Origin of the sequence: Massilia sp. TWP1-3-3 (assembly GCF_049897805.1) — a bacterium.
Taxonomy (GTDB): Bacteria; Pseudomonadota; Gammaproteobacteria; order Burkholderiales; family Burkholderiaceae_D; genus Telluria_A.
Genome location: NZ_JAFCWX010000018.1, coordinates 54,127 through 111,797, shown reverse-complemented (window position 1 = coordinate 111,797; position 57,671 = coordinate 54,127). Strand labels below are relative to the sequence as shown.

At 62.1% G+C, this 57,671-nt stretch carries 45 protein-coding genes (2 of these 45 only partly in view); 7 read left to right on the top strand and 38 right to left on the bottom strand.

Annotation, left to right across the window (positions count from 1 at the left end):
- The 8 genes from ACP7D4_RS17950 to ACP7D4_RS17915 all read right to left on the bottom strand — a co-directional run.
- Positions 1-2,575, bottom strand: the 5' portion of a protein-coding gene (locus ACP7D4_RS17950) for a bifunctional diguanylate cyclase/phosphodiesterase (protein ID WP_426210460.1). Its footprint begins 77 nt before the window's first position; the window shows 2,575 of its 2,652 coding nt (coding positions 1-2,575); the start codon lies at positions 2,573-2,575; the stop codon falls past the left edge of the window.
- 77 nt (positions 2,576-2,652) lie between these two features.
- Entirely contained in the window at positions 2,653-4,008 is a 1,356-nt protein-coding gene (locus ACP7D4_RS17945) for a TldD/PmbA family protein (protein ID WP_426107560.1), read from the bottom strand.
- Positions 4,005-5,399: a TldD/PmbA family protein gene (locus ACP7D4_RS17940; RefSeq protein ID WP_426210458.1), complete on the bottom strand. Its 1,395-nt coding sequence runs from the start codon at positions 5,397-5,399 to the stop codon at positions 4,005-4,007. Before ACP7D4_RS17940 ends, ACP7D4_RS17945 begins: the two co-directional genes overlap by 4 nt.
- A 45-nt stretch (positions 5,400-5,444) precedes the next feature.
- Positions 5,445-6,605 carry an ABC transporter substrate-binding protein gene (locus ACP7D4_RS17935; RefSeq protein WP_426210456.1) on the bottom strand — a complete coding sequence of 387 codons (1,161 nt, stop codon included), beginning with the start codon at positions 6,603-6,605 and terminating at the stop codon, positions 5,445-5,447.
- Positions 6,606-6,620: 15 nt separating this feature from the next.
- The gene (locus tag ACP7D4_RS17930) at positions 6,621-9,527 is read right to left on the bottom strand and encodes an NHLP bacteriocin export ABC transporter permease/ATPase subunit (RefSeq protein ID WP_426107557.1); all 2,907 of its coding nucleotides are present in this window, start codon (positions 9,525-9,527) and stop codon (positions 6,621-6,623) included.
- Complete coding sequence (locus ACP7D4_RS17925; protein ID WP_426210454.1) at positions 9,520-11,730, bottom strand: NHLP family bacteriocin export ABC transporter peptidase/permease/ATPase subunit; 2,211 nt, start codon at positions 11,728-11,730, stop codon at positions 9,520-9,522. Before ACP7D4_RS17925 ends, ACP7D4_RS17930 begins: the two co-directional genes overlap by 8 nt.
- 12 nt (positions 11,731-11,742) lie before the next feature.
- Positions 11,743-13,029 (bottom strand): NHLP bacteriocin system secretion protein, encoded by a 1,287-nt coding sequence (locus tag ACP7D4_RS17920; RefSeq protein WP_426210452.1) that lies wholly within the window; start codon positions 13,027-13,029, stop codon positions 11,743-11,745.
- Positions 13,030-13,105: 76 nt separating this feature from the next.
- Entirely contained in the window at positions 13,106-14,683 is a 1,578-nt protein-coding gene (locus tag ACP7D4_RS17915) for a TolC family protein (protein ID WP_426210450.1), read from the bottom strand.
- 320 nt (positions 14,684-15,003) lie between these two features.
- Between ACP7D4_RS17915 and ACP7D4_RS17910 the strand changes: the two genes are divergently transcribed.
- From ACP7D4_RS17910 to ACP7D4_RS17900, 3 genes are all read left to right on the top strand, one after another.
- Positions 15,004-15,801 carry a hypothetical protein gene (locus ACP7D4_RS17910; RefSeq protein WP_426210448.1) on the top strand — a complete coding sequence of 266 codons (798 nt, stop codon included), beginning with the start codon at positions 15,004-15,006 and terminating at the stop codon, positions 15,799-15,801.
- The gene (locus ACP7D4_RS17905; RefSeq protein ID WP_426107552.1) at positions 15,798-17,807 is read left to right on the top strand and encodes an MFS transporter; all 2,010 of its coding nucleotides are present in this window, start codon (positions 15,798-15,800) and stop codon (positions 17,805-17,807) included. Before ACP7D4_RS17910 ends, ACP7D4_RS17905 begins: the two co-directional genes overlap by 4 nt.
- A gap of 99 nt (positions 17,808-17,906) precedes the next feature.
- Positions 17,907-18,935 carry an ABC transporter substrate-binding protein gene (locus ACP7D4_RS17900; protein WP_426107551.1) on the top strand — a complete coding sequence of 343 codons (1,029 nt, stop codon included), beginning with the start codon at positions 17,907-17,909 and terminating at the stop codon, positions 18,933-18,935.
- 290 nt (positions 18,936-19,225) lie between these two features.
- On the opposite strand, the gene ACP7D4_RS17895 is transcribed toward ACP7D4_RS17900, so the two are convergent.
- From ACP7D4_RS17895 to pstS, 16 genes are all read right to left on the bottom strand, one after another.
- A complete protein-coding gene (locus tag ACP7D4_RS17895; RefSeq protein WP_426106425.1) occupies positions 19,226-20,887 on the bottom strand; it encodes a hypothetical protein in 1,662 nt (553 codons plus the stop codon).
- Positions 20,880-22,112 carry an aKG-HExxH-type peptide beta-hydroxylase gene (locus ACP7D4_RS17890; protein WP_426210446.1) on the bottom strand — a complete coding sequence of 411 codons (1,233 nt, stop codon included), beginning with the start codon at positions 22,110-22,112 and terminating at the stop codon, positions 20,880-20,882. Before ACP7D4_RS17890 ends, ACP7D4_RS17895 begins: the two co-directional genes overlap by 8 nt.
- Positions 22,113-22,173: 61 nt before the next feature.
- Positions 22,174-23,400 carry an aKG-HExxH-type peptide beta-hydroxylase gene (locus ACP7D4_RS17885; RefSeq protein ID WP_426210444.1) on the bottom strand — a complete coding sequence of 409 codons (1,227 nt, stop codon included), beginning with the start codon at positions 23,398-23,400 and terminating at the stop codon, positions 22,174-22,176.
- A 72-nt stretch (positions 23,401-23,472) separates the two neighbouring features.
- Complete coding sequence (locus tag ACP7D4_RS17880) at positions 23,473-24,684, bottom strand: radical SAM protein (protein ID WP_426106428.1); 1,212 nt, start codon at positions 24,682-24,684, stop codon at positions 23,473-23,475.
- Positions 24,685-24,757: 73 nt separating this feature from the next.
- Entirely contained in the window at positions 24,758-25,999 is a 1,242-nt protein-coding gene (locus ACP7D4_RS17875; RefSeq protein WP_426106429.1) for a DUF6895 family protein, read from the bottom strand.
- 4 nt (positions 26,000-26,003) lie between these two features.
- On the bottom strand, positions 26,004-27,248 hold the full coding sequence (locus ACP7D4_RS17870) for an aKG-HExxH-type peptide beta-hydroxylase (protein ID WP_426106431.1): 1,245 nt from the start codon (positions 27,246-27,248) through the stop codon (positions 26,004-26,006).
- Between the two features lie 37 nt (positions 27,249-27,285).
- Positions 27,286-28,518: a radical SAM protein gene (locus tag ACP7D4_RS17865; RefSeq protein ID WP_426210442.1), complete on the bottom strand. Its 1,233-nt coding sequence runs from the start codon at positions 28,516-28,518 to the stop codon at positions 27,286-27,288.
- Between the two features lie 224 nt (positions 28,519-28,742).
- Entirely contained in the window at positions 28,743-28,925 is a 183-nt protein-coding gene (locus ACP7D4_RS17860) for a hypothetical protein (protein WP_426106434.1), read from the bottom strand.
- A gap of 208 nt (positions 28,926-29,133) precedes the next feature.
- Positions 29,134-29,313 carry a hypothetical protein gene (locus ACP7D4_RS17855; protein ID WP_426106435.1) on the bottom strand — a complete coding sequence of 60 codons (180 nt, stop codon included), beginning with the start codon at positions 29,311-29,313 and terminating at the stop codon, positions 29,134-29,136.
- Between the two features lie 874 nt (positions 29,314-30,187).
- Entirely contained in the window at positions 30,188-31,477 is a 1,290-nt protein-coding gene (gene phoR / locus ACP7D4_RS17850) for a phosphate regulon sensor histidine kinase PhoR (RefSeq protein ID WP_426106436.1), read from the bottom strand.
- A gap of 117 nt (positions 31,478-31,594) precedes the next feature.
- The gene (locus tag ACP7D4_RS17845; protein WP_426106437.1) at positions 31,595-32,284 is read right to left on the bottom strand and encodes a response regulator; all 690 of its coding nucleotides are present in this window, start codon (positions 32,282-32,284) and stop codon (positions 31,595-31,597) included.
- 5 nt (positions 32,285-32,289) lie between these two features.
- Positions 32,290-32,997 carry a phosphate signaling complex protein PhoU gene (phoU, locus tag ACP7D4_RS17840; RefSeq protein ID WP_426210440.1) on the bottom strand — a complete coding sequence of 236 codons (708 nt, stop codon included), beginning with the start codon at positions 32,995-32,997 and terminating at the stop codon, positions 32,290-32,292.
- Positions 32,998-33,025: 28 nt separating this feature from the next.
- Positions 33,026-33,811 carry a phosphate ABC transporter ATP-binding protein PstB gene (gene pstB, locus ACP7D4_RS17835; protein WP_426210438.1) on the bottom strand — a complete coding sequence of 262 codons (786 nt, stop codon included), beginning with the start codon at positions 33,809-33,811 and terminating at the stop codon, positions 33,026-33,028.
- Positions 33,812-33,836: 25 nt separating this feature from the next.
- Complete coding sequence (pstA, locus tag ACP7D4_RS17830; RefSeq protein WP_426106440.1) at positions 33,837-34,694, bottom strand: phosphate ABC transporter permease PstA; 858 nt, start codon at positions 34,692-34,694, stop codon at positions 33,837-33,839.
- The gene (gene pstC / locus ACP7D4_RS17825) at positions 34,691-35,692 is read right to left on the bottom strand and encodes a phosphate ABC transporter permease subunit PstC (protein WP_426106518.1); all 1,002 of its coding nucleotides are present in this window, start codon (positions 35,690-35,692) and stop codon (positions 34,691-34,693) included. The genes pstA and pstC overlap by 4 nt, the downstream gene beginning before the upstream one ends.
- A gap of 199 nt (positions 35,693-35,891) precedes the next feature.
- On the bottom strand, positions 35,892-36,935 hold the full coding sequence (gene pstS / locus ACP7D4_RS17820) for a phosphate ABC transporter substrate-binding protein PstS (RefSeq protein ID WP_426106520.1): 1,044 nt from the start codon (positions 36,933-36,935) through the stop codon (positions 35,892-35,894).
- A 239-nt stretch (positions 36,936-37,174) separates the two neighbouring features.
- On the opposite strand from pstS, the gene ppk1 reads away from it, so the two are divergent.
- A complete protein-coding gene (gene ppk1, locus ACP7D4_RS17815) occupies positions 37,175-39,244 on the top strand; it encodes a polyphosphate kinase 1 (RefSeq protein WP_426210436.1) in 2,070 nt (689 codons plus the stop codon).
- Between the two features lie 29 nt (positions 39,245-39,273).
- Complete coding sequence (locus ACP7D4_RS17810; RefSeq protein ID WP_426106444.1) at positions 39,274-39,744, top strand: SixA phosphatase family protein; 471 nt, start codon at positions 39,274-39,276, stop codon at positions 39,742-39,744.
- Positions 39,745-40,266: 522 nt separating this feature from the next.
- Here ACP7D4_RS17810 and ACP7D4_RS17805 read toward each other — a convergent pair.
- From ACP7D4_RS17805 to ACP7D4_RS17770, 8 genes are all read right to left on the bottom strand, one after another.
- On the bottom strand, positions 40,267-41,637 hold the full coding sequence (locus ACP7D4_RS17805; protein WP_426210434.1) for a glutamine synthetase family protein: 1,371 nt from the start codon (positions 41,635-41,637) through the stop codon (positions 40,267-40,269).
- 284 nt (positions 41,638-41,921) lie between these two features.
- The gene (gene pal / locus ACP7D4_RS17800) at positions 41,922-42,446 is read right to left on the bottom strand and encodes a peptidoglycan-associated lipoprotein Pal (RefSeq protein ID WP_426106448.1); all 525 of its coding nucleotides are present in this window, start codon (positions 42,444-42,446) and stop codon (positions 41,922-41,924) included.
- A gap of 131 nt (positions 42,447-42,577) precedes the next feature.
- A complete protein-coding gene (locus tag ACP7D4_RS17795; RefSeq protein ID WP_426106450.1) occupies positions 42,578-43,510 on the bottom strand; it encodes a serine hydrolase in 933 nt (310 codons plus the stop codon).
- Positions 43,511-43,572: 62 nt separating this feature from the next.
- Entirely contained in the window at positions 43,573-44,922 is a 1,350-nt protein-coding gene (locus ACP7D4_RS17790; RefSeq protein WP_426106452.1) for an ATP-binding protein, read from the bottom strand.
- Complete coding sequence (locus tag ACP7D4_RS17785) at positions 44,898-45,560, bottom strand: response regulator (protein ID WP_426106454.1); 663 nt, start codon at positions 45,558-45,560, stop codon at positions 44,898-44,900. Before ACP7D4_RS17785 ends, ACP7D4_RS17790 begins: the two co-directional genes overlap by 25 nt.
- Positions 45,557-46,786: a YbdK family carboxylate-amine ligase gene (locus ACP7D4_RS17780; protein ID WP_426210432.1), complete on the bottom strand. Its 1,230-nt coding sequence runs from the start codon at positions 46,784-46,786 to the stop codon at positions 45,557-45,559. Before ACP7D4_RS17780 ends, ACP7D4_RS17785 begins: the two co-directional genes overlap by 4 nt.
- Complete coding sequence (locus ACP7D4_RS17775; protein WP_426106458.1) at positions 46,779-47,993, bottom strand: cation:proton antiporter; 1,215 nt, start codon at positions 47,991-47,993, stop codon at positions 46,779-46,781. The genes ACP7D4_RS17780 and ACP7D4_RS17775 overlap by 8 nt, the downstream gene beginning before the upstream one ends.
- On the bottom strand, positions 47,986-48,777 hold the full coding sequence (locus ACP7D4_RS17770) for a hypothetical protein (RefSeq protein WP_426106460.1): 792 nt from the start codon (positions 48,775-48,777) through the stop codon (positions 47,986-47,988). The genes ACP7D4_RS17775 and ACP7D4_RS17770 overlap by 8 nt, the downstream gene beginning before the upstream one ends.
- A 751-nt stretch (positions 48,778-49,528) precedes the next feature.
- On the opposite strand from ACP7D4_RS17770, the gene ACP7D4_RS17765 reads away from it, so the two are divergent.
- Positions 49,529-50,779 (top strand): putative Na+/H+ antiporter, encoded by a 1,251-nt coding sequence (locus tag ACP7D4_RS17765; RefSeq protein WP_426210430.1) that lies wholly within the window; start codon positions 49,529-49,531, stop codon positions 50,777-50,779.
- 248 nt (positions 50,780-51,027) lie between these two features.
- Here the strand turns inward: ACP7D4_RS17765 and ACP7D4_RS17760 are convergent, their stop codons facing one another.
- Genes ACP7D4_RS17760 through alr form a run of 3 tightly spaced genes read right to left on the bottom strand, consistent with a single transcriptional unit; the run spans position 51,028 to position 53,861 of the window.
- Positions 51,028-51,348, bottom strand: coding sequence for a PilZ domain-containing protein (locus ACP7D4_RS17760; RefSeq protein WP_426210428.1), 321 nt, complete (start codon positions 51,346-51,348; stop codon positions 51,028-51,030).
- Positions 51,349-51,385: 37 nt separating this feature from the next.
- Positions 51,386-52,762, bottom strand: coding sequence for a DNA repair protein RadA (gene radA, locus ACP7D4_RS17755; protein WP_426106466.1), 1,377 nt, complete (start codon positions 52,760-52,762; stop codon positions 51,386-51,388).
- A complete protein-coding gene (alr, locus tag ACP7D4_RS17750; protein ID WP_426210426.1) occupies positions 52,755-53,861 on the bottom strand; it encodes an alanine racemase in 1,107 nt (368 codons plus the stop codon). Before alr ends, radA begins: the two co-directional genes overlap by 8 nt.
- 128 nt (positions 53,862-53,989) lie before the next feature.
- Here alr and lplT point away from each other — a divergent pair, with 128 nt between their 5' ends.
- On the top strand, positions 53,990-55,252 hold the full coding sequence (gene lplT, locus ACP7D4_RS17745; RefSeq protein ID WP_426106470.1) for a lysophospholipid transporter LplT: 1,263 nt from the start codon (positions 53,990-53,992) through the stop codon (positions 55,250-55,252).
- Positions 55,253-55,438: 186 nt separating this feature from the next.
- Here the strand turns inward: lplT and ACP7D4_RS17740 are convergent, their stop codons facing one another.
- The 3 genes in view from ACP7D4_RS17740 to rimI are tightly spaced (each overlapping or abutting the next) and all read right to left on the bottom strand, a layout consistent with a single transcriptional unit that may run on beyond the window.
- Positions 55,439-56,398 (bottom strand): DUF1853 family protein, encoded by a 960-nt coding sequence (locus ACP7D4_RS17740; protein WP_426210424.1) that lies wholly within the window; start codon positions 56,396-56,398, stop codon positions 55,439-55,441.
- Entirely contained in the window at positions 56,382-57,290 is a 909-nt protein-coding gene (locus tag ACP7D4_RS17735) for a uracil-DNA glycosylase family protein (RefSeq protein WP_426210422.1), read from the bottom strand. The genes ACP7D4_RS17740 and ACP7D4_RS17735 overlap by 17 nt, the downstream gene beginning before the upstream one ends.
- Positions 57,287-57,671: the 3' portion of a ribosomal protein S18-alanine N-acetyltransferase gene (rimI, locus tag ACP7D4_RS17730; RefSeq protein ID WP_426210420.1), read on the bottom strand. The gene runs 86 nt beyond the window's last position; only the last 385 of its 471 coding nucleotides appear in the window; the start codon falls outside the window, past its right edge; its stop codon occupies positions 57,287-57,289. Before rimI ends, ACP7D4_RS17735 begins: the two co-directional genes overlap by 4 nt.

Below are 57,671 nucleotides of genomic sequence, written 5' to 3'. Positions count from 1 at the left end.
CCTGCACCTCGTTGCATGCCAGTTCCTGCAAGATGGCCAGCTGGGCGGCGGTCTCCACGCCTTCGGCCACCACCGTCATGCCGAGCGCATGCGCCATCGACACGATCGCCTGGAAGAACACCTTGCCTTCGCGCGACTGGCCCAGTTCGGCGGTAAAGGCACGGTCGACCTTGAGCACATCCATGCGCAGCTTTTGCAACTGCGACAGCGACGAGTAGCCGGTGCCGAAATCGTCTACGTGCAGCTTGACGCCGAGCGCGCGAATGGCGTCGAGCTGGGCGATGATGTCGTGCTGCTCGCCCATCATGGCCGACTCGGTGATTTCAACTTCCAGCAGCGCCGGCGCGACCGTATGGCGCACCAGGCACTGCGCCAGTTGCGCGCTCACTTCGCCGTGCGCGAACTGTCTGGGCGACACATTGATCGAGACCGGCACCAGCGCCAGGCCGGCGCGGCGCCACTCGTCGATCTGCGCGCATGCCTTGTCCATCACGATTTCGCCAATTTGCAAGATCAGGCCGCTGGACTCGGCCAGCGGGATGAAGTCGAGCGGCGCGATCATGCCGTGCTCGGGATGGATCCAGCGCAGCAGCGCTTCCATGCTGCACAGTTCCCCCGTCAGCGCATCCACGCGCGGCTGGTAGTACAGCACGAACTGGTCGAGCGCAATCGCGTCGAGCAAGCTTTGCTTGAGCTGCAGGCGCCCTTGCAAGGTGCGCGAGAGCGAAGCGTCGTAAAACCGGTACTGCCCTTTTCCCTCGGCCCTGGCGGCGTCCTTGGCAATGTCGGCGTGACGGATCAACTCGCTGCCTTCGGTCCCGTCGCGCGGGTAGACGCTGATGCCCACGCTCGCGCCGATCATGGCGCGCACGCTTTGCAGGGCAAATGGCGCGGCAAAGGCGCTCACGATGCGCGCCGCCACGCGCGCGCTGTGCACGTCGCCTTCGGTTGGCATCAGCAGCACCACGAATTCGTCGCCGCCAAAGCGCACCACCACGTCTTCGGGCCGCAGCAGGGATTTGAGGCGTTGGGCGCTGGCCTTGAGCAATTGGTCGCCGATTTGGTGGCCATGGGTGTCGTTGACATGCTTGAAGTCGTTCAAGTCCAGGAACAACAGCGCCACTTCGCCGGACGCCTTGGCCAGCGCGGGCGGTAAGAAGTGCGTCAGCCATTGGCGGTTGGGCAGGCCGGTCAGCGCATCTTCGTTGGACAGGCGGCTCAGTTCGGCCAGGTGCGACTTGCGTTCGCTGATGTCGCGCAGCGTGATGGCCAGGCCGCTGCCGACCCGGACAATCCGGCGGTGGCCCCAGGCAACGTTGCCGTTGGCGCGTTCCGGCATCTGGCGTTCGTCTTCGTGAAAGCCGTGCTCCATGGCCGCCAGGTAGGCGCTGAACAGGTCGCCGCCGGGCAGTTCGCTGCCGGCCGCGCCGCGCTGCAGCTGCGACAGGCGCTTGCCGATCAGTGCCGTGCGCGCGACACCGTAAAAACGTGCGCCGCGCTCGTTGCAATCGACAATCTCGAAGTCGCGGATCGCACCATTCCGGTCGCGCACCGGCGCGGCGATGTAAAACCCGTCGTTGGCGCCTTCGGTGGCGGCGCGGTACGCCTTGCGCACGCTTTCCTGCGCGCTGTAGCGGTCTGCCGCGCGGCGCGACAGCAAGGCTGCCAGCAGCGCAAACAGCAGCAACGCGAAGGTGACGATGATGCTGTCGTTGCGCGCTTGTAGCCAGGCCTCGCCCGCCGGGGCCATGACGGCGGCCAGCGGGATGGCGACCAGGCCGGCGACGGGATAGACCTTCGATTGGCTCCAGCCGAGCAGCCGCGCCTTGCCGTCGGCAAAGGCGCGCTCGCCCTGCATTACGGCCGCTCCGCTGGCGACGCCGCGGGCAAGCGTGCTCGCGCTTGCCGGCAACAGCGCGCCGCCGTCCTGCTCGGCGCGCCAAGCCGCTTCCAGGGCCACCACGGCGACACTGCCGCCGGCGCCGAGCGCGGTGGGCATGTAAAAATTGGTAAAGTAGTCGGCCCGCACCAGCATGATGACGACGCCGGCAAATTCATTGTCGGGCGTGTCGAGGCGGCGGCTGAACAGCACCAGCGACTGCGCCGCGCCCGCTTCCGGTGCGTCGATCCGCATGGCGCTGCTGTTGTTGCCCTTATGGTAATCGATGACGGCCCCGAGTCGGGCCAGCTTGCTGCATCCCTGCGCGCGTACGGCCGCGCCGATCCGCCCTGCCGCGTCGCTGATCGCCACGCAGCCAAAAGCATCGTCGTGAAACATGCCGTCGCGCACCAGCTGGCTCAGGTCGAGCTTGCCGCCGGATTGCTCCCAGCTTTGGCGCAACTGCATCGACACCTGGTCCATCTGGGCCACCGAGCGCGTGATGTACTGTTCATAAGCCTGGGCCGTTGACAGCACCACGTCGCGCCCGTGCTGCTGGGCAGCCTCGCGCACCTCGCCGCTACGGCGCACCGCCCCCACCCACATTGCAGCGATCAATAGCAGCGCCAGCAACGGCCAGATGAGCACGCCCGTCCAGCGCGCCAGCCATCTGCGCGTTTGCTTGCCAATACTCATTCCCTACCGCCCGATTTAGTTGCTTTTTGCTAGCATTTGTTTCTTCTTATAAAGATGAATGCTAACAGTCAACTATGTCAGCTTGATGACACGGTGACGCCGTCGATCAGCATCCATGGCATGTGCATCGCGCCCGAGACATTTTCTGCCTCCGACGAGACCGCCAGGACGTGCTGCAGGACGTGAAACACGTTTCCGGCAATCAGCGCCCCGCTGACACAGCCCTGGTCCTGCCCGTTCCGGTACAGGCGGCTCGACTTGGCGACGCCGGAAAAATCACCCTTCAGCGGGTCGATATTGCCCGAGAACCGGTCGACCATCAGCAATACGGGTTGCGCACTTTTCATGGTCTCCAGGTCGCCGTCTCCGGGTGCGCAGACCAGTGCAAAAGGTCCGCCTGCACTGGCGCAAGAGCTGCTTCCGAGGCGATTGGCCGTGTAGCAGTCAAGGCCGTGCGCGACCAGCTGGCCCGCCACAAGCAGCGCGAGCGGCTGCGTCGGACAGCCGTCGCGGTCGAACCCGGTCGCGCCGGTGAACCGCTCGTCGTGAGGCTGGTCGGACAGGTGCAAGAGCCTGGAGACGACCTGTGCGCCCAGCTTGTTTGCCCATTGGCTCTTGCCGTCCACGATACTGGTACCGGCCAGGTGATACCAGATGGTGTCCATGAGAAGCTGTTGCACGGCGCGCGGCGAGAGCAGCACCGCGCCGGCATATGCAGGCGCCTTGGCCGCTCCGAGATTGCCCAGCACTCTCTCGCAGAACAGGTCGCAGGCCTGCAGGGCCGTGTTCAGGGCGTTATCAAGGCCAAACACGGCGCGCCTTTCATAGTCAAAGCCGCTCACCAGATCGTGCTCGAGCGCCAAGCCCATGAGGTTCCAGCGCAGCGACGTTTGCCATTCCGACTGCGCCACACCCAGGCTGTTATAGAGGCCGCGCCATTGGCACGCGACGCCGACCTCCAGGCGGTCGATCGAGATGCGCGCGTCGCGCGTGAGCCGCTGGTACACGGCCTGGGCAAATTCATGCACGCCGGCGAGGGGCATGGCGCTGAGCGCCTGATCCCACAGGAACGGCAATTGCTCGACCGGCGGCGCTTGTCTGGCGTCGGGCATCAGTAAAAAGGGGTCGGCGACGGAAAATTGCGCCAGCGCCAGCGCGTCGTGCGCGCACCGGCCCACGCCTTCGCTGCACAGCAAATTGGTCGAGGCCGCCCCTTTTTTTTGCCCCTTGTGAACCATGATATCGATGTATTGGGAGTTCGCCGTCGCGGCCAAGGCAAACTCCTTGTTCGCCACGACCAGGCGCTGGTCGCTGGTGCACCGCGCGGCCACCTTGACCCGGTCGGCGCCGTGCCACAGCGCGTACGCGAGTGCGTCGTCGGCTGCGGCGCGCAGTTCTTGAAACGGCAACGCCTGCGTGTCCGGCGCTGTCATGCCCGCCCGCCGACATTCATTTCGCAGCGCAGGTACGGCCCGCCCGCGTCGACCTTGGCGCGCTGCCCCTTGCCGCAGTGCCCCATGCCGAGATCCCAACGAAAATCCGAACTGACCGCATCCACACTTTTCAAGACGTCGAACGCCATGCCCGAGACGCTCGCCCCCTGCAGCAGCGCACTTTTTCTGCCGTTTTTTATTTCCCAGACATGGTCGCAGCCGAACATGAATTCGCCGTTGGTATCGGCCTGGCCGTTCCCGGCGCCTTCGAGCAGATAACCGTCGTTTATGCCGGCTATCATGTCCGCCAGGCACGTCGTCCCGGGCGCGATATACGTGTTGCGCATCCGAATCAAGGGCTCGTCCGAATACAGCCATGCCCTGGCGTTTCCTGCCGGCCGGACCCCGAACCGGGCGGCGCTCTCGCGGCTGTGCAAATAGTTTTCCAGCATGCCCGAGCGGATGATAACGGTCGCTTCCGTTTCTACCCCCTCGTCGTCAAACGGCAGGCTGCCCATCGCCCCGGCCGACCCATGGTCGTCACCGGTATCGGCCATCGTGACGAGCGCACTGGCCACTTGCTGGCCAATCTTGCCCGCAGCCACGCTGCCAGACGCGACCAGGTCGGCCTCGACGGTATGCCCGACGGCTTCGTGGCACAGCAGTCCCACCAGTGCGGGAGCGAGGATCACCGATTGACGGCCCGGCTCGGGATGCCTGGCGTCGAGCAGCGCGACGGCGGTGCTGGCGACGTCTTCGATCGCGCTCTCGAGCGAAGGATGGTGAAACAGCCTGGACCAGTCGCCATTGACGCCCGCCGCGCTGGTGCTGGTGGCGCGCCGGCCATGCCGCTGCGCGATCGCCGCCAGCGCCAGTTCGCACTGCGCCATGCGCAAGCTGCAATTGGCGCCGTCGGACGTGACGATGGCCTTTTCCTCCAGATACTCGGTGTAGCGCACCTCGGCCGACTGCAACCGCGCCGAGGCGCCGGCCAGGCGGCGTTCGAGGTCGATCATCTCGCCGAGCTTGTCGGCCAGGCCCATGGACGCCAGTTCCACGAAACCGCTGCCCACAAAGTCGCGGGTGGACAGCCTGGCCTGCGCCAGCACCAGGGGCCGCTTGCCCCGGATACCGAGCAGGAGCGCGGCCGCCTCGCGCGCCTGCGTGATCGCCTGGCGCACGCCGCGCTCGCTGACATCCGAGGTCGCCGCCACGCCCCAGGCGCCGTCGATCAGGGTGCGTACACCCACGCCTTCGATCACCGCACGGTCGGCCAGCAGCACGCGCCCTTGCGTCACCTCGAAGGTGCAACTGGTGCGTTTATGCCAGCGCAGTTCAACATAGCCGCTCGCCCCCTGTACCAAGTGCTGCAGCAGACTTTTGGCAGTCATGGCGCTCCCTGAAAAAATTGGATTGAACAGGCGCTGCGCCCTGCCCTATTCATCAAACACGAACTGCGCATTGAGCACGGTACTTCTGACCAGGCGCTTGGCCACCAAGTCGCCCTTTTCATTGAAGCTGTGTTCGCCCGTTACGCCGTGCCAGCCACGGGTGGCGCGCAACGCGGCGGCGATCTTGGCCGGCTCGCGGCTGTGCGCCGCGTTCATCGCGTGGACCAACAAGTTGACGCCGTCGTAGCCTTGCGCGGCGTGGCTGTCCGGGGGGCGGCCGAAACGCTTGGTATAGCGCTGATTGAAGTTGCGCGTGAGCGGATCGGCGCGGTTTGGATTGAACAGCGTAAAGACCACGGTCTTTTCGAGCTGGCGCCCGCCCAGCTTGAGCAGTTCGACCGAATCGAGTCCGACCCCGGCGAAGATGGGGACCGTGATGCCGGCGTTGCGAATATCGCCGATGATTTGCGCCCCTTCCGGCAAGGAACCGGCCAGGAAGATGGCATCGAACTTGTTGAACGAGGCCCAGTCGGCAAAAATGGCCGCGTGGTTGTCGCCATTCTTGTCGTACGAGCGCCGGTCCACTACCTGAATGCCCAGTTCATGGGCACGCTGCTCGAAATAATTGGCCAGGTCGATCCCGTAGTCATTCTTGATATAGTAAATGGCCACGCTCTTGTATCCTTGCCTGCTGGCGTATTCGCCGATCTGGCGTCCCTGGTCGCGATTGCCCGGCAAACTGCGAAATACCAGCTTGTTTTCGCCGTCCGTCACTTTTTGGCCGCTCGCGCCCGGGGTCATCATGACGATCCCGGCCCGCTCATAGATCTGCGAGGCGGGATAGGCGACGTAGGTATTCAAGTGGCCCAGCACGGCGCACACCTCCGGGTCATTGGCAATTTCCTGCGCCGCCAGGCGCCCTTTGGTCAGCGATGATTCGTCGTCCTTGATCACCAGCCTGAGCTTTTTGCCGCCCAACAGCGTGCTGCCCTGGTTGACCTCTTCCAGCGCCATTTGGGCGCCATCGATCAGCGTTCCCTTGGCTGACCGGGTGGGCCAGGCAATGGCCACCACGACTTCAGCGCCCGCTTCAGCCAAATGCTCGGCGCGCAGCTGGGCCGCGGTTTTATTGCTGCACGCGCTCGTCAGGCCGGCGAGCACGAGGGTAAGGACAACGGCAAGTAAGGCAGGTAGGCGGTTTTTCATCGATGTTTTTCCGTATTATGCAATTTGGCGCTTGGCCAGTTCGACAAACAAACCGTCCTGCTGCATGAGTTCCTGGTAGGTCCCGGACTGCACGATCTTGCCCTTGTCGAGCACATGGATGCAATCGGCATTGATGATGGTGCTAAGCCGGTGCGCGATGACCACCCGGGTCGCCCTGAGTTTTTCGATGCTGCCGCTGACCACCGCCTGCGTCTGGTTGTCCAGCGCGCTGGTCGCTTCGTCGAAATAAATAATGCGCGGTTTACGGACGATCGCGCGCGCGATCAGCAAGCGTTGCCGCTGGCCGCCCGACAAGGTGCCGCCGCCGCTGCCAACGCGCGTATGCATTCCCATCGCCATGTTTTCGATATCCTTGTCCAGCCCGCAAGCACGGGCTGCCTCCCACGCGTCGGCCAGCAACAGGGGCGTGGAACCGATAATATTCGAGAAAATGTCGCCGTCCATCAACTGCCCGCCCTGCAACACCACTCCGAGCTGGCGGCGCACGGCCCCGATGTCGACGTCGTCGATGTTGCGCCCGTCATAGTAGACGCCCCCCTGCTGGGGGCGCTCGAAGCCCAGCATCAGACGCAACAGCGTCGACTTGCCGGAACCGGAGGCGCCCACCAGCGCCACGTACTGGCCGGCCTTGATGCTGAGCGACACGTCATCCAGAATCAAGGGCATCCCGGGCCCATAGGCGAAGCTGATGTTGCTCAGTTCAATGGCGCCGTTCAGCTCACCCGGGTGCGGACGCTCGCTGTTCGATTCCGGCACCGTGTGCAAGATGGGCAGCGTGCGCTCGTAGATCGGCACGATTTCCAGCAACTGCATGCCGCTCCTGACCAGCGCCAGCGAAGCGTTCAGGAACACCAGGAAGGCGGCATTGAAGGCAATGAATTCGCCGGTGGAAAAGGCGCTGATCCGGGTGCGGTAAAAGACCGCATAGATCATGCCGAATATGGTGATATTGCACAGCAGCGGAAAGACGCTGGCAAAGACCAGGCTCGCATTGTTCAGTTTTCCCATGCGCAGATTCATCCGCTTTTGCAGGGCGAACAGCGATGCCCAGTTCTTGAACACCCGCCATTCGGCGCCGGTTGTGCGCAACTTGGCAATTGCGCTCAGGTACTCGAACACCAGCGCGCTCACCCGTCCTTCCAGTTCGGAAGCGTCGCGTGAAATGCGCACCTTCATGTAGCCGATGCCCAGGTTGACCAGCACGGCGAGCGTGACCAAGCCGACTGCAGCGAAAGCGAGCTGCACGCTATAGTAAAACAGCAGCGCCACGTTTAAGATGGAAAACAGACTGCTCAGCAAGGTCGCAATGAAGGAGCCGGACAGCACGCTGCGGATCTCGTTGATGCCGTTGATGCGCATGGCCAGGTCGCCCGCCTTGTAGGCGCGAAAGAACGGTACCGGCAAGCCAAGCACGCGGTCCCAGATCGCCGCTTGCAGATCGTTGCCGGCTTTGCTTTCGATGCGCAGCATGGCAAAGGCGCGGGTGGCATTGAAGAGCAGCGCCACCGCGCTGGCAATGAACAGCAGGGTAATGATCTGCCACATCTGCACGCTGTCAGCGGCCGGGAAAATGTTTTCGAACAAATGTCCGGTTGCTACCGGTATGGCCATGCCCAGTATCCCGCTGGCCAGTCCCACCAGCGCCACGGTCAGCAAGTCCGGTTTCAGGCCGAACAGCGAAAAGGCGATCACATCCCGGGCGCTGAGCTTGCGCTGCGGCAGAGCGCGGTAAAACATATAGCCCATACGCGCCAATGTGCCGGCAAAGGCGGCGTCGACGGCAATCCGCTCGCCGCTCTCAGGATTGACTGCCTGATAGGCATTCTTGCCAGCCGGTAGTAGTGCGAAGGCTTGCCGGGTTTCCCCATCGAAGGCGAGCAAGGGACCGGCGTCTTTTTCCCACCAGCTGTCTTCCAGCACAACGAGGCGCGATTTCACGCCCGATACATTGGTGATGTCCTGCACCGGATCGCGCCCGGCGGCGCCCTCGGACATGGGCGGGGGCGCCTTGAACTGGATGTTTTGCGGCTGGCCGACCAGCCGGCAGGCGTCCAGCAGGCGGTCGCCGCTGCCGCCGGCAACCACCGTTTTGTGGCGGGTGCCCAGGATGGCGGCAAATTCGCCCAGCGCACCGTGCAAAATGGTCTGGTCAATGTCGGCGCGCCTGGCCACGCGCGCCAATTCCTGCGCCTCGTTGTCGACAATCCGGTCGTAGCGGTAGTCCAGCAGCAGCCCCATCAGCTCCTGGAAACCGCTCACCAGCCGCGCGCGCGGCAAGTGCTCCGCGCCCTGGCACTGCAGGACGCTGCCGGGAGCGGCGCTGAGCCACAGGCTGGCTGGCATTGGCAGGCAGCACCCCGGCGGCAAAGGCACCCGATCCAACAGCCACGCCTCTCCTTGCGCCAGCGTGACCCAGCAATTGTCCGCAGGCGCATAAAAAGCCTGGCGCCGCTCGTCCACTGCCAGCGGCCCCTGGCAGTGCATGGCGGTGCCGTGCGCCGGCGCGCCGCTGTGGCTGACGCTCGCTATCAAGCGCATCGTTTGCTGCAGCACCTCGGCTGATGCGTGAGCCCAGTGGGATGCTAGCAGCAGCGCGCTGCAGGCGGCCGAATCGATGCCGTGATAAAACGCGTCCAGGCTGGGGACCATCAGCGCGGCATAGGCGCCGCCGGCCGCCACCCCGGGCAGGCACATCAATTGACCGGCGCCGGCGCGCAGCACATGGTGGCGCGCACGGTGGGCGTCACCCTCGCCCCGCGCCAACAGGAACAGGTCAATATGGCCCTGCTCGATATAGCATACCTGCGCTGCTTCCCCCAGCAGCGTGGGCACGCACGAACCCGGCTGGCCGGCGGCCACCAGGTGCTCATACAAGTCCAGCTGTACACCGGCATCATTCATTGGAAATCATCCTTGCGTAACTGCCGTTCAAGCGCATCAGCTCCTCGTGGGTGCCGCGTTCAAGAATGGTGCCTTGGTCGAGAAACAGGATTTCATCGCTGTCGCGAACGGCGCTCAGGCGGTGCGCCACGATCAGGCAACTGCAGCCGCGCCGGCGAAACGCATCGTCGACCAGTTTCTCGGTCAGCGGATCGAGCGCGCTGGTCGCTTCGTCCAGGATCAAGAGGCGCGGATTGGTGGCCAGGGCGCGCGCGATTTCGAGGCGCTGGCGCTGCCCGCCGCTAAAATTGAAACCGCCTTCGCCCACTTCGCTCTCGTAGCCGCCGGGCCGATTGGAAATGACGTCGTGGATACTGGCGTCCTTGGCCGCCTGCACCAGCGTTGTCTGCTGCACCGTGCTGTCCCACATCGTCAGGTTGTCCCGAATGGTGCCGGAAAACAGGGAAATATCCTGGTCCACCATTGCCACCGAGTTGAGCATTTGCTGCTTGTCCCACGCGCTACGCGGCTTGCCATCGAACAATATCTCACCTTCCCATGGCTGGTACAGGCCGGAGACCAGCTTGGAGATGGTCGACTTGCCGCAACCGGAGGCGCCAACCAGGGCGATGCGCTGTCCCGCCTTGAGCGACAGGTTGAAATGCGTGATCAGCGGCGGGTCCAGGCGGCTGTAGCCGAAGGTGACGTTGCGCAGTTCGAGCCCGCCTTCCAGCCTGGCGTGCAGCACCGGCGCGCCGGTGGCGCCGCTGTCGCAGGCCGGGTCGCACGGGTTGCGCATGACGTCGTCCAGCCGGTCCATGTCGCCTTGAAACGCTTGCAGCTTTCCACCAAGCGCCACCAGGGTGTTGATCGGCGCGACGAAGCTGGCCACCAGGCTTTGAAAGGCGACCAGCATGCCGATGGTCATGTCGCCGCTCATGACGCGCAGGCCGCCGATGCCCAGCACCAGCGCCGAGTTGATCACGGTCAGAAAACTGGGCAACATCTCCAGGTAAGTCGTGGTGCGGCCCGTTTCCTGCATTGAATTCATCAACTTGGTCTGGTAACCCGACCAGCGGCTGAAGAAATCGGCCTCCGCGCCCGAGGCCTTCAAGGTTTCAATCAGCGCCAGACCGTTCATCGACGTGCCGATGACCTTGCTGCGGTCCATCGCCAGGCGCTGGTTCAATGCCTTGCGGCGCGCCGCCACCGCGCGCAGGAGCGCGACGTTGAGCGCGGCGACGGCCAGAATGATGCAGGTCAGGCCGACGTCGTAGAACAGCATGATGACGGCGAAAAACAGGGCGCTGAGCAAGCTGAGCAAGCCGTACAGCAAGTCTTCCGACAGGATGGTCGCCAGGCTGTCGCTGATGCCCACGCGCGAACCGATGTCGCCGGCGGAGCGCTGGAAATAAAAGCTGACGGGCAGGCGCAGCACGTGCGCGAAAAATTTGGCGGAGGTGCTGAGCGCAATCTTGGTTTCCAGCTTGAGCAGGAAATGGCGCTGCATGCCCAGCAGTGCGCTGAGTAACACGGCCGTGAGCGCGATGCCCACCAGCAGCGGCATCGCCCAGCTAAGCTTTTCCTGCACCAGGATATTGTCGATAAAGAGCGCCGTGAAGGTCGGAATCACCATCCCGGGAATAATCAGCGCCACCCCCAGCAACAGCAGGAAACTGACATCCTGCGCCGAGCCGGCCAAGCGCTTGCGCAAGCCGCGCAGCAGGCTGGGGGGCTGGCCCGACGGCGTGAAAGTGGGACCCGGCGCGAACGTCATGGCCACGCCGGTGAATGCCTTGTCAAAATCGACATGGCTCAGAACGCGTTTGCCGCTGGCCGGATCGTTGAGATACACCTTGTCATTCGAAAAGCCTTCAAGCACCAGGAAGTGGTTGAAATTCCAGAAAATGATGGCCGGCAGCGCCAACTTGCGCAGACCGGACATTTCCAGCTTGTACCCCTTGCTCTCCAGGCCATAGGAGCGGGCCGCGTTCTGGATATTCACCGCCTTGCTGCCGTTGCGCGACACGCCGCAGGCGGTCCGCAATTCTTCCAGCGGAATGTATTTTTTGTAATACGCCAGAATCATCCCCAGCGACGCAGCGCCGCACTCGAGCGCGTCCATTTGCAGGATCGACGGCGTATTGACCCGGCGGCCCGCCGGTCCTGCGCGCCCGGGGCGCCACCAGGCGTGTCCAAACAGGCGACGTGTGGCTGCAAGCATGGTTTTTCCTTGTCAAATGCCGGTGACGCGTTTGAGCACCGGCAGGACCATGCTGATTGGCGCCTGTTCGGAAATGGTGATGCCCGCCGCGCACAGCGTGCCGCTCTGGATGCCGAACGGCGGCCCGGCGCGGGTCGACCATTGATATTTGCTGGCGTTGAGCGCCGAGGGCTTGAACGCCGCTACGATCTGGATCGGCGCATTGGTGCCGCTCAACTGCTTGACCACTTGCTCGTTGCCGAAAATACGCATCAAACCCTGATCGGTGGAGGGATAGTCGGCGACCGATGAAATATAGCCCGGCAAGAAGCCGTACTCCTCGCGTTTCACGGTACTGGGACTGATTTCCACTTTCATTCCCGGCCGAATTTTTTTACCGTCGGCCGCCGGCAGATACACATAGGCTTCGATTTCATTGATGTTCGAGACCGCAGCCTCAATGCTCAGCAGCTGCATGCCGCGCTCGACCAACTGTCCTTCGCTCACCTTCACCTCCAGCACCTTGCCCGCGTAAAGGCTGACGATCTGGGTCGAGTTCTTCGCCTCGCGCAACATCAGGTTGAGGGAACGGTGCACGTCGTCCAGCTGGTTTTTCGCCTGCACCAGCTCGTTGTCGCCCAGTTTCTTGTCGTCCAGCTGCTTGACGTCGAGCTGCTTGAACTGGCCCTTGATATTCTCGGTTTCCAGTTCGACCGCGCTCAACTCGAGCTGGGTCGTAATCATGGTTTGCTTGGTAATCAAGCCTTGCGCCAGCAAGCCTTGCTGGGATTCTATACGCTCCTGCAATAGCCGGATCTTGCGCTTGGCCGAGGCAAGCTGGCTGTTCAGGTTTTGAACCTGTTGCTCCCTTGTATTGGCGCGCAAGATGGCGCTTTCTTTCGCCAGTTGCACCGCTTGGTCATAGTGGGCTTGCACTTCCTTCAGGCGCGCTTCCGTGGACTTGATTTTCTGCAGCATGTCCGATTGCTCGATGCGCCCGACAATCTGGCCGCGCGTAACCGTGTCGCCGCGCTCCACCGACAGATCGGTGAGCCGGCCGCTGTTGGCGCTGGTGACCAGGTTGATACCGCCGCTTTTTACCAGCAGACACTGCTGCCCATATAATTTGGTGGGAACCGTGCCGATGATGGACCACACGACGATGGCAAAGAGCAAAATGCCGATGCCGCCCAAGGCCAGCCATGACTTGCTGCTCGTCACTTGCAGCAGGCTGTCGAGTTGCTCAGGCGAGGACAGCCGGTCCAATGACGCCTGGCGAAAGAGCGGCCGTGTCGAGGTGGTGGTCAATTCTTCGGTCATGGAAGGATCTCAGGTGTGCGTCGCGGTGTGGTTGAGAACGGCGGGAACAGCGCGCGGATGCACGCCAGACACCCGCTTACAAGGGCACTTTCAATACATCAAATACCGGTGCCAGGCCGGACAGATCCCGGACGTTGACGGCGAATTCATCGGCCGGGCCCGCTCCCGCTGCGGCAACGACGCCTGGCCCCAGCGCCGGACGCAACATGGTGCCCGTTTCGTGCTGCAGGTTGACCAGCGCCTTGGCATAGTCGGCATGCAGCTCGATCGCATTGACCTGGGCCAGGTTGTAGCGCCCCTCGATGGTGATCACGTCGATCAGCGTGGCAATGCCATTTTTTTGCTTGGTCATCTCTTGATTGACGGCTTGTTCGTACAGGGACAGGCTTTCCTTGGCCGCCCTGAGCTGTGCGGCGCTGGCGGCCAGCCGCTGCACGGCCGTCAACACGCCATTACTTGCAGCGATGTGCGCGTCACGCACCCGGATTTCCATTTCGCCAAGCTGCGCATTGCGCTCGGCGTACTGGCCCTTGGCGACGTTATTCTGGACAGGGAACTGATACTGCAACCTGGCGAACACGGACGGTGTGTTCGGCGTCTGTCCGGCTTCGCCGGGAAAGCCGTAGCGCGAGCCCCCTTCGGACGCCTTGCCATACGCCACGCCCACGCTAAGGTCGAGCTGGGGTTGGAGGTTTTTGCGCGCCACCGTGCGCTGCAGGCTTGCCTGCTCCCGTTCCAGTTCCATCCCCAAAATGTCGGCCCGGCCTTGGGCGACCAGGGTGCTCAGCGCAGGCGCCAGGGAAACCAGGCGCGCGATCGCGTCGGCTTGGGGCGGGAAGGCTTCCTGCTCGAGCGCCATGGCGGCGGCCGCATTGCCCTCGATTCCCATCAGGCGCGCCAGGTTACGCCGCGCTTCAACCAGCGCCTGGGAAGCGCGCAGAGCGGCTGCCGCCTTGTCCACGTAATCGGCGCGCAGCAACACCAAGTCGCCGCGCGGGCGCTCGTTGGCCTCCACCAGCTTTTCGGTCGATGCGAGCAACTGCGCGCTGCGCTGCGCAGTGGCCTGCGCCAGCATCTCCAGTTTTGAGCGGGCCACATAATCCCAGTAGGCGCCAAGCGTGGCCTGCATCACTTGGGAAACGCGAAAGCGCCGTTCGTAACGGCTGATCTGCAAGCGCATGCCGCTCGTCGCCACCTCAAGCGTCGCGACATCCTTGCCGCGCCCTTTAAGCAGGGGCATGTTCAGCGCCATGCTCAGCCGCAGCAAATTGCGGGCCGGTTCCAGGCCGCCGCCGCTCACGTCCTGGCGCAGCGAATCGGCCGTCAGCGCCGTTTCGAGCGTGTTGCCATTGCGCTGCAACTGGTTGGCACCGACGGTGTATTGCACCAGATGTTCGCTGGTCTGGCGCAGGCCGTTGGCGCCCAGGGGCGCGAGCGGCGTTACCGTGCGGCTTTGCAGCATGCCTGCCGCGACGCCCAGGTCGAACTTGCCTGCGGCCTGCTGCACCTGTCCCTGGGCCGCCGCGACGCGCTCGCCCTGTACCAGCACGTCGGCGTTGTTTTCGAGCGCAAGCCTGACGACATCGACCAGCGCGTAATGGGCCGCGGCTGCGCCCGCACTCGCCGGACACCAGCACCCCACCAGCACACTCATACACGCCGCCACCGGGCGCAGATCCCATCGATTGGCCAATTTCATCCTTGACGACTTGTCTGTGAAGCGACGGCCGAGCGCAGGCACACCGCGTTTTCTTCCCGAGCCACATGATACTTTTGGGCACTTTGTGAATTCTTATCAGGAAAGAATATCACAAGAATAAGTGTGTTCCAAAACTAATTTTTTGGGATTCATTGCCTTTTTTTGCGCCGCAAAAGTGTTGCATTCGGGAACAAAAAAGATTGTTTTTATCTAATTGTGTTCGTGAAGGAAATAAAGGTAGAATGACAAATCCAAACCCAACAGCCGTCAACACTATGCTTGATGATGTCGTGTCCCCCCTGCGGTTTCGTGTTCCCGCCGCGCGCACCAATACCATCTGGCTGCGCATCAGCGCCCTGATGATCCTGGTCATTTCCGCGGTCTTGCTCATCGTCTCTTTCCTCAATTATTCCAACTACCGCAAGAACTTTCTGCAGCTCAATTTGTCGCGCTATCTGGTGGTGGCCAACGATTTGCGCCAAACCGTGGAAGCGGGACTCGATGTCGGCCTCGACCCGGCCGCCAATACGCGCCTGCTGCCCACCATGCAGGAATTGGCCAAGCAGCAGAGCGGCACGCGCTACATCGCCATCGTGCCCGCGCACGGCGAGATCATCGGCCAGGGCGCCATTGGGCCGGGCGCCGCACCGGACTGGCAGACGCGTATGCAGAATGTGGATACCTATTGGCAAGTCAGCCGTCCCGACAGCCTGGAAATCGGCATGCCGATACGCAACAACTTCAATTTGAAAATTGCCGCCGTCGTGATCGGGTACGACCGCGTGGCAATCGAAGACGCCATGTCTGCCATGCGCCGCAAGCTGATCGTGGACACGCTGCAAATGCTGGCGGCCGCCGTGCTCGTCATCATCGTCGGCGTCAAGATCATCACGCGCCAGTTGGGCGACGAGCTGGCAGCCATCGGCGAGGTGATCGACCGCGTGCTGACCGACGCCCAGCCGCCGCTGCTGCCCGAGAGCGAAATGGATCCCAAGCTGGCCGACGATATCAATATGTTCGCCAACCTGAGCCACCGGACCTTGCGCGCGCTGCGAACGGAGGGTGAGTCATGAAAAAATTGCACACGCGCCTGGTACTGTTCGTCACCGTCTTGCTGGCCATCCTCGCCCTCTTGCTGTCGTGGCTGGCCCTGCGCGACTTTGAACGCGATTTGCCGCCTGAAATGGAGCGCAGCGTCAGCGCGGTGGTCTACTCGGCCAGCGCCGTGCTCGAGACGGCGGCGCGGCACGGCGTGCCATTTACCGAGATGGTGGGGGTCGCAGAATTCTTCGCAACGATCCGCCAAAGCAATCCCGACATTTCCTACATGGTCATCACCGACAACGACGACAAAGTCTTGTATGAAAACGGCTATGCCGGTTTGCCGCAGCGCGAAGACTTGATGCCGGTGCTGGTGCGCCACGGCGACGCGCTGCGCACGCTGCGTGCAGGGCAATATTTCAACACCAGTGCGCCGCTGGTGCTCCAGCAGCGCCGGGTCGGCACCATCCACCTGGGCCAGCCGACGTCGTTTGGGGAAAAAAAGCTCAAGGAAATCCGCTACGACGTGCTCACCGTGCTCCTCGTGGCCAGCCTGATCGCCGTCGAAGTGCTGCGCTTTGCACTGGCGCTGACGGTGGCTACCCCGCTGGCCGTGTTGCATGAATTTTTGCAGCGGGTGCGCGCGGGCGACTTTACGCGCTACCTGCCGTTCGACCACGTCGGCGGGATCGGGCAATTGAACGCCCATTTCAATGCCGTCATCGAGCGCGTCAATGCGCAATTTTATCGCTGGCAAAAGGCGCCCGGCCAGTTGCTGGCCGGGTTCACCTTCCATGCCCCGGGCGAACGTCAGAGTCTGTCGATGTCGGCCATCGATCACATCCGGTGGCCATTCTTCCTGCTCATCTTTGCCGACTCGCTGTCGCTGTCGTTCTTCCCTGCCTTTGTGGGGGAATTTTATTCGGCCGACATGGGGGTGCCGAAAAGCCTGGTGATCGGTTTGCCGATTTCCATCTTCATGTTCATGTGGGCGCTGTCGATGCCGTGGGCCGGCTCCTGGAGCAGCCATGTCGGGCACCGCAAGGCCTTTTTGACGGGTGCAGCCATCACCACCGTGGGCCTGATCCTGACCGCCTCCACGCAAACGCTGTACGACTTGCTGCTGTGGCGCTCGATCACGGCCGTCGGCTATGGCTTGGTGTTCATCACCGCCCAGGGCTATGTGGCCGAGAACACGCCGCCCAAGCAACGCACCAAGGGCATGGCAATGTTTTTGTCGAGCTTTTTCGCCGGTTCCCTGTCGGGCTCGGCCATGGGCGGCATCCTGGCCGACCGCCTGGGTTACAACGTCACCATCTTGCTCTCGGCGCTGTTAAGTGCAGCGGCGGCCATGTTCGTGTTCCGCTTCCTGCAAGCGAACAAGACGATATCGGCAGCCCGCAAGAAGTTCAGGATGGCCGACCTGCAACTGTTGTTGCGCCACAAGCAGTTCGTCGTCATCACCTTCCTGGCCGCCGTGCCGGCGAAAATTGCGCTGACCGGCTTCCTTTACTATTCCGTCCCCATGTATCTGAAGCTGCAAGGCAATGATCAATCGACGATCGGGCGTGTGATGATGGCCTATGGTTTGGCGATTATCCTGTTCTCGCCCAGTATCGCCAAACTGGCCGACCGGCTGGGGAAGCTGCGCTGGTTCGTCAGCTTCGGCGGCTATGCGGCGGGCGTGTCGATGCTGGTGATTTGGTATCTGGACAATACAACCGGCCTGCTGATCAGCATTTCCCTGCTCGGCCTGGCGCACGCGATCGGCGTCTCGCCGCAACTGGCCCTGATCAATGAATTGTGCAAGGACATCGTGCAGGAGGTGGGCGCCGGCGCCACCACCGGCATCTTCCGCTTGATGGAGCGCATCGGCAATGTGCTCGGACCCGTCATCGCGGGCATTCTGATTGCCCAGTTCGGCTTTCGGGGCGCGTTTCTGGGCATTGGCGCACTGTGCCTGGTGTGCATCAGCTGTTTCACGCTGCTGTTCTTTTGGTTCGAACGGCAAATCTCGCCCACGCTCGGGAGCACCTGAACGCTGGCACGGAACAAAGTGCGCCGGTACTTGAGGGCACGTCGTTGGCGCCCGTATTTTTGCTTGGAAAACAGCTTTATCAAATAAAGGAAGTGCAGCATGTTGCGTATTATCCGGTCCTTGCTCGTCGTGCTCGTTTGCATGCATTCCACCTTCGCCCAAGCACAAGCGAGCCAGCGCCCATTCAAAATCATGATGCTGCTGTACCGCGGCCAGACGGAAGCTGAAGTGGGCTTCATGGATTACTTCAAGAAGCAGAAAATCGATGCGGAATTCATCATCCGCGATGCCCAGGCTGACAGGACGAAAATCGCCGATTTCGTGCGCGAAGCAAAGGAAATCAAGCCCGATCTGATCTACACCTTCGGCACCACCGTCACCACTGAGGTGGTCGGCCTGCAAAATGACATCGATCCGCGCCGCCACATCACCACCATTCCCGTGGTGTTCAACATCGTCGCCGATCCCGTCGGCGCCGGCCTCGTCAAGAACTTGACGTCGTCGTCGCGCAACCTGACGGGCGCCTCGCACCTGGTGCCCTTGGCGGCCCAGCTCAAAGCCTTGCAGGCCATGCGCGCGACGACGACGATGGGCGTGATCTATAGCCCTCAGGAAAAAAATGCCGCGCTGGCAGTGCAGGAGTTAAAAGTGTTGGCGCCCAAGTTCAAGCTCACGCTCGACCTGGTGCCGGTACCCGCCAACGCCAGCAACCAAGCATCGATCGAGGGTTTGCGCCAGGCGATTGCGGCCGTGATTGCGCGCAAGCCGCAATTCATCTACCTGCCTTCCGACTCGTTCCTGATCAAGAATGCCAATTTGGTGGTGCAGGCGGCCAGTGAGGCGCGCATTCCCGTTTTTTCGGCCACAGAAACGCCGATCCGCACCGACGGCGCCCTGCTCGGTCTGGTCAGCACCTACTACAACGTGGGCGAACTGGCGGCGCACAAGGCGGCGCTGATCTTGCAAAAGAAAAAGCAGGCGTCCGAGATTCCCGTCGAAGTGCTGCACCGTTTTACGTATCTGGTCAATATGGGAACGGCCAAGAAGCTGCAGATTTACCCGCCGCTGTCGATTCTCAAGATTGCTGAAGTGGTGGCGCCGCTCGATCAAGTCGACGCGCGCGAATAAACAGGCCTGCTAGTGTCCTGAGTTGGAAGTTCGTTGTTTATACTTGTTCCGAAATCGCCATGCGAATCTGCGCCTTGTCGGACGCTTTTTTCACGGGCCGATCCCATCACTCAGAATAAATCAGTGCTGCCCTAGTGTCCCGAGTTGGAAGTTCGTTGTATAAATATTCCGACAATCCCCACGATGCTGCGTCAAAAATGCTCGCAAGGCCCCGGCCTTGCTCCGCTTTTGTTCCTTGCCTCATGGCGATTTCGGAACATTTATAAACAACGAACTTCCAACTCAGGACACTAGCGCGGCGCCAGCAGGCGCGCGCGCACCGCCTCGATGTCGGCCGCATACCAGCGCGGCTGCGGCGGGACGGAACCGCAGTCGAGCAGCGCGCCGCTGCCATCGGCAAAGGCGAGCGGCAGTTTCGCCCGCTTGCGGCAGATGCTGCTCAGGCGCTGCCAGGTACGCGGATCCTTGAAGACGGGCAGGCCGGCGATCCGTTTCAGGTAGCTGGCGCCGCGCAGATGGCGGCAACTGTCCAACTGGTCGAAAATCACGCCATCTTGCTGCAGAAAGTAACTGCTCGCGCCGCAATCGCGCACCATCAAGCCTTCCACGGCGTGCTCTACCAGCACGTCTTTTTGTGCCTGGTTGAGCGGCCCTGGGCGGGCCAGCTTACTGTGCGAGAACAAATCGCGCCAGGCGCTGTGCATGCTTTGCTGGCTTCCCAACAGCGCCGGCAGCCAGCGCGCCGAGCACGGCGCCAGTGCGCCGCATTCGACCGTCCGGGCAAAATCGGGCTGTGCGCCCGCAGCCAGTTCGCGGTAGAACTGATTGATGCGCTGCAAGGCTGTCCCCGGACCCTGGCGCGAGCCCAGCGCGTAGACGTACAAGGGCAAACCGCAGCGGTATTCAAGGCGCCGTTGTGATTTTATCGCGGCCGCTACCTCGCCCCAGGGCGCCGCTCCCACGGCGAGCAGGCACTGCGCCAGCGCAGTGTCGAGTTCGCGCTTCGCCTGCGCCGGGCTGAGCCAGCCTTTTTCCAGGGCCAGCAGCCAGCGCAGCAATTCGGCGCCCCCTTCGTGGATCACCCGCGCTTCAGGGTAGACATCGACCGCGTCGCGCATCTGGAAGCGGTGGCTGAACTCATGCGAGACGAACATGGTTGCCAGCCTTTGGGTGTAGGCATCGGGCGTGCGCGGCCAGTTGTGCAGCACCAGGCGCACCACGTCCGACGCATCGCCCTCGACCCGCGGGCCGCCGGCGCCGGAGGGACGCGCCACGGCCAGCACCGGCATCCGGAACGGCGCGTCCGGCAAGGCGCGCCGATAGTAGGCGATGGTCTGCTGCGCCACCGTGCGGATTGCCGCGATGTTGGCGTCGCCCAAGGCGGGATCGAAATAGCTCAGCGGCATGTCGGGCACGCTTTCCAGCACGGTGCCCGAACGCAGCAGCAGCACCCCCACATCGCCCGCCCCTTCCAGCGCCGGCGTAAAAGCTTGGTAAAGCTTGCCGCCCAGTGCGATGTGCGCCGCCTTGAAACTGTACTGTAATGGGCCGCAGCGCTGGTCGAGCGCAAAGTTGCTGGTGTGAGTGAACGCGGCCTGCCCTGCGCCGAAGGAAAACGCGGCCGGGTAGCCGCTGGTCTTTTCCGTGCTCAAGGGCACCCGGAACCGGATCGCATCGCAGTCGGTGGTGCCGCGCGTCAATGCGCGGGCGTCAGCCGCGCCGCAGGCGTCTTGTGCGCGCCAGCCGGCACGCTCTTGCGCGGTCTTGTCGAATCGAAGGCTGGCGCAGTGCGGCGGCAGGCGATAGGTGATCAGCAGTGCATCCTCGGCGCCGGGCGCCGGCGCCTGGTCCGTGGCGAACGCCACGTCGATGCCGACCTGCGCCCCCGCCCTGGCTGTCAGCAGGCAGATGGCGAGGCCCGCGCACAGGCGCTTCCAGCAAGGCTTAGCCATCGTGGACGGCAGGCGCGGGCACCGGCGCCGGGCAGATCTCATGGCCGTGCCGGCGCAGCAACGCAGCCTGGGTCTGGAACAGGCGCACGCCCGCGTCGCTGAGCTGCGCGTTGCCATGCAGGTGGCGCGCCAGGCTGCGCGTATGGGCCAGCGTCGCGCCCAGTTCGGCGCTGTAGCGCGGCGCCGCGCTGCGACGCAACAGGTCGCACCATAGCAGGCTCATGTTGGCGCTCGCGTGAAACGCCAGCAAGATCAGGTAGAGCGGACGGTGCTGGCGTTTCAGGGAGGAGTAATAGAGTGCATCGTCGTGCCCGTTCCGGACCAGGGGGATGACGCTGTTTAGCAAAAGAAAGTGCTGGTGACTGACTTCGTGCACGATCGCTTCGGCCAGCGCCTCGCGGTTGAGCGGAAAGCCACAGCTGACGATGCCCGCATGGAAAATATTACTGCCGCTATTGTGCTGGTCCGGCTCGACCATCGGCGTGGCGCACACCCCGCGCAACATCGGCGCGATCCAGGCCAGGTAGGCCGGGTCAGCCTGGTCCAGCAAGGCCAGGGCGTCCTCCAGCGCGGCCGCCGGCGCGCGCAATGCGCTGGGCGACGCGCCCGATTGCCTGCGCGGCCAATCGATCACGATCTGCGCATTGGCGTCAATACCGGCGCCGTCCCAGCGCTGCAGATAGATGTGCGCCAGCGCGTCGCTTTGCAGAAAGCATGGCGCACTGTAGCGCCATGCGGCGTCGATTGGCGCGCCGCCTTCCAGGCGCCATCCGTGCGCGCCGTGCAGCAACGCCAGCGCCGACAGGTTGGCGCGTGTGAGCACCACCCGCCGCGCGCTGGCCTCCACCGTTACCGCGCCGTCAAGCTCGAACACATGGCCGCCCATGCTAAAGCGCTCCGGGGCGCCCAGCACGCAGTGCCAGCGCGCGCCGATACCGCGCGCATGCAAGGCCAACAGCAGTTGCATCACCGCCTCCAGCATGGCGGCCTGGCCCAGATGCTTGAGGACGACACCGATCTCCGGTTGCCACCAGAGCACATCGGCGGCCAGCTTGAGCTCGCCAAGCCGGCAGGTATCCCACAACGCTTGCGCGCTCGGCTGTGCGGCCAGTCGGGTGCGCAGGCGCTTCATGACGGCGATCTGGAACGCCCCCGCCAGGGCAGCGCCGCCGGCGCCGCCGTCAAACGTGTGCGGCGACGCCGCCTGCATCACCAAGTGCTGCATCGTTGCCATCCTCCATGACACCTGCATGCGCAAAGCCAGGCACAGCGCACCGCTCGCACGGCTATGCCTCGCCCATCACGATCCCGCGCTCGCGCAGCAGGCGGCACTGCGATTCAAACATGCCGACCCCGGCTTCGGTCATGTCGTCCGAGGTGCGCAGCACCTTGACCAGTCCGTGCCCGTGCTTGAGCATCAAGGCCATCTGGTCCCGGTTGGCCGGGTCGGCGTCGCCCGTATTGGTAATGAAGTCGTGCCAGAACAGCACCATGTTCGCCACCGCATGAAACGTCAGCAGGATTTTTTCAATGTTCCGGTTCTTGCCTTTAAAGGAAGAAAAATAAATTTCCTGGTTCCGGCCGGCCTTTACCAGCGGCACCACTGCGTCGGCCAGCATGAAATGCTGGTGGCTCATTTCATGGACGATGACTTCGGCCAGGAACGGGGTCGACAAGGGAAAGCCACAGCTAAAGACGCCTGGATGCCATGAAAAACTGCCGCTCTGGCGCTGATTGTTGTCCACCAGCGGGCCCGGACCCATGCCGCGGAACAAAGGCTTAATCCAGGGCAGGTAATACGGCGCCGTTTGCGCGAGCAACTGCATGGCTGCGGCGATTTGCGGCGCCGACCGCGCCGCGAACTGCGCCATGTCCCCTTCCAGCTGGCGTACCGGCCAATCGATAATCATTTCCGGCACATCGTCGGCGCTCGGTTCGATATACGACTGCAGGTAGACGCTTTCAAACCCGCTCTGGGTCAGAAACACGGGCGCACTATACTTCCAGGCCAGGGCCGTGGGGCGTTCGCCCTGCAAGCGCCAGTTGCCTTCCTGGCGCTCGAAGACGAGCTTTTCCAGGCCACTGTCGTGCCGCACAATGGCGATCTGATCGGCACTGGCCTGCACTGAAAATGCGCCGTCGACGTCGAACAGATGGCCTGCCATGCTCAAGCGTAGCGGCGCCGCAATGCGGTGCCCCCAGTGCGCACCCACGCCCAGCGCGTGCAGTGCGAACAGGCCGTGGATGACGGCGTGTTCGACATTGTTCGCGCTCATGCAAGCCAGTACCGCGCCAATTTCCGGCTGCCAGCAACGGGCCGTGACGGGCAGCGCGGAGTCGCTCAGTGTCTTGTACAAGGCGAACAGCTCGGCCGATGCGCGCGATCCGTCCGCTTCGGCCAGCTTGGCCAGGCGCTTGGTGACGCCTTTGTGGTATGCCGTGGCCAGCATATCGAGGTGCTGGTCGGTCCCGTACAGGTGTGGGGCGTAGCTGCCGATAACCAATTCTTTCATCGCGATGCTCCTCCAGTTTCTAGTCAGATGGTATCAAAGGGTGCTGCTACTCGTCTGCGCTACTCGCCTGCACTACTCGTATGCCATTTCCAGGCGCTGCTCCATGGCGTCGGCGCCGATGCCGCCCTTGATCAGACTGTCGGCGAGGTAGGCGTACACGCGTTTGAGCGACTTGCAATAGACAGAGGGGTTGTCAAACCCGCGCGCCCCGGAAAACCGGTTCTGCGGCGCGCCGCCGCGGCAAACGCTGCGCCACACGCAGCTCTGGCATGGCTGGGGCAACTGCCGCTGCGCCCGCGCCAGCTCCTGCCACTGGCTACTGGCGGCCAGCTCGGGCAACGTATTGCGCCCCACCTGAAAGCCCGTTTCCCGAAAGCGCGGCGCGAGCGTGCGCACGATGTCGTCCGGCGCGATGTCACCATTGCTCGACACCGTCATCAGCACGAAGGGATTGTATTTCCCCAGTGCCGAGGCGCGGCAGACTTGATCGTCCAGCAGCGGCCCGATGATCTCCTTGATGAAGCGAATCTCCACCCCGCGCCGGGCCCCGTCGGTCAGCCAGGCGTGGCAGATCTCGATCATGTAGTCGCCCACCGCGTCGATGAACGCAGCCGTCGCCTCGGGCGAATCGTGGTTCACATCGGGCATCAAGAAATTGATGTTGGTCGTGGCCAGGTCGTTCACAAAGTGGGCGTAAGTCTTGCGGGCCGACTGGCCGGGGGCGATCACGCACAACACCCCGGGGTTGGGCATGCGCCCCTCGTTCCCCGCCGCGTTCATCACATCCCAGCCGCGCCGCGTTTCGGTGTACGTGCCCCGCCCCTTTTTGGTAATGCGCGTCAGGTTATGAATCTCTTCCGGTCCATCGAAGCTCACGCCCATCTGGATCTGGTAGCGCACAAACAGTTCGACCCATTCCGGATCGACCAGCACGGCATTGGTCTGCATCATGAACTGCAGCTTGCAGCGGTGCGCCAGCGCCTCTTCCAGCCGCGTGCACATGCCACGGAACGTTTCCTTGCGCAACAGCAGTGGTTCGCCGCCATGAAATCCGATGTTCACCTGCTGCACAGCGCTATTGTCGATGGCTTCGCCCACGAATTCAATCAGGCCGTCGATGGTGTCGCCAAGGATGGTGGCGGGATGAATTTTAAACGTATCATCCCCGGCAAAAAAGAAGTAACAATAGGGGCATGCAAGGTTGCAACGTTCCGTCACTTTCAGCACGATGTAAAGCGATGTCGCGTTTGCCGCAATGACTGCCGGTGCGCCGGATGTGTCCACTGAAACTCCTCGTCGGTTAAATTGCACTGCTTGCCAGCCCGGCTGCGCCGGACCGCTGCTCTGTTGCGAACACTCATGCGCCATGGCCGTGCTCCTGGTAGCGCCGCAAGAATGTTTCACACGCGAGATCGACCGGCGCGAGTACGGCGCGCATGTCGATCTGCGCGTTCGATGTCGACATCTTGTGCATCTCATCGACCAGGTGGCCGAAATGACCGTCCCGGCGCTGGTTCAGGCGCACGAAGGCGGCCACGGCGGCCATCAGGCCGGCATCGAGGGGCACCTGCGCGTCCAGTCCGTTCAAGTGCGCCAGGCCGCTGACCAAATGGTATTGATGCAGCGCCGACAGGCACGATCCCATCGCCATCGCGCCCTCGCGCTCGCGCGCAGCGCTGTCGCGCCAGGCGGCGCTGCCGAACTCTTCCAGCAGCAACAGCGCCAGGCCCGCCACCAGCATGGCGTGGAACTTTTCGGCCCACTCGGCTTCCTCCGGGCACACCGCGAGAAAAGCTGCCACATCGATGCTGCGCTTGCGGCCCACGGTGCAGCCCTGGGTCAGCAACTCGGTGAGCAACTGGTCGAGCAGGATGAACGATTCGGCGCCCGGCTCAATGCCGTGTATCAGTTGCACCATGATTAGTTCAAGACCGAGATCAAGATCGTTGCAGGCCAGCGCGCGGCACAGCGCGCCCTTGACCGACAGCGCCAGGCCTGGATGTGTGGCGCCGGCGCAGTCCGGTAGCAGGAACTGATAGAACGCGGCGTGGGTCACGGCATAAAAGGCGTCCCGGTCGCCATATATGGGAGAAGGCGGCAGCGCCAGCGCCGACACCTTGAACAGATCGGCCGGGTCGAGCGGCGGCGCCACGGCGGCGTAGTGACACCCCAGCACCAGGTCAAGCTGGCGGAAGACCGTGCTGTCGAGGCTCCAAGCATACGGTCCGCTCAATGCCTGCCGCACGACGCTGACCTGGCGCTGGTCGAGCAGGCCGCTGTGCACCGCATAGCCCAGTGCGCAGGAATACATCAGCAGCCGTTCCGGGCGCCGCAGCGCCATGCTCACGTAATCGTCATTGATGCCCGCAGCGACGAGGTGGCGTATTTTTCCAATCGATTCAAGCTGGCGGTGCGGCAAGCGCTCTTGCCACATCAGGTACAGCGCCAGTTCGTTGAAGCATTTGCGGCGAAACAGCAGTTCGCCCGGGCTGTTTTGCTTGACAGGGTCGACCCGCGCGGCGGCATCGGCCAGCCAGGCTTGCACGGTTTCACGCGCCAGCCTGATGCGTTTGAACAGTTCCTGAGATGGCGTCTCCATCGGTTCAGGCCGCGCAGCCGAGCAGATCACCGCGGTTCAACAAGCCGCGCTCCTTCAACAGATCGCGCTGGGTCTCGAACATGGCTGCGCCGGCCGCGGTCAGCCCCGCGCTGGAAGCGATGACCGAACCCAAGCTATCGGTGTGATACAGCAGCTTGGTCAATTCGTCGGCGTACAGCGCAACCGATACGCCCGAATTGGCGTGCAGGTCATGCCAGAACAGCGCCATGTTGGCGGTGGCGTGATACGCCAGAAAGATTTTTCCCAGAGGCCGTTGCTTCATCTTGAATGAGGAGTAAAACAAGGGCTGCTCGTCCTGTTTTTTTACAAGCGGCGTGACCGCGTCCAGCAACAAGTAATACTGATGACTGAACTCGTGCACCAGGATTTCCGCCAGGTACGCCGCCTTCAGTGGAAAGCCGGCGCTGATGACGCCCAGATGATTGGGGAAACTGGCGCTGACCCGGACCCCCGGCTCATACACCGGACAAGCGGCAATGCCACGCATCACCGGCCGCAGCCACGGCAGATAGCGCGCGCCGGCAACGTTGAGCATGTCGAGCGCCTCGCCCATTTGGGCGGCCGCCTGCTGCGCCAACTGGGTGCAGTGCGCATCGGCCGGCTGCGGCGGCCAGTCGACCATCAGGTCGTCGCCGGGCTGGTGGCCGCCAGGTAGCAGCCATGGTTGCACATAGCATGTCTCAAAGCCGGCGTAGCCGACAAAGGCGGGGGCCGCGTAGTCCCAGGGCGCCTCTGCCGTCCCCTCAAGGCGCCAGCGACCACCCTGATGCGCGAACCGGAGAGGCGCGCAGGCGCCGTCCGCAACGCTACAGTGCAGGCGCGCGCCGTCGCCCGCCACCTCCACCGTCCCATGCAGGTTGAAGATATGCCCGCCCATGCTGACCCGGAGCGGCGCGGCCAACGACAGCGACCAGGTGCCGGGCACGCCGAGCGCGTGCAGCGACAGCAGTGCGTGCACCACCGCTTCAAGCGGCTGGCCTTGTTTCATGCGCTCCATGCAGGCGCCCAGCTCGGGCTGCCAGCAATTCACGGTGCGCAGCTCCGCGCGGCCCAGCATCTCGGTGCAGCATGCGAACAAGGCTTGCGCGGCCGGGTCGGCAGCGACACAGCGCGCCAGGCGCTTGATGACGCCTTTGGCAAAGGCTTCGGCAAAGGCCGCGAGCGACGCATCGCTCTGGTAAGCCTGCGGCGCGCTGCTGGACTTGATCAACGATATCAACGAACTCATGTTTTCCCTGACTGTGTTCTCTGGCGCGACTGTGCGCTTACGCCCATTGGGTTTCCAGGCGGCGCTCAATGTGTTCGATCGGGTAGCCCGATGCCACGACCTGCTTGGTCACGTGCGCAAAAAACCGTTTCAGCGAAGGGCAATAGACGGACGGGTTGTCGAAGCCGTTTTTCTCGGAGAAGCGGTGCTGGTAGGCGCCGCCGCGGCAGATATTTTTCCACACGCAGCTCTGGCATTGTTGCGCCAGTGTGCGCTGCGCACCGTCGAGTTCCTGCCATACGGGACTGTTTTGCACTTCGTCATACTGGCTGTGTTCTACGTTAAAACTGAAGGTGCGAAAGCGCGGATCGAGCCCGCGGATCACGTCGTCGGGAGAGATTTCGCCATTCGACGACACGACGAACTGGCCGAGCGGCTCGTATTTCGATGTTGCCGACCTGCGGCACAGCTCGTCGTCCATGAGCGCGCCGATGATTTCGTCGATCCAGCGCACCGTCACTTTGATTTTGCGGCTGGACAGTTCGGCCCAGGCATTGAACACGTCGATCAGGAAATCGCCGCACCCGTTGATATAGCGTTCGTTCGCGTCAGGCGAATCATGGGTCATGTCGGGCAGCAGAAAGTTGACACCGGTAACTTGCAACTCTTCCGCGAAGTGTTTCAGGATTTTCGATCCGGACTGCTGCGGCGAGACGACGCACAGGATGGTCGCCGACGGGATCACGCCGTCCGCCATGGCGCGGTTGAGCAGGTTCCAGCCGCGCCGCGTCTCGGCGTAGGTGCCCTTGCCTTTTTTGGTAATGCGGAAGATATTGTGGACGGCTTCATCGCCGTCGATGCTGACCCCGACGCGTACTTGAAAGCGCGAAAATACAGCGACCCACTCGTCGTTGACCAGTACCCCGTTGGTCTGCACCACCAGCATCAAGTCGCACAGGGGATCGAGGGCGGCGCGGAACTGCGCGCACAGCTCGGCAAATTTGTCGACCTTGAGCAGCAGCGGTTCGCCGCCGTGCAGGCCGAGCCGCACTTGCCGCACGCCCGTCTCGATCACTGCCTTGCGGATGAACGCGATCACCTCGGTAACGGTACCGCCGGCGATGACGGGCGGGTGCGCCTTGTAACTTTCATCACCACTGAAAAAGAAATAGCAGTAGGGACAGGCCAGGTTGCAGCGCTCGGTGACCTTCAGGATCACACTGAGGAAATGCGGTTTAGCGGGAGCTGCCAGGTTGGCGTCGCAGCGTTCGGACAATGTCAAATTATTCAACAGAAACCTCTGAGAAATGAAATAGTCAACCACGCCGCGAACCGACGACGCCTCATGAACCCGGCTCGGTGGCCAGTCAGAACGACTTATAGGTAGTGCCTCTGCAGCGCGCATGTCCGGGCGGCGGCCGGTCAGTCGAATGAGCCCGGCAGTCCCGGGGCGCCCGGGTGACATCCCTGCCTTCAGGCGGAAACGGCAGAGATGCCATTTCCGCCGCTTGCTAATTATTCAGCTGTTGGCGAACGCGTTGCGTTTTTCGAGTGGGTGGCGCCGATCTGCGAGTAGCCACCGCCGGCCACGTTATCGAGCTCAGCTTCTACGATGTCGCTCAGCGACTCGATATCGACTGCATTGACGTCTTTGTTCTCTTCTTTCGAGTCTTTGATTTCTTTGTTCAGATTGGACATCTTGAATCTCCATAAGTAAAAAAAACAGGCCGCGGCCCGACGTAATTCCCGTCACAGAATGCGATGGGAAGATTGCTCATGCAAAGCATGTCACCACCTGGGAACCGCCCGCATCGCGACGCTGCCCGCGAAGGCAAACGGGCGCTGTTCAGCCGGCATCCCATCCTGATGGCGCAAGCAACGTGCGTCGCTTGCGCCGGCAGACTTGTTATTCAGCTTCCATCGATACTGCATTTTTCGAGTGCGTCGCACCGATCTGCGAATAGCCGCCACCGGCGACGTTGTCCAACTCCGCTTCCACGATGTCGCTCAACGACTCGATGTCAACGGCGGTCACTTCTTGATTGCTTTCTTTCGAGCTGTCGATTTCTTTGTTCAGATTGGACATCTTGTATCTCCATGTGGTGAAAAAAAGGCCGAAGCCCGGCGCAGACCCGGCGCGTAATGCGACGGGACTATTACTCAATACTGAGCAATTCGAAATAAGGAGTTAGGGTGTCGCCGCGCCGGATGGTGTCGACTGGCCGCGGCCGCGCTTGGCGTGATTTCTTTTTTTACACAAACTGGACATCTTGCTCTCCATTGCGGTGAAAAAAATAGGCCGGAGCCCAACACACTTGCATCGCAGGACGCGATGAAGGTAGTGCTTGAAACGAAAGCGGTGCGACTCCAGGACACTCGGCACTGATGAGAGCTGCGCACGTTTTCCCTAGAAGGCAAGGCCGTGCGATTGCGCTCAATGCTCGAGCAATTCCAGGTGGGGGAAGGATTACAGTGTCAGCGCGACGGCGTAGATCGATCGGCGGGAGCCGCTGTTGGCGCGAATTCTTTTTTTACACAAACTGGACATCTTCATCTCCATTGCGGTGAAAAAAACAGGCCCGAGCCTGACGCCACTCCCGTGCCCGATGGACCGAGATTGCGGCTGAACGCTCAATTCGACAACGCATGCCCGAGGCGTGAGGCCCGCGCTATTGCGTTGCTATCTACTCATGTGAATGAAACTTTAACATTGGTACTTACATAAATCAAGAAGGTTAAATAGAAATTTTTTTCATTTAACAACGCGATTTCTGCCAGTAAAAATGTCAAGATTACCTTCCAGGCAGCATTGCTACTCTGCGAAATATTAGGCTGAAAAATCTTATGATGCAAGCATTTTATTTATATAACATTTCCGCGTACACCAATGGAATTCGGGTCGCAGTTGTGGTATGGACACGCCCCTCATGCGCGGGCACCCGACAACATGGCGGCGACGCTTATGCGACGGCGCTTTGCGCAAGCGTGACGATGAAGCTGCTGCCCTTGCCCGCTTCCGACGTGATGGTCAGCACACCGCCATGGCGCAGCAGCACATGCTTGACGATCGCCAGCCCCAGCCCGGTGCCCTGCGTCTCGCGCGAGCGACTCTTGTCGACCCGGTAAAAGCGCTCGGTCAAGCGGGCGATGTGCACCTGTTCGATGCCGATGCCGGTGTCCGAAGCGATGAACTGCGGCCCCTCCGCCGAATTTCTCCAGGTCAGATGAATGCGCCCGCCCGCCCCCGTGTAGCGCACTGCGTTCGAGGCCAGGTTGCCAAAGGCGCTGCGCAACTCCTCGGCGCTGCCCTTGATGTCGGGCCCCTCGACGCTGAATGTGACGTCATGCTTGCCGGCCGACAGCGCCCGCGCTTCGTCGGCGACGTCGTCCATCATCTGCTGCATGTTCACCCGCTCAGGGCGCAGCGGATAGTCGACCGATTCCAGGCGCGAGAGCGTGAGCATGTCTTCGATCAGGCGCTGCATGCGCCGGCCTTGTTCGGTCATCAGCTTCAGGTGCGAGGCGCGCGTGGGCGCGTCCAGATCCGGTTCGAGGGAAGCGATTTCCAGAAAGCCAACGATCACGGTTAGCGGCGTGCGCAGTTCGTGCGAGGCGTTGGCGATGAAGTCGCGCCGCATTTCCTCGATGCGCTGGGTTTCGGTGGCGTCGTGCGTGACCAGGATCTGGCGCCGGTTTTCAAACGGGATGATCTGGCAAATCAGCTTGCGGTCGCGCAGCGCCAGCGTCAGCGGCTGCTCGTAGCGGCCGAGGATGATGTAGTCGATAAAGGCGGGATGGCGGATCAGGTTTGTCACGCGCATGCCCTTGTCCTTTTCCAGCGTCAAGCCGAGGTGGCGCTCGGCGGCCGGGTTGCACCATTCCAAAAATAGCACGTCGTCCATGATCGCCACGCCGTCGGGCAGCAGGTGCATGGCCTGGCGAAAGCGCGCCAGCCATTCGGTCAACTCGGACTGGTTGCGTTCATCGTCGCGGCGCAGGCGGTACAGGCGCGAGAAGATGTTGGTCCACGAGCCCCAGCCGTCAGGCAGCGTGGCACTGTGCGGGTGGTCGAGCCATTCGCCGAGCTGGTTCAGGTAGTTGAGCTGGGTGACCAGCATCACGAACATGGCGACCAAGGCCAGGCCCAGGCCCCAGGCCGCGCCGAACAGCCAGCCCGCCACGGCGGCGCCGAGCAGGGTAAAGGCCAGGCGCAGCAGTGCGGGGATCCAGAAGGTGAGTTTGGGGTTCATGGGGGCTTAAGTAAAATCATCCGCCATATCGTCCTCGCGAAGGCGGGGACCCATAGAACATTTGCTCAGAGCAACCGTTCTATGGGTCCCCGCATTCGCGAGGACGATGTGAGGGCGCTATTTTTGGGACAGCATGTAGCCCACACTGCGCACGGTGCGGATCAAGCCTTCGGCTTCTTTCAACGCCTTGCGCAAGCGTAGCACGTGGACGTCGACGGTGCGCTCCTCGATCACGGCATGGTCGCCCCACACTTTGTCGAGCAACTGGCTGCGCGAGAACACGCGTTCCGGGTGCGCCAGCAAAAACTTGAGCAGCTTGTATTCGGCATGCCCGATATCGATCTTGCAGTCTTCGATAAACACGGTGCAGCTGACCGGATCGAGCTTGACGGCGCCGGCGCTCAGCGGCGCTTCGGCATGCTCCGGACTCTTGCGCCGCAACAGCGCCTTCGAGCGGGCCAGCAGTTCGCGCGGCGAAAACGGCTTGGTGACGTAGTCGTCAGCGCCCGTGTTCAAGCCGGCGATCTTGTCCTCTTCCATGCTCTTGGCGGTCAGCATGATCACGGGAATGGCTTCGAAATTGCGGTCGGCGCGAATCCGCGCCAGCAAGCGCAGGCCGGTCTGGTCGGGCAGCATCCAGTCCAGCAACACCAGGTGCGGCGCCTTGTGCAAAATAAATTCCCAAGCGTCGGCCACGTTTTGCACCGAGCACACATTCCAGCCCGTTTCGCGCAGCGAGAAGGTCACCAGTTCGATAATGGCAGGCTCGTCTTCGACGATCAGGACGGTAGTTTTTTCAAGCGCCATCGTACTCAAGCCGCCGGTTGGTCTGGAACGGGCGCGGCCAGCTTGGTATGCCGAATATCCTTGCCTTCAACGACGTAGATGACGTATTCGGCGATGTTCTTGGCATGGTCGCCGATCCGCTCGATGGCCTTGGCCACCCACAGCGTGTCGAGCGCCGACGAAATGGTGCGCGGGTCTTCCATCATGAAGGTGATCAGGGTGCGCATGATAGACTTAAATTCGTAGTCCACCACGGCGTCCTGCGCGATCAGTTGCAAGGCTTGCTTGCCGTCCAGCCGCGCAAAGGCGTCCAGCGCATCGTGCAGCATGTCGGACGTGGAGGTAGCGATCGCGCGCACCATTTCATAGTGATTCAAGCCGGGCACGCCGCGCGAGTGCAAGCTCTTGGCCGTGCGCGCGATTTTCGACGCTTCGTCGCCGATGCGTTCAAGGTCGGTCAGCACCTTGACGGTGGCCATCACGGTGCGCAAGTCGTTCGCGGTCGGCTGGCGGCGCACAATCAGGTGGCTGCAAGCATCGTCGAGGGCCACTTCGAGCTGGTTGACTTCGTCGTCGTCGGCAATCACCTGGTCGGCGCGCTCTGCATTGCCGATGCGAAAACAGGTCATGGCCTCAAGGAACTGGCGCTCGACGATGCCGCCCATCAGCAATACCTTGGAGCGGATGGTTTCTAGTTCGTGGTCGTACTGTTTGGATGAATGCTCGCCAATCATGCTGCTCTCCGTATTATTTTGTAGTCAATCAGCCGAATCGGCCGGTGATGTAATCCTGGGTTTCCTTGCGCGCCGGGTTCATGAAGATCTGGTCGGTCTCGCCGAATTCAACCAGTTCACCCAGGTACATATAGGCCGTGTAGTCGGAGCAGCGCGCCGCCTGCTGCATGTTGTGGGTGACGATGGCGATCGTGTAATCCTGCTTCAGTTCGCTGATCAGTTCTTCCACCTTGGCCGTCGAGATCGGGTCCAGCGCCGACGTCGGTTCGTCGAGCAGCAGCACGTCCGGCTTGACGGCAACGCCGCGCGCAATGCACAGGCGCTGCTGCTGGCCGCCCGACAATGACAGGCCGCTCTTGGTCAGCTTGTCCTTGACCTCGCCCCACAGGGCGGCTTTTTTCAGCGCCCATTCGACGCGCTCGTCCATTTCGCCCTTCGACATGTTCTCATACAGGCGCACGCCAAAGGCGATGTTATCGTAAATCGACATGGGAAACGGGGTCGGCTTCTGGAACACCATGCCGACCTTGGCGCGCAGCATGTTCACGTCCTGGCTGGCGTCGAGGATATTCTTGCCGCGGTAAATGATAGAACCCTCGGCGCGCTGGCCGGGATACAAGTCGTACATGCGGTTGAGCGTGCGCAGCAGGGTCGACTTGCCGCAGCCGGACGGTCCGATGAAAGCGGTTACCTGCTTGTCGTGGATGTCCAGGTTGACGTTGGTCAGGCTCTGCGTTTTACCGTAGAAGAAATTCAGGTTCGAGATCTCGATCGTCTTGCTCTTTGGCGACTCGGTAGGGATCGGTTTTGGCATTGGGCTCATGGCAATTTTCATCGGATTAATGCGGGGTTTTCTGGCTGAACATCGTGCGCGCCAGAATATTTAGCAGCAGCACGCTGAAGGTCAGCAGCAAGGCGCCGGCCCAGGCCAGTGCGCGCCAGTCGTCGTACGGGCTCATCGCAAACTGCAGAATCACGACCGGCAGGTTGGCGATCGGTGCGTTCATGTCGGCGCTCATGAACTGGTTGTTCAGCGCCGTGTACAGCAGGGGCGCCGTTTCGCCGGTGATGCGCGCCACGGCCAGCAACACACCGGTGATGACGCCGGCGCGCACCGCCTTCAGGCGCACCAAGGTTGCCACTTTCCAGCGCGGCGCGCCCAGCGCAAAGGCGGCTTCAAGCAGGCTGTTGGGCACCAGGCGCAGCATATTGTCGGTGGTGCGCACCACCACGGGCACGGCGATCAGCGAGAGCGCGATCGAACCGGCGTAGCCCGAATAGTGCTTGGCCACGTCGACATACATGGCCCACACGAACATGCCCAGCACGATGGACGGCGCCGACAGCATGATGTCGGTAACGAAGCGGGTGACCTGGGCGAAGCGGTTTTCCTCGCCGTATTCGGCCAGGTAGACGCCGGCCAGCACGCCGATCGGGGTGCTGATGAACGTCGACAGGCCGACGATCATCAAGCTGCCAAAAATGGCGTTGCGGATGCCGCCTTCGGAACCGGGCGCCGGCGTGTCCTTCAGGAACAGGTCGAGCGACAAGGCGCCAAAGCCTTTGATCAGCAGCGTCGAGAGAATCCACAGCAGGAAAAACAAGCCCACCAGCATCGCACCGACCGACAAGGCGATGCCGATGCGGTGGCGCAGCAGGCGCTTCCGATAGACGGGATTGACAACAGCTTGCTTCATTTCACGCCTTCCTTGCGGGCCATCGCGGCCAACATCAGTTTGGCCGCCGACAACACGGTAAAGGTAATGATGAACATGATCAGGCCGAGCGCGAACAGCGAGGCCACGTGCATCGGGGACTGCGCTTCGGCAAATTCGTTGGCCAGCGTCGAGGAAATGCTGTTACCTGCCGAAAAGAGCGACCACGACAGCTTGTTGGCATTGCCGATGACAAACGTCACCGCCATCGTTTCACCCAGCGCGCGGCCCAGGCCCAGCATGACGCCGCCGACCACGCCGGTCTTGGTGTATGGCATGACGATCTTGCGCACCACTTCCCAGCGCGTGCAGCCCAGGCCGTACGCCGATTCTTTCAGTACCGCAGGCACGATCTCGAACACGTCGCGCATGACCGAGGCGATAAACGGAATGATCATGATCGCCAGGATCAGGCCGGCGGTGAGGATGCCGATGCCCATCATGGGGCCGGTGAACAACTGGCCGATGATGGGCAGCGGGCCGAAAGTCGATTTCAACACTGGCTGGACATACTCGGCAAACAGCGGCGCGAACACGAACAGGCCCCACATGCCGTAGATGATGGAGGGCACGCCGGCCAGCAGTTCAACGGCCGTGCCCAGCGGACGGCGCAGCCAGACGGGGCAGATTTCGGTGAGGAACAGGGCAATGCCAAAGCTGATCGGGAAGGCGACGATGAGGGCGATAAAGGCGGTGGCCAGGGTGCCGACGATGGCAATTGCCGCGCCGAACTGGTCATTGACGGGGTCCCACTCGACGGTGGTGAGGAAACCGAAGCCGAATTCTTTGAAAGCGGGCGCTGCGCCAATGAACAGGGAAACGATGATCCCGAGCAGGACGATCAAGACCGAAGCGGCGAACAGCAGCGTAATTTTGTGAAACAAGAAATCCTGGAGGCGCTGGTTGCGCATCGTCTTGTGCATGGCGGCTTGCTCGGCGACGAACTCGGCTGAGCGCGGCGCGGGCTTGGCCAAATCCATGGGGACGCTTAAGTTGGAACTAGTCATATTCATTTCATCGATGTCCGAACGTCAAACAAACCACCACATCGTCCTCGCGTACGCGGGGACCCATGGAACACTTGCTCGTAGAAAGAATATTTTTCAACGGACTTTAGGTTCCATGGGTCCGCGCTTTCGCGAGGACGATGTGGTGGCTGAAGCGATTTTTCTTGCGTGATTACCAGATTGCCTTGCCCGAAGCATCTTTCAAATTTGCTTTCCATGCCTCAACTACCAACTTGGTGACCGAATCAGGCAGCGGTACATAGTCCAGCTCGGCAGCAGCAGCGTCGCCGTTCTTGAACGAGTAATCAAAAAACTTCAACACTTCCTTGCCCTTGGCGGCGTCAACTTGCGCCTTGTACATCAGGATGTACGACACACCCGTGATCGGCCAGCTGGCCTTGCCTGCCTGGTCGGTCAGCACAATGCCGAAACCTGGCGTCTTGGCCCAGTCAGCCGATGCGGCGGCCGCTTTGAAAGCGTCGTCGTCAGGCTGCAGGAAGCTGCCATCCTTGTTTTTCAGCTGTGTGTGTGCAATTTTGTTCTTCTTGGCAAACGCCCACTCGACGTAACCGATCGAACCCTTCATGCTTTTCACGTTGGCGGCGACGCCTTCGTTGCCCTTGCCGCCTACGCCAACCGCCCATTTCACAGCTGCATCGGCGCCGATCTTGGTCTTGAATTCTGGGCTGACTTTTGACAGATAGTCGGTGAACAGGAAGGTGGTGCCCGAACCGTCGGCGCGGTGCACAACGGTGATTTCATCGGCCGGCAACTTCATGCCCGGGTTCAGTGCGGCGATCTGGGGATCGTTCCACTTGGTGATCTTGCCCATGTAGATGTCGGCGACAACCGGACCGGTCAGCTTCATGGCGCCAGGCGCGATGCCGTCCAGGTTGATGACGGTCACGACGCCGCCCATGATGGCAGGAAACTGCATCAGGCCCGCTTCGTTCAGTTCTTCTGCCTTCAAAGGCTTGTCGGACGCGCCGAAGTCGACCGTTTTGGCCTTAATCTGCTTGATGCCGGCGCCGGAACCGACGGACTGATAGTTCAAGCCGTTGCCGGTTGCCTTCTTGTAGTTCTCCGCCCATTTGGCATAGATAGGGTACGGGAAAGTCGCACCGGCGCCGGTCATGTCGGCGGCAATAGCGGAGGACAGCGCTGCAAAAGCGGATGTGCCAACAATGATGGATGCTACCAACTGTTTCAAACGCATATCAAATCCTTGGGTTGGGGTTGATGACCAAACAATACTGCTTCGGCCGATGCTGCGCAGTCTAGCCGGTGATTGTGACACGATTATGACACGCAAAAAATACATGCAAATCATAAATTTCCCGGGCATGGTACCCTTCATTGACGCATTCATTACCGTGGGCTCATGTCACGGGTCACGGTCCTGTCATATTCATAAATTACACTAAGGTGGGCAAAATTACCGGTAAATTTAAAGAGATGACAACAAAAGCGCCACTTGAAGTAGCGAAAAGCGCCGTATTCCTGGACCGCGAATTGTCGCAACTAACATTCAACCGCCGCGTGCTCGCGCAGGCCGAAGATAATTCGATACCGTTATTGGAGCGTCTTCGCTATTTGTGTATCGTATCAAACAACCTCGATGAATTTTTCGAAGTGCGCGTGGCCAGCCTGCTCGCCCAGGGCAATCTGGCTGAAAATCCCATTCTTGCGGCCAATCTGGCGCGCATCAGTGGCGAATGCCACTTGCTGGTCAAGCAGCAATATGCCGTACTGAACAACGAAGTGTTGCCCGAACTGCAGGCCCAGGGCGTGCACCTGGTGCGCCACAGCGACCGCAACGAAGCGCAGCGCGCCTGGGTCAAGGATTATTTCGAGCGCGAAGTGCGCCCGCTACTGACCCCGATCGGACTCGACCCGGCCCATCCGTTCCCGCAGGTCGTGAATAAAAGTCTCAACTTCATCATTTCGCTCAGCGGCAAGGATGCGTTCGGCCGCGGCAGTGCGATTGCCATCGTCAAGGCGCCGCGCGTGCTGCCGCGCGTCATTCGCCTGCCCGACAACCTGTCCAAGAACAGCGGCGCCTCGTTCTGCCTGCTATCGTCGATCATCCACTCGCATATAGAAGACTTGTTTGCAGGCCGTGACGTGGTGGCCTACTCCCAGTTCCGCGTCACCCGCGACAGCGACCTGTGGGTTGACGAAGATGAGGTCAAGAACTTGCGCCAGGCCCTCAAGGGCGAGCTGCAGGGACGCCAGTTCGGCACGTCGGTGCGCCTGGAAGTGGCCAAGAACTGCCCGCCGGAGCTGTCGCAGTTCCTGCTCGACCAGTTTGCGCTCGACCCCAGCCGCCTGTACGCGGTCGACGGGCCGGTCAACCTGGTGCGCTTGCAAGAGCTGGTCGGGCTGGTCGATCTGCCAGGCTTGAAGTTTGCACCGTTCGTGCCCGGCATGCCGGCCAAGACGGTGAATAGCGATATTTTCGAGCAGTTGCGCAAGCACGATATGCTGCTGCACCACCCTTTCCAGTCGTTCCAGCCGGTGGTCGACTTCATCCAGGCAGCGGCCGTCGACCCGCAAGTGGTGGCCATCAAGCAGACCATTTACCGCACCGGCATGCATTCCGAACTGATGGAAGCGTTGATGACGGCCGCCCGCATGGGCAAGGAAGTGACGGTGATTCTGGAACTGATGGCGCGCTTTGACGAAGAAGCGAACATCAACTGGGCCGACAAGCTCGAGCAGGCGGGCGCGCAAGTCGTTTATGGCGTGGTCGGCCTCAAGACGCACGCCAAAGTGGCGCTGGTGATCCGGCGCGAGGAAGCGGGACTGCGGTTTTACGCCCACCTGGGTACCGGCAACTACCACCTGACCACCACCCGTTTTTACACCGATTTCGGCCTCATGACGGCGCACCAGGAAATGTGCAACGAGGTCAACGAAGTCTTCATTCACCTGACCAGCCTGACCAAGCCGCACGCCTTCAAGCACCTGTGGCTGGCGCCGTTCGCGCTGCAAAGCGAGATCATCAAGGCGATCAAAAATGAAGCCAAGTTGGCCAAGGCCGGCAAACCGGGGCGCATCATCGTCAAGGTCAATTCGCTGGTGGACGAGTCGGTGATCCGGGCGCTGTACGCGGCCTCGCACGACGGCGTCAAGATCGATCTGATCGTGCGCGGGGCGTGCACGCTGCGACCGGGCGTGCCTGGCCTGTCCGAAAACATCAAGGTACGCTCGATCATCGGGCGCTTCCTGGAGCACAGCCGGATTTATTATTTCCGCAACGACCTCAAGCATGACGTGTATCTGGCCAGCGCCGACTGGATGAGCCGCAACCTGTTTCGCCGCATCGAAGTGGCGTTCCCGGTGCTTGACAAGGCGCTCAAGAAACGCGTCATCGAAGAAGGTTTGAACCCCTACCTGAAAGACAACTCGAACGCTTGGGAACTGGACCAGAACGGCCAATACCACCGGCGCAAGCCGCGCGGCAAGCAGTTGGTGTACTCGGCGCAGCATCACATGATGGCACTACTGGGAACACCGACATAAATGACAAGGCAGACATGAGGAGCAAGCGCGTGGATCTGATCTTATGGCGGCATGCAGAAGCGTTCGATGCGCAGGAGGGCGAGAGCGACATGCAGCGCGCGCTCACGCCCAAGGGGCAAAAGCAGGCGCGGCGGATGGCCGACTGGCTGACGTCGCAATTGCCCGAAGCTTGCCGCATCCTGGTCAGCCCGGCGCTGCGCACCTTGCAGACGGCCGAGCCGTTGGGGCGCAAGTTCAAGATCATGCCGGAACTCGCGCCCGGCGCGCGGCCCCAGGACGTGCTGCAGGCGGCCAACTGGCCGCATGCGCGCGAGCCGGTGCTGATCGTGGGCCACCAGAACACGCTGGGCCAGGTGGCAGCGCTGTTGCTATCGGGACGGGTGCAGGATTGGGAGATGAAAAAGGCCAACGCCTGGTGGCTGGTGCAGCGCGATCCGCAAGATGCGTCCAGCATGTACCTGAAGGCCGTGATGGCGCCGGATCTGGTAATGAAGGCTTGAATTCTTCCCAAGCAGTGCTACAGTTTAAGGGTATCAACTAAAGAGGGATCGCTGAAGGGCGACCTGGGATCATGCTAAGTGCGCTTATTTTTGCCATGTTGGGAGGAATGGTGGGGCTTGTTGCGTATGAACTTGTTGAGGAAGTACGCGGCGGAAAACACCAGTTGAAAGACCACGATCACGAATAGTGGGTGGCTCTGCGAGGGGCGAACAGAAAACGGCGACCTGAACGGCTCGCCGTTTTTGCATTGAGGGGCCCGCAATAACTGCTACATCGTCCTCGCGCACGAGGCTGTTGCAAAAGGGGTAGGTCGGAAAAGCGAAGCGCATTCCGACGTGCGCGCGTCTCGTCAACGCCTGTCGGAATGCGCTTCGCTTTTCCGACCTACGGTCCACGAAGCCCCTTCTGCAACAGCCTCGTGCGCGAGGACGATGTTGTTTAGGTCTTTGGGTTTCCAACTGTCGGTGGCTCGCAAAAGGTCTTTCAACGCCTTATTCGGGAGAACAAGGTGGGCGGCGCAACTACACATGCAACAACAAATGCTCCCGCTCCCATGGACTGATCACTGTCATGAATTCCAGATGCTCCTGGTCCTTGATGGCCGCATACACATCAATAAAGCGCTCGCCCAGCACCGTGCGCAGCTTGTCTTCGGCGCGCAGCTGGCGCAGCGCTTCGGGCAGCCCTTGCGGCAATTCAAAATCGCGCCCCTGCCCGCTACCCATCAGCGGCGCCGCCGGGTCGATCTGTTCCGTCATGCCCAGGTAACCGCAGGCCAGCGTCACCGCAAACGCAAGGTAGGGATTGGCGTCTGCCCCAATCACGCGGTTTTCAATATGCCGCTCTTGCGGCGCCGCCTCGGGCACGCGAAAACCCACCGTCCGGTTGTCATGCCCCCATTGCACGTTGATGGGCGCAGTCGTATTGCGCACCAGGCGCCGGTAGGAATTGACATACGGCGCCACCAGCGCCATGGCCGACGGCATATAGCGCTGCAAGCCGCCAATAAAATAATGGAAATAGCGCGACGGCGAGCCATCCGGATTGCTGAACAAATTACGCTCGCCCGCAACATCGTGCACGCTCTGGTGCAAATGCATGGCCGAGCCCGGCTCGTCGGCCAGCGGCTTGGCCATGAAGGTGGCGTACATATCATGCTTGAGCGCCGCTTCGCGCAGCATGCGCTTGAAAAAAAACAGTTTGTCGGCCATCGCCAGCGGTTCGCCGGTGAGAAAATCCATGCCGATCTGCCCTGCCCCGATCTCGTGAATCAAGGTGTCGACATCCAACTGCATCAGGTCGCAATAATCGTAAATATCCTCGAACAGGGGATCGAATTCATTGACGGCATCGATGCTGTAGATCTGGCGGCTGGTTTCGGCCCGACCACTGCGCCCGACGGGCGATTTGAGCTGCTGGTCCGGGTCCGGGTTGCGCGCGGTAAGGTAAAACTCCACTTCGGGCCGGATCGCCGGCGCCCAGCCACGGGCCGCATACAGCTTGAGCACGCGCCGCAGCACGCTGCGCGGCGCAAAGTCGACCAGCGTGCCGTCGGCAAAATAGCAATCGTGAATCACTTGCGCGGCCGGCTCCACCGCCCACGGCACCATGGTGATGGTGGCCGGATCGGCCTTGAGTACCATGTCGCGGTCGGTGACGGAAATGGCGCGAAAATAAGCGGCGTCGGTAGCGGGATAGTTACCCGTCACGGTCATGCCGAGCACGGCTTCGGGAATGCGCATGTCCCGCTCGTCGGTAAATTTTGCGCGCGGCATGATCTTGCCGCGCGCCACGCCGGTCAGGTCGGGCACCAGGCATTCGATTTCGGTGACCTGGCGCTCGTTGAGCCACCGGTCCATGTCGGCGTAGGTAAAGTCTTTCCGGCGAGCCATCCGCACCTCCGCGAAGCTTTGGTATTTACATCAACTTTATCAGATTTTTTCAGCGCCTGCGCGCCACGCGCCCAGCAGCCTGTCGCCATGCTGAGCGCTAAAAAATACCTCCTTAGAAGGAGGTACAAAAGGCTAATGCCCATGAAATCTGCGGCGGCTCATTTTCGTGTTGCTCTTCGACGCCAGTCCGGTACGCCCGATCGACCAGCCGGCAGCCACGGCCTGCGCGGCCGCCGCGCGCCGCGGTATGTCCGCTTACTGCTCGACGAGCGGCCTCGAACGCGTCAATAGACGATATCGGCACGGCGGTTTTTGGCCCAGGTGGCCTCGCCGGCTCCGGTTGCCACCGGTTTGTTCTCGCCCAGCGAGACCGCTTCCATCTGGCTCTCGGCAACGCCCAACGCGGCCAGCGACTTGCGCACCGCCTCAGCCCGTTTTTGCCCGAGTGCCACATTGAATTCGGTGCCGCCGCGCTCATCGGTGTTGCCTTGAATGATGATGCGCCGCCCACTATTCTTGCCGAGATAGCTGGCGTGGTTCCCCACCACGGCGCGACCGTCGGGACGCACCAGGTAGCTGTCGTAGTCGAAATACACGCTGCGTTGCGCAAGTGCGCCCTGCGGATCGTTCAGCGGGTCGGTCGAGCCGGTTTGCACCGACAGCACATCGCGCGCGCTGGCGCCTGGTACGGCGGCCGTTGCCGCAATCGGCCGGTCGGCCACGGCCGTCTCGCTCAACTTTACCGGCGTACTGCAAGCGGCCAGCGCAGCGGCCGCGAGCAGGCATACGACGTTTCTTGTTCCAATCATTTATCGCTCCCCATAGTGCAATTCTTGTGCCCATGTTGCCGGGCCCGTCAGCGCCTGACTGTTCAGGTATCGTACAGTGAGACACTTAGCAAAAGCTTAGCAAAAGCTTAGCAAAAGCTTAGCAAGCGGGTTCAGGGCTGCCTTGCTTGTCGATTACTGACCAGCCAGGAACGGACTTGATTGGCGTCGCGCGCGCGCGAAAATTTGCCGTGCGCATCCAGAAACACCATGATCACGGCCCGCCCTTTCACCACAGCATGCAGCACCATGCAGCGCCCCGCTTCCGAAATATAGCCCGTCTTTTGCATCCCGATATCCCAGCCGGCGCTGGCAATCAGGCGGTTTGAATTGCGGTATACCGTGCGCGCGCGTCCTTGCGCAATGGTATGGTCGGGATCGGTTGAATACGCGCGGATCAAGGCTTGCTGCTGCGCTGCCAGTACCAGCCGGGCCAGGTCCGCGGGCGTAGCCACGTTTGCGCTTGACAAGCCAGTGGGCTCAACAAAACGGGAATCGCGCATTCCCAGCGCGCGCGCCTTGGCATTCATTGCCATGACCAAGCGCGCGCTGCCGCCCGGATAATGGCGACCAAGCGCCGACGCCGCACGGTTCTCCGAACTCATCAGGGCAATATGCAGCATTGCCGCGCGCGTCAGGCGCGTTCCAATGCGCAAGCGCGAGGATGAATACTTCAGCCTGTCGACGTCGGCGTCGGTAACGGTCAGCAGCTCGCCCATCGCCTGCCCCGCTTCAATCACGACCAGCGCGGTCATCAGTTTCGTGACGGAGGCAATCGGCATGACCATCTGGGCGTTTTTCTGATACAGCACCTGGCGCGTAATGGGGTCGAGTATCAATATGGCGCTGGAGCGCAGCGCCGTCATCGTGGGCGCGCGGGAGCGATGGGCGCGCGCGCGTTTTGTCCGCTTGAGCTTGACATCGCCGGTGGCGCCTCGGGTGAGCGCTTCAGCCGCCGCTGGCGCGCCGCGCGCCGCCGCTGGCGTGGCCAAAGCGGCCAGCGCAAGCGCTGCTGCAATGAGGAGACTTGGGAAAGGTAGTTTCATCGTTTTTCTGCTTGCCTTAATTTCATGCTGTGGGCGGCCGGCTCGGGCAAGTAAAGCGGCCGTCAGCGCGCTTGCTTGAACGTCACCAGGACGCGCAAGCCCGTTTGCGGCGGGCGCGAGTCGGACAGTTCAATGGTCGCTGCGACACTGTCGGCCACGGTGCGCGTGATGGCCAGCCCGAGTCCGGATCCGATTTCGCCATTGCCCAGTACCCGGTAAAACGCGTCGAACACGCGCTCGCGTTCTTGCGGCGCGATGCCCGGCCCGGTATCGTCGACCTGCAGGGTGACGAGGCCGTCCCCGCTGCGCACCGTGATATCCACGCGGCCGCCGTCGGGCGTGTAGCGCACCGCGTTGTCGCACAGATTTTTGACCAGCACTTTCAGGTCGACGAAGCGGGCGTGCACGTGGCCGTCCGCGGCGCCAATCACACCCAGGTCGATATGTTTGGCTTGTGCAATCGGGACCAGGTCCTCCAGCACTTCCCGAATCACGTGCTGCAACGAAATAACGCTGCCTGGATCGCTGCGCGACTCCTGGGTCCTGGCCAGGGTCAGCAACTGGTCGAGCAGGATGCGCGTGCGCTGCAGGCCCGCACTCAGGGCCTCGAGCCGGATGCGGGCCTCGCCCGGCATGTCCGCCGCGCTCAAGCGTTCCGCTTGCAGCGACATCGCCGTCAGCGGCGAGCGAAGCTCATGTGCGGCGTCGGCGATAAACCTGCGCTGCACGGCCAGCGAACCGGCCACTCTCAGTAGCAGCGCGTTAATTGCCACCACAAATGGCCACACTTCCGATGGCAAGTTGGTGTGATGTAAAGGTCCCAGGTCGGCGTCGGTGCGCCTGCCCAATTCGTCGGCCAGCGTTTTTAGCGGCTTGAACATCTGACGCAACAGCACGCCCACCAGCAACACCAGGGCGGGAACCAGGATCAAAATCGGTGTCAACGTGCGCAGGGCGCTGGCGCGCGCCGCCGCGTTGCGCACCGAGGTTTGCTGGCCCACCGCAACGCGGACGCCCTCGTCGCTGGTTTTGACAAAAACGCGCCATTGCTCGCGCCCGACGAATACCGTCTGCAGGCCGTCGCTGAGCAGGCTCGAAAACACGGGCGGACGCGGCGCCGTGGCGGCAGGCAAGCCCTGGTTCGTGCGCAGGAAGCGCACCACCACCCGCGCATCGAAATCGACGTCGCCGGCCCGCTCGCGCGCCAGCGGCGACGAGGGCACGGCGTCAAGCTGGCTGATCAGGTGCCCGGTCTGGCGCAACTGTTGGTCCTGCATCCGGTGCGCTTCATCGGTGGCCAGAACGAAGGAGATCACACCGGCGACTGCGGCGATAGTGACGATCACCAGCGTGAGCCAGAGCGACAGCCGGAACCGCAGCGAGGCCGCTACTGGCCCTTGGAAACCATCCATCCCACTCCTCGCACGTTCTTGATGATCTCGGCGCCCAGTTTCTTGCGCAAAGCATGAATCAGGAACTCGACAGCGTTGCTTTCGACTTCCTCGTTCCAGCCATACAGGCGGTGTTCCAGCTCCGAGCGCGACAGGATCGCGCCGGGACGCAGCATCAGCGCCTGCAGCAGCGAAAACTCGCGTGCAGTCAGGCGCACCTCGGCGCCATTGACGCTGGCCTGATGGGTTGCCGGATCCAGCGTGACGACGCCGTTGGACAGGGTCGGCCCAATCGCGCTTTCCTTGCGGCGCGTGAGTGCACGCATTCGTGCCAGCAATTCGCTCATGGCGAAAGGCTTGACCAGGTAATCATCGGCGCCGCCGTCGAGCCCGGCCACGCGGTCATCGGTCGCGTCGCGCGCCGTGAGCACCAGGACCGGCACGGCGTTCTTGGCGTGACGGATTGCGCGCAGCACTTCCATGCCATCCTTCTTGGGCAAGCCCAGGTCCAGCAAAACCAGCGCGTAAGACAGCGCCGCGATGCTGGTCAATGCTGCCTGGCCGTCGCATACCCAGTCGACTGCATAGCTCGCGTCGCGCAATTCCTGTTGCACCACATTGCCGATCATCAGATCGTCCTCGACCAGCAGCACCCTCATGTGCGCGCTCCCGCTGCCGGTGCAAGCACGCCGGGCTGGCGATGCTCGAACATTTCGCTCGCCACCCGCGACAGGTCGTTCATCCCGGAGCCGGCGTCGATGTGCGAGCGTAGCCAGCGCGCCTGACCGCCGTCTTGCATCAGTGCTTCGATCATGCGGCAGGCCTGGCCAAATCCCGGGTCGGTGCTGCGCCGCGCGAGCCGTTCCAGGTCAGCGAGCACGACTGTTCTTACCGGCAGCGCGAGTCCGGTGCATGGATTGATCCAGCTCGCCTCGACACCATCCTTGGCCGCGTTGAAGCGATTCCAGGCATACAACTCGGGCGAATCGTTCAGTGGCCATCGTCCTTCGGCTTCGGCCATTTCAACGCACAGTTCGCGCGCATAACAGGCCAGCGCGGCCGCGTAGGCCGGGTGCAGGGGCGTGTCGAGCACGCGCAGTTCGATCGTGCCGTATTCCGGCTTGGGCCGTACATCCCAGTAAAAATCCTTGATGCTGTTGACAATGCCATGCGCGGCCAGGCGCGCGAAATGCCCTTCGAAATCGCGCCAGGTCCGGATGTGGGCAGGCAGGATACCGCTCATGGGAAAGGCGCCTACAACGTTGCTGCGCGCACTGCAAAACCCGGAATCCTCACCTTGCCAGCAAGGCGAATTGGCCGACAGTGCGATGAACAGCGCAGCGCGCTGCGTGAGCCAGGCACAGATCCGGATGGCGTCGTCGGCGTCGGGGATCCCGATGTGCACATGCATGCCAAAGACGGTAAACATCTTGGCCAGGTAGCCGTATTTCTTGGCCGACTCGCGGTAGCGCTCTTTGGGATAGATGCGCTGCTCATTCCATTTCTGGAACGGGTGCGCCCCGCCGCCGGAGATGGCAGCGCCGACCTGGAATGCCGCGCGCTGGACGCTGGAACGAATCTCCTCAATCTCGGCGGCGGCGCCGTCGTAGCCGCTCAGGATCGACGTGGCAACCTCGAGCATGGAGGTGGTGATCTCCGGTGTGGCGACCCATTTTTTACTCTGCATGTCGAGCAGGCGCAAGATATCGGGCGCGGCGGGCATCAAATCGTAGGTCAGCCGGTCGAGCACCATCAATTCAAGTTCGATACCCATCGTGCCGAGCTGCGACGCCATGAACGGCGGAAGATAGGCCGGTCCGGTGCCGGAAACGGCAAGTGCCTGCGCAGCGTCGAAACGCGCTTGTTCGGCGGTGGCGTCAGCCATGTTCATCTCCTTGGTGCGTCTCGTCGGCGAGTTTGAGGCCCCACCAGGTCAGCCCCGGCCCGACCAGTACGTTCAGCGCCAGCAGCGCGGCCATCACGCTCGCGGCCGCGTCGCTCATGTATGAGGCGCCGCTCATTGAATTATCCACCACCAGCGACCCGAAACCGACCAGCGAGCACAGCGACAGCGCAATCGCGTGCTTTTTGTTGCCGCTCCAGGCACCGCTGGGCATCAAGGCAAGGCGGGTCAGCCCGATACGCGAGGCAAACACCAGGAGCGCTGCCATCAGTGGCATCCATTGAAACAGATGCTGCACTTGCACCAGGGCGGCGGACATCATGAACAGCAGCGCGTACCCGATATCCTGCGCAGTCTTCACTTGCGCCTGGAACACATTCTCGCGCGTCTCCGCATTGCGCAACAGCAGTCCCATCAACAGCAAGGACAACAGCGCGCTCGAGGATGTTACCGAACACAGTCCAAGATCCATCATGAGGGCGGCAAGCAATATTGCCGGGCGCGCGCTGGCTTGGGCCTTCGAAATGCGCGTCGCCATCGCGTACAGACCATAACAGACAACGGCAATGCCTGCACCCAGCGCGAGCTTGCTCCCTTGACGCAATAGCTCACCGGAAAAACCGAATTCGGCATTGATGTTGTGGCTGCGCATCCACGCCAGCGACACGGACAGGGCCAGCAGTGCCACGAGATTGCTGATGCCGACCGTATTGGCTGCGGCATAGGTCGCCACGCCACTGGCATTCGCGTCCGAGACCATCGATGTAAACACGACCGGATTGACTGCGATGAGGATGGCGGAAATGAAGGCCGCTTCCCCCCAGCCAAGGCCAAAGGCAAGCAGGATCGCCCATGCGCCCAGGCCGCGCAGCACGCAGCCGAGCACCAGCACGGCGCCCTCACGGCCGCTGCGCCACAGCCACGCCAGGTCCATCTTGCGCCCGACTTCGAACAATACCAGGGCCGAAGCGGCATTGAAGAGCTCTTGGAATTGCATCAGCAGCGCCGCGTCTACCATGCCCAGCCCGCTTACGCCGAGGATCAGGCCGGCGATCACGGCGCCGTACAGCTTGGGCAAGCCGCGCGACTGCATCAGCACGCCGATCACTTGGGAAAGTAGCAGGCCGGCGCCGACGACGGCGAGCGGCGAGAGCATCCATAGGGGGAGACCGGCGAACTCGTCACTCATACGCGATTGCCCAGCGCGACGCCAGTCCCCTCAGTTCGCCTTGCACCACCTGCGCGGCGCGCCCGATGGCTTGCTGATCGGGTTGCCCCCCTGCAGCGACCGGGAGTGCCGTCGTGATGCGCAGGCGCACCAAAGGGCCATCGCCCTTGGTCGGAATCCAGAGCTGTCCTTTCAGGGTCGCGTGCTCGCGCCAGATGGCAAAGAATTTGGCGCCGCCGCGTGCGTGCGCCGCCGCCGGCAGCAAGGTAAAAGCGGTCAGCCAGCTTGCTTTCGGATAGCGCCGCGCAAGCTGCAGCTGCATGGCTGCACGCTGCTCGAGTCGGCTGTCGTCGACGGCATAGGGCAGCTGCATGATTTGCTGACCGAGGCCGGCGCCATCCACACTCAGGCACAGAGCGTCGGTCTGCCAGCGCCAGCCGTTGCTGCCGATTTCGCCAACGCGGGTGCCCAGATTGGCCTCCAGAACGGCGCGCAGCATGCGTGCTTCGGCTGGGCCCTGTTCCGCCTCCCCTGGAGCGCGCAATTGATGCGCGCGCGCGGCCAGCAGCTTCCAGCGGCTCTCCTGCCAGCGCCGGGTGGCGGCGCGCGGCGATGGATGCCAGCGCCACTCCGTGATGTTCCACGTGCTGTCTGGCATGCGCTGCAAGATGACGATGCGTTTTTTCAGGCCGCGCTCGTCGACGATGCTGTGACTGGCCCAGCTTGTGCGCCAGGCCGCCTGCCCGCCCATCACAGGGGTGGACGTCGCCCGCGCCCACGTCCACCATTGGGCCTGGGTGCTCACGCAGGCCCCCTGTATGGGCCCGTCCACCCCGCCCCATCGGCGCATGCGCAAGCGATTTTGCCAAGTGCATTGGGCAACGCCCCCGACCCCAGCGGTGCGCGGCGGGTCGCTGTCCTCCTGTTCGAGGCAAGTCCAGGGGCGTTGCTGAGCCAGCATTTTAAACTCAAGGGCGACATCGTCCGCCTGCGCCGCAAGCTGGCGCGGCGCCGCGCGCGACGGCGCTGCAACGAGCAGGGTCAAAGTGCATACGCAGCCCAATGCTAGAACTGTGCCCACGGCACGAAGTTGTTGAAACACTGTACTGGTCTCCTGCAGCATGAAGTGCATGGCATCCAGAAAGCGGCGCCGTCCCGATAAGTGTAGCGGGGCACACTTAGCGAATACTTAGTGAAATGCATCTCTTCTCGCAGCGTGCGATGCTGATTGGCTGCGAACGATGGCGGCACCGGTTGAGTGCAGCGACCCAGCGAGCTGTTTTATAATGCAAACGGGGGCGCACACAACCGTGTGACGCAGGAACACCGTCGGTCGGGCCGCCACGCGGTATTCGTTCGCCCCCATGCATTCTATTGGCACCGACCCGCTTGTACCCATGAATGTTGACAGTGGCGCCAGCGCCAACCCGCCTTCACCGCAGCCACCAAGGAAATGTGGTGTTTCTCCGTGTTTCTCCGTGTCCGAGCGCTTGCGCTTGCGGATGGCGTGCACACCACCGCGCCGTTTCAATCTAAATTTTTAGTGGAGACTCGTTATGACCGACATTAATCTCATTGCTGCAATCCTGTTTGCCTTGGCCTTGGTCCACACGTTCGCCACCAAGCGTTTCGAACGTTTGGCCGACCGGCATCCCCGTCATGCCGGCCTGTTTCACTTCTTCGCGGAAGTTGAAGTGGTATTTGGCCTGTGGGCGCTGGTGCTGATCGTCGCCATGGCGATCGTCTCCGGGGGAGAGCAGGCGATCGGGTATGCCGAAAGCAGAACGTACACGGAGCCGCTGTTTGTGTTCGTGATCATGGTCGTGGCCGCCTCCAAACCCGTGCTCGAGTCCATCCGCGCGCTCATCGCCGCTCTGGCGCGCATGACGCCGCTGCGCACGGCCTTGATGCGGGTGTGGCTGTGCCTGGCGCTGGTGCCGTTGATCGGTTCGCTTATTACGGAACCGGCCGCAATGACGCTGGCCGCGCTGATGCTCGGACCGCAGATATTTCGCCAGGATCAGGGCATGCCCGAGTGGCTCAAGTATGGCGCGCTCGGGGTGCTTTTCGTCAACGTGTCCATCGGCGGTACGCTCACGTCCTTTGCCGCGCCGCCGGTGCTCATGGTCGCCTCGACGTGGTCGTGGGACAGCGCCTTCATGGCCACAAGCTTTGGATGGAAGTGCGCCATCGCAGTGGTAATCAATGCTACCGTCATCTGCTATGTCATGCGCCGCCACATCCTTGACGAGCACGACGCGCCGGCACCCGACCGCATCCCGGTGTGGGTCAGCGCGATCCATCTGGCCTTCCTGGCGTGCGTGGTCGCTTTCGCGCACCACCCCGTCATTTTCATCGGACTGTTCATGTTCTTCATCGGCTTTAGCAAAGCATACGAGCAGTATCAGAACCCGCTGATTTTAAAGGAGGGCTTGCTTGTTGGTTTTTTCCTGGCGGGACTGGTGGTGCTGGGGGGCATGCAGCAATGGTGGTTGCAGCCGATTGTTTCAAGCCTTGAACCGACCGCGCTGTTCTTCGGGGCCACGGCGCTTACCGCGATCACCGACAACGCTGCCCTTACCTATCTTGGTTCGCTGATCGAGGGCATGAGTGATCAGGCCAAGTATATGCTGGTCGCCGGCGCCGTCGCCGGGGGCGGGTTGACGGTGATCGCCAACGCGCCCAATCCGGCCGGCGTGGCGCTGTTGCGCGAGGGGTTTAATGATGAGTCGATCGGTGTTGGCGGTTTGCTGCTCGGTGCATTGGCGCCAACGGCAGTGGCCATGCTCGCGCTGTTTTTCCTGTAGCACGACGCTGCAGTTCACTTGCCGGAATGTTTCAAACATTGCCGCTGCGGGTCACCGATGGCAATCCGTGCCCCCGTGCAAATTGCAGGCTAGTGTCCTCAGTGGGAAGTTCCTTGCTGATACATGTTCCGAAATCGCTGTGAGGGAAGGAACAAAAGCGGCGCAAGGCCGGGGCCTTGCGCGCATTGTTAACGTAGCATCGGGGGGATGGTCGGCATATTTATACAATGAACTTCCCACTTAGGACACTAGTGCAAGTACCTGGCCAGCGACGCCATGGCCGACAACTCCAGATTCACGAAGCGAAAGCCGACCTTGTATTCGCCATTGGAAAGGATACAGTACTGGACGGCGGCGCGCACCGCGATCGACTTCACCTGGCCTTCCTGAAACAGGTCAAAGCGCACCAGGCCGATCGCGCCCTGCTTGAGTGACTTGCCCACCATCAGGCACAGGCCGTCGCCGCCCACGTCGGCCGTGCGCGCCATGATGGTGTCTTCGCCTTCCATTGCCAGCAAGGCCTTGACCTTGAGGATTTTACGCTTCGATGATCGTGATTCGTTAGGCACAGTTGATCCAATGTTTTGCATGTTTTCCACCCATCGATTAGTCCAGTTCCCGTAATTTATTGAATGCTTCGTCGATCCGTTCTACCGCCACAATGGTCATTCCCTCTATCTTTTGCTTAGGCGCATTTGCCTTTGGAATCATCGCAATCGAAAACCCCAGCTTGGCCGCCTCGCGCAAACGCTCCTGTCCGCGCGGCGCGGGCCTAATTTCGCCGGCCAGCCCCACTTCGCCAAACACCACCAGGCCGCGCGGCAAGGGTTTGTTACGCATCGAAGAATTTATTGCGAGCAATACTGCTAGATCGGCAGCCGGCTCGGTAATCTTTACCCCTCCCACCGCATTGATAAACACATCCTGGTCGAAAGCGGAAATTCCAGCGTGCCGGTGCAGCACCGCCAGCAGCATGGCCAGCCGGTTTTGTTCCAGTCCCACCGACAGGCGGCGCGCGTTGGGCAGGTGGCTGGTGTCGACCAGCGCCTGGATTTCCACCAGCAGCGGACGGGTGCCTTCCTGCGTCACCATCACGCACGAGCCCGGTACCTGGTTGTCGTGCTGCGACAGGAACAGCGCCGACGGGTTCGAGACGCCCTTCAAGCCTTTTTCGGTCATTGCGAACACGCCCAGCTCGTTGACGGCGCCAAAACGGTTTTTAATGGCGCGCACCAGCCGAAAGCTCGACTGCGTGTCGCCTTCAAAATACAGCACCGTGTCAACGATGTGTTCAAGCACGCGCGGGCCGGCCAGCGCGCCTTCCTTGGTCACGTGGCCGACCAGGATGATGGTAATGCCGGTCTGCTTGGCCACGCGCGTCAGTTGCGCCGCGCATTCGCGCACCTGGGCCACCGAGCCGGGGGCGGACGTCAGCGCGTCCGAATACACGGTCTGGATCGAATCGATGACGGCCACTTCGGGCTTCAGGTCGGCCAGCGTGCCCAGGATTTTTTCGAGCTGGATTTCGGCCTGCAGCTTGAGGTCGCGCCCGTCCACTTCCAGGCGTTTGGCGCGCATGGCGATCTGGGCGCCGGATTCTTCGCCGCTGACATACAAGGTGCTCTTGATATGCGAAATGCTGGCCAGTGCCTGCAGCAGCAGCGTCGACTTGCCGATCCCCGGGTCGCCGCCGATCAGCACCACCCCGCCCGGCACCAGGCCGCCGCCGAGCACGCGGTCGAATTCCTCGATGCCGGTGCCAAAACGGGGCACGTCGATCGCTTCGATGTCGGCCAGCGACAGCACGGGTGCGGTCTGCGCCAGGCTCTTGTGCTGCTGGTTCGACAAGCGGTTCAGGCTGGGGGCCTCGAGTACGGTCTCGACCAGCGTGTTCCACTCGCGACAGGCGGAACATTGCCCGGTCCACTTGTTGCTGATGGAGCCGCACGCACTGCAGGTGTAATGGGTCTTTTCCTTAGCCATGCTGTTCCAGGTTGCCTTCTTGCATGCGCACACGGGGGGCCACCGCGCACATCAATTCATACCCAATGGTGCCGGCCGCATTGGCCACGTCGTCGATCGGCAAGCCGGCGCCCCACAGCACCACGCGGCTGCCCACGCGCGCGCCGGCAATGGCGGACAAATCGACCGTCATCATGTCCATCGACACACGCCCGACCAGCGCGGTGGCCACGCCATCGACCAGCACCGGCGTGCCGTGCGGCGCGTGGCGCGGGTAGCCGTCGGCATAGCCGCAGGCCACCACGCCGATGCGCATGGCGCGCTCGGCCGTAAACCGGCTGCCATAGCCGACCGTGTCGCCGGCGACGATGTCCTGGATGCCGATGATCTCGCTGGCCAGCGTCATGCTCGGCAACAGGCCGAAATGGGCCGCGCTCTTGCCGCCCGGCGTGCCGCCGTACAGCATGATGCCCGGGCGCACCCAGTCATCCTTGAGTTCCTCGGTCAGGTCCGCGTGGTGCAGCACCCCGCCCGAGTTGGACAGGCTGCGCGGCCCGTCCAGATGGCCGGCGCCGGCGCGAAAACGCGCCACCTGTTCGCGCATGGTCAGGCGCGGGTGCTCAAGTTCGTCGGCGTTGGCGAAGTGCGTCATCAGGGTAATCTTGCGCACCGCGGGGATGGCGCGCAGGCGCGCGTGGGCGGCGGCGAACGCCCCCGGCGTGAAACCGAGGCGGTTCATGCCGGTGTTCATTTTCAGTTGTACATTAATGGGCGCTTGCAACGACGCCTGCTCCAGCATGGCGATCTGCTCGACTGTATGGACCGTGCTGTCAATACCGTGTTCAGCCAGCAGGGCCACGTCGGCCTGGTCGAACATTCCTTCGAGCAGCAAGATGGGCTTGGTCCAGCCCAGTTCGCGCAGGCGCACGGCGCCTTCGATTTCGATCAGTGCCAGGCCGTCGGCGGCGGCAAAGCCGCGCAAGGCGCGCTCGAGGCCGTGCCCATAGGCGTTTGCCTTGACCACGGCCCACAGACAGGCGCCGGGCGCGCAGGCACGCGCGCGTACTAGGTTATGCTGCATGGAATCGATGTGGATGGTTGCGGTCAACGGCCTTGGCATAGGGAAACAGTCAGCTTGTAAAAGACTTGTATTTTACCGGACCGCAGCGTTCGCACGTCCTTGAATTCTTTGGCTTCAAGCCCATTCATGGTATAAAGCAACCCACACTAGTTTTTAGAACTTTACGAATGAATCGTGGTTTCTACACCATCATGGCGGCGCAGTTTCTCTCGTCGCTGGCGGACAACGCCTTGCTGTTCGTGGCGATTGACGTCCTGATCTCGATGAAGGCGCCAGATTCGCTCAAACCGCTTCTGAAATTATCGTTCGTGCTGTTCTACGTCTTGCTGGCCGCCTTCGTCGGCGCCTTTGCCGATGCGCTGCCCAAGGGGCGCGTGATGTTCATTGCCAACCTGATCAAAATCGCCGGTTGCGCCCTGATATTTTTCCACGTCCATCCACTGCTCGCTTACGCGGTGGTCGGCTTTGGCGCGGCCGTGTATTCACCGGCCAAATACGGCATTCTGACCGAATTGCTGCCGCCCGAAAAACTGGTGGAAGCAAACGGCTGGATCGAAGGGCTGACCGTGATGTCCATTATTTTTGGCACTGTCATGGGCGGCGCGCTGGTCAGCAAGGCAGGTTCTGCAATGATGCTCAGCATCGACTTTCCGTTTTTCGACACCATGATTGACACCACCACCGAAGCGGCGCTGTCGGTCATCGTGTTCATTTACGTGCTGGCGGCAATTTTCAACCGCCGCATTCCGGACACGGGCGCCGTCTACGAACACCAGGAGCGCAACCCGGCCAAGCTGATCGCCGATTTCGCCAACTGCTCCGCCATTTTGTGGAAAGACAAACTGGGACAGATTTCGCTTGCCGTCACCACGCTGTTCTGGGGCGCGGGCGCAACGTTGCAGTTCATCGTGCTCAAGTGGGCCGAAAAATCGCTGCACATGAAACTCGACGAGGCCACCAGCCTGATCGGCGTTGTGGCGCTGGGCGTGGCGGTGGGCGCGGCCGCGTCGGCCAAGATGATTCCACTGAAAAAATCGCTGACCGTCATTCCACTGGGCATTGCGATGGGCGTGGTGGTGATGCTCATGGTGTTCGTGAAATCGGTATGGCTGGCCTATCCCCTGCTCATCTTGATTGGCGCCCTGTCCGGGTTTTTCGTGGTGCCGATGAATGCGCTGCTGCAGCACCGGGGGCACGTGCTAATGAGTGCGGGGCACTCGATTGCCGTGCAAAATTTCAACGAGAATCTGTCGATTCTGACCATGCTGGCCTTGTACGCCGTGATGATCACGATGAATCTGGATTTGAATGTGATTATAGTGCTGTTCGGCGCGTTTGTTGCCGGGACGCTGTTCATGATCATGCGCAAGCACGCTGCCAACCAAAAAGAGCATGATTCGCTCGCGCTCATTGGCGAGCACAAGCACTAGCCGATCGTTGCTGCATCATTCTTGCTAACGAGGCAGTCGCAAAACGGCCGACGGAGCAGCAGAGCTACATCGTCCTCGCGCACGCGGGAACCCATGGAACGGTTCATCTGAGCAACCGTTCCGTAGGTCACCGCGTGCGCGAGGACAATGTAGGGGTGTGCAACTGAGTTGGCAAACGCCATTGTTTCAAGTATTTTGCGAGATCAGCTTTTGGCGGAACGCGGCGCGCGCGCGCCAATCGTCGGGAACAATAAACCCGCGCGCCGTTTCCACCAGCAGGCCATCCCCTTCTTCCTGCCGCACGGCAGCGACCAGCACGGGCATCGGCGCCGTCTCAAAGCGCGCCGCCAGATGCGCGCGCAACTGCGCGCGACTCAATACATCGGCATGGCCACGGTATGGCGCCAGCCACTGCAACCGCGGCAGCACCACAAACGCATCATCGTCGAGCAAATCGACGTCCCCCACCGCGCACCAGAACCCGCGGCAATGCTGGGCCGAGATGCCGTCCATGCCCCCCCCCGCGCCGGCCGGATAAAACAGCCAGCCCTTGACCAGCGCGCGCGCGCGGACCACGGGCCGCGGCAGCACGGCCTGCGCCGCCGGATGGCTGCCCAGCGCCAGCTGCCTGTCAAAAATCTTGCGCATCTTTGCGCCAAGGCTGTCGGCCAGGTTAGGCCCGACAAAGGTGTCAAAGCGCGAGGCGGCCTCGCCTTCGAGCAGGTAGAACTTGGTCGCAAACTCGATATGCTCCACCGCGTCCGGCCCGGCATCGAGCAGGAAATCAAACTCGCCCACCGTGTCGTTACGCGCCGCGCGCACCTGTAACCCGTGGGCGACCAGCATGCCGTGCTCGCGAAAATAAAAGGCCATCAGCTTTTCGGCATACAGGCCAAGGCGGGTGTACACCCGCTCGCCCAGTTCGGCGTTCAGGCTTGACGGATCCTGGTCCACGCGCGCCAGCCAGGCGTCGGTGTCAAGCGGCAGGGCGCCCAGGCTGGCAACGCGTCCTTCCCAGTGCGGATCGCGCGGATCGAGCAGGTTCGGCGCGTCGAGCAGCCACGCCAGGGCGCGCACGTGCGGCTGCACCAAGTGAGCCCAGCGCCGCTGAAAATGCGCCTGGTAGGTGTCAGCCACGGCCGTCATGCGCGCGCGCCAGACACAGGTCGGCCCAGGCCAGCGCCTTGTCGGCTCCGCGCCGCAGCAATTCGCCCGGATGCAGCGTGGCCACCAGCTTGACGCCGTTGATCTCATGCACCTGCCCGCGCGAACCGGCCAGCGGCTCTTGCAGCGGTTTGCCCTGCAGCGCATTGGCCGCGATCTGGCCCAGCGTGAGCACCATGGCAGCGCCGGTCAAGGCCAGTTCACGCTCCAGGTACGGACGGCAGGCGTTCGCTTCTTCGAGCGTGGGCGCGCGCTCGCCTCCGTTGGCGCTGGCTGGCCGGCACTTGATGAGGTTGGTCGTATACACCTCGGTATCGCGCGCAAGGTCGACCGCGGCCAGCATGTTGACCAGCAGTTTGCCGGCGTCCCCGGCGAGCGGCGTGCGCTCCTTTTCGTCGGCGGCGGTAGTAGCGCCCGCAGCGACCAGCCACCTGGCCTGCTGCGCACCGCTGCCGTAGACCGGTTTGCGGCCCTTGCACAGGTCGCAGCGCTGGCAGCTGGCGATGGCCGCCTTGAGCTGGACCCAGTCCATGGCGGCGATCTCCTCGTCCGTGACCGCCGGCGCCGCAGGCTCGTCGCCCCATGCCGAATCAAGCACGGGCGTGGGAGCGCGCGCGGGCAAGTGCGCTTCGGAATACGGCACCGAAGGCGGCGGCGTACGGGCCGGCAGGTGGGCTTCGGAATACGCGACCGGCGCCGGCGCTGGCTCGGCTACCGGCTGGCGAACTGGCTCGACTATCGGCTCGCTTATCGGCTCGCTTATCGGCTCGCTTATCGGCGCCGCAACTGCGTCTGGTGCCCCGCGCAAGCTCCAGAGCGGCGTGATGCCCATCTCCTGGAGGAAGGCAGCGCTGCGGCTGTCGATACCGTTCATAGGGTGAACCTCATCACGATGGCGTCCTCGCGTTGCCCGTTGTGGGCCGGGTAGTAAGCCTTGCGGCGACCAATTTCAGTAAAACCGTATTGTTCATACACTTTCAGCGCGCGCAGGTTCGACGGGCGCACTTCAAGCAGGATCGACGCCATCGACAGCCCGCGCGCGCAGGCGCACACCTTGTCGAGCAGGTACAGACCCAGGCCTTCGCGCTGGCGCGCCTTGGCCACCGCCACGTTGAGCAGATGCGCTTCGTCGACGATGGGCATCAGCAGAAAATAGCCGACCAGGAGCCCGGCATCCTCGCGCAGCGTCCAGCTGTTGTAGCCGCTGGCGAGCGAGTCGATGAAGTTCCCGCGCGACCACGGGTGCGGGTAGACG

Bases quoted from the DNA above. Each gene is read 5' to 3' on its own strand.
- ACP7D4_RS17940 (WP_426210458.1), bottom strand. From the start codon at position 5,399: ATGACTGCCAAAAGTCTGCTGCAGCACTTGGTACAGGGGGCGAGCGGC.
- ACP7D4_RS17925 (WP_426210454.1), bottom strand. From the start codon at position 11,730: ATGCTTGCAGCCACACGTCGCCTGTTTGGACACGCCTGGTGGCGCCCC.
- ACP7D4_RS17945 (WP_426107560.1), bottom strand. From the start codon at position 4,008: ATGACAGCGCCGGACACGCAGGCGTTGCCGTTTCAAGAACTGCGCGCC.
- pstA (WP_426106440.1), bottom strand. From the start codon at position 34,694: ATGAAGCAAGCTGTTGTCAATCCCGTCTATCGGAAGCGCCTGCTGCGC.
- ACP7D4_RS17785 (WP_426106454.1), bottom strand. From the start codon at position 45,560: ATGAGGGTGCTGCTGGTCGAGGACGATCTGATGATCGGCAATGTGGTG.
- ACP7D4_RS17775 (WP_426106458.1), bottom strand. From the start codon at position 47,993: ATGAGTGACGAGTTCGCCGGTCTCCCCCTATGGATGCTCTCGCCGCTC.
- ACP7D4_RS17740 (WP_426210424.1), bottom strand. From the start codon at position 56,398: ATGACGGCCGTGGCTGACACCTACCAGGCGCATTTTCAGCGGCGCTGG.
- ACP7D4_RS17910 (WP_426210448.1), top strand. From the start codon at position 15,004: ATGCTTGATGATGTCGTGTCCCCCCTGCGGTTTCGTGTTCCCGCCGCG.
- ACP7D4_RS17845 (WP_426106437.1), bottom strand. From the start codon at position 32,284: ATGGCGCTTGAAAAAACTACCGTCCTGATCGTCGAAGACGAGCCTGCC.
- lplT (WP_426106470.1), top strand. From the start codon at position 53,990: ATGAATCGTGGTTTCTACACCATCATGGCGGCGCAGTTTCTCTCGTCG.
- ACP7D4_RS17805 (WP_426210434.1), bottom strand. From the start codon at position 41,637: ATGGCTCGCCGGAAAGACTTTACCTACGCCGACATGGACCGGTGGCTC.
- ACP7D4_RS17915 (WP_426210450.1), bottom strand. From the start codon at position 14,683: ATGAGTGTGCTGGTGGGGTGCTGGTGTCCGGCGAGTGCGGGCGCAGCC.
- phoR (WP_426106436.1), bottom strand. From the start codon at position 31,477: ATGAACCCCAAACTCACCTTCTGGATCCCCGCACTGCTGCGCCTGGCC.
- pstC (WP_426106518.1), bottom strand. From the start codon at position 35,692: ATGGATTTGGCCAAGCCCGCGCCGCGCTCAGCCGAGTTCGTCGCCGAG.
- ACP7D4_RS17900 (WP_426107551.1), top strand. From the start codon at position 17,907: ATGTTGCGTATTATCCGGTCCTTGCTCGTCGTGCTCGTTTGCATGCAT.
- pstS (WP_426106520.1), bottom strand. From the start codon at position 36,935: ATGCGTTTGAAACAGTTGGTAGCATCCATCATTGTTGGCACATCCGCT.
- ACP7D4_RS17885 (WP_426210444.1), bottom strand. From the start codon at position 23,400: ATGAAAGAATTGGTTATCGGCAGCTACGCCCCACACCTGTACGGGACC.
- alr (WP_426210426.1), bottom strand. From the start codon at position 53,861: ATGCCAAGGCCGTTGACCGCAACCATCCACATCGATTCCATGCAGCAT.
- ACP7D4_RS17780 (WP_426210432.1), bottom strand. From the start codon at position 46,786: ATGGCTGACGCCACCGCCGAACAAGCGCGTTTCGACGCTGCGCAGGCA.
- ACP7D4_RS17935 (WP_426210456.1), bottom strand. From the start codon at position 6,605: ATGAAAAACCGCCTACCTGCCTTACTTGCCGTTGTCCTTACCCTCGTG.
- ACP7D4_RS17860 (WP_426106434.1), bottom strand. From the start codon at position 28,925: ATGTCCAATCTGAACAAAGAAATCAAAGACTCGAAAGAAGAGAACAAA.
- ACP7D4_RS17735 (WP_426210422.1), bottom strand. From the start codon at position 57,290: ATGAACGGTATCGACAGCCGCAGCGCTGCCTTCCTCCAGGAGATGGGC.
- ACP7D4_RS17905 (WP_426107552.1), top strand. From the start codon at position 15,798: ATGAAAAAATTGCACACGCGCCTGGTACTGTTCGTCACCGTCTTGCTG.
- ACP7D4_RS17765 (WP_426210430.1), top strand. From the start codon at position 49,529: ATGACCGACATTAATCTCATTGCTGCAATCCTGTTTGCCTTGGCCTTG.
- ACP7D4_RS17855 (WP_426106435.1), bottom strand. From the start codon at position 29,313: ATGTCCAATCTGAACAAAGAAATCGACAGCTCGAAAGAAAGCAATCAA.
- pstB (WP_426210438.1), bottom strand. From the start codon at position 33,811: ATGCCAAAACCGATCCCTACCGAGTCGCCAAAGAGCAAGACGATCGAG.
- ppk1 (WP_426210436.1), top strand. From the start codon at position 37,175: ATGACAACAAAAGCGCCACTTGAAGTAGCGAAAAGCGCCGTATTCCTG.
- ACP7D4_RS17895 (WP_426106425.1), bottom strand. From the start codon at position 20,887: ATGGCTAAGCCTTGCTGGAAGCGCCTGTGCGCGGGCCTCGCCATCTGC.
- ACP7D4_RS17870 (WP_426106431.1), bottom strand. From the start codon at position 27,248: ATGAGTTCGTTGATATCGTTGATCAAGTCCAGCAGCGCGCCGCAGGCT.
- pal (WP_426106448.1), bottom strand. From the start codon at position 42,446: ATGATTGGAACAAGAAACGTCGTATGCCTGCTCGCGGCCGCTGCGCTG.
- ACP7D4_RS17790 (WP_426106452.1), bottom strand. From the start codon at position 44,922: ATGGATGGTTTCCAAGGGCCAGTAGCGGCCTCGCTGCGGTTCCGGCTG.
- ACP7D4_RS17795 (WP_426106450.1), bottom strand. From the start codon at position 43,510: ATGAAACTACCTTTCCCAAGTCTCCTCATTGCAGCAGCGCTTGCGCTG.
- ACP7D4_RS17930 (WP_426107557.1), bottom strand. From the start codon at position 9,527: ATGAATGATGCCGGTGTACAGCTGGACTTGTATGAGCACCTGGTGGCC.
- radA (WP_426106466.1), bottom strand. From the start codon at position 52,762: ATGGCTAAGGAAAAGACCCATTACACCTGCAGTGCGTGCGGCTCCATC.
- ACP7D4_RS17890 (WP_426210446.1), bottom strand. From the start codon at position 22,112: ATGCAGCACTTGGTGATGCAGGCGGCGTCGCCGCACACGTTTGACGGC.
- ACP7D4_RS17920 (WP_426210452.1), bottom strand. From the start codon at position 13,029: ATGACCGAAGAATTGACCACCACCTCGACACGGCCGCTCTTTCGCCAG.
- ACP7D4_RS17875 (WP_426106429.1), bottom strand. From the start codon at position 25,999: ATGGAGACGCCATCTCAGGAACTGTTCAAACGCATCAGGCTGGCGCGT.
- phoU (WP_426210440.1), bottom strand. From the start codon at position 32,997: ATGATTGGCGAGCATTCATCCAAACAGTACGACCACGAACTAGAAACC.